Source organism: Ferriphaselus sp. R-1 (assembly GCF_000746095.1).
Lineage (GTDB): Bacteria > Pseudomonadota > Gammaproteobacteria > Burkholderiales > Gallionellaceae > Ferriphaselus.
Genome location: NZ_JQKP01000014.1, coordinates 1 through 56,131, shown reverse-complemented (window position 1 = coordinate 56,131; position 56,131 = coordinate 1). Strand labels below are relative to the sequence as shown.

General features: G+C 60.8%; 56 protein-coding genes, 2 tRNA genes and 1 other RNA gene (1 of these 59 cut by a window edge). 42 read left to right on the top strand and 17 right to left on the bottom strand.

What is annotated here, in order from left to right:
• The 3 genes in view from DM08_RS09245 to DM08_RS09235 are tightly spaced (at most 15 nt apart) and all read right to left on the bottom strand, a layout consistent with a single transcriptional unit that may run on beyond the window.
• Window positions 1-359, bottom strand: the 5' portion of a protein-coding gene (locus DM08_RS09245; protein ID WP_035384375.1) for a hypothetical protein. Its footprint begins 607 nt before the window's first position; the window shows 359 of its 966 coding nt (coding positions 1-359); the start codon lies at window positions 357-359; the stop codon falls past the left edge of the window.
• Window positions 356-1,597 (bottom strand): hypothetical protein, encoded by a 1,242-nt coding sequence (locus tag DM08_RS09240; RefSeq protein ID WP_035384374.1) that lies wholly within the window; start codon window positions 1,595-1,597, stop codon window positions 356-358. Before DM08_RS09240 ends, DM08_RS09245 begins: the two co-directional genes overlap by 4 nt.
• A 15-nt stretch (window positions 1,598-1,612) precedes the next feature.
• Complete coding sequence (locus tag DM08_RS09235; RefSeq protein WP_035384373.1) at window positions 1,613-2,212, bottom strand: LexA family protein; 600 nt, start codon at window positions 2,210-2,212, stop codon at window positions 1,613-1,615.
• Window positions 2,213-2,397: 185 nt separating this feature from the next.
• On the opposite strand from DM08_RS09235, the gene DM08_RS09230 reads away from it, so the two are divergent.
• From DM08_RS09230 to DM08_RS09215, 4 genes are read left to right on the top strand one after another with little or no spacing between them, the layout of a single operon-like run.
• Window positions 2,398-2,610 (top strand): hypothetical protein, encoded by a 213-nt coding sequence (locus DM08_RS09230; protein WP_035384372.1) that lies wholly within the window; start codon window positions 2,398-2,400, stop codon window positions 2,608-2,610.
• 2 nt (window positions 2,611-2,612) lie between these two features.
• Window positions 2,613-3,110, top strand: coding sequence for a DUF2924 domain-containing protein (locus DM08_RS09225; protein WP_035384371.1), 498 nt, complete (start codon window positions 2,613-2,615; stop codon window positions 3,108-3,110).
• On the top strand, window positions 3,107-4,456 hold the full coding sequence (locus tag DM08_RS09220) for a recombinase family protein (protein WP_035384370.1): 1,350 nt from the start codon (window positions 3,107-3,109) through the stop codon (window positions 4,454-4,456). Before DM08_RS09225 ends, DM08_RS09220 begins: the two co-directional genes overlap by 4 nt.
• Window positions 4,453-4,863, top strand: coding sequence for a hypothetical protein (locus DM08_RS09215; protein ID WP_035384369.1), 411 nt, complete (start codon window positions 4,453-4,455; stop codon window positions 4,861-4,863). Before DM08_RS09220 ends, DM08_RS09215 begins: the two co-directional genes overlap by 4 nt.
• 21 nt (window positions 4,864-4,884) lie before the next feature.
• Here the strand turns inward: DM08_RS09215 and DM08_RS09210 are convergent, their stop codons facing one another.
• Window positions 4,885-5,781, bottom strand: coding sequence for a LysR family transcriptional regulator (locus DM08_RS09210; RefSeq protein WP_035384397.1), 897 nt, complete (start codon window positions 5,779-5,781; stop codon window positions 4,885-4,887).
• A gap of 118 nt (window positions 5,782-5,899) precedes the next feature.
• On the opposite strand from DM08_RS09210, the gene metE reads away from it, so the two are divergent.
• Window positions 5,900-8,194: a 5-methyltetrahydropteroyltriglutamate--homocysteine S-methyltransferase gene (metE, locus tag DM08_RS09205; protein ID WP_035384368.1), complete on the top strand. Its 2,295-nt coding sequence runs from the start codon at window positions 5,900-5,902 to the stop codon at window positions 8,192-8,194.
• A gap of 65 nt (window positions 8,195-8,259) precedes the next feature.
• Window positions 8,260-9,510, top strand: coding sequence for a serine hydroxymethyltransferase (glyA, locus tag DM08_RS09200; RefSeq protein WP_035384367.1), 1,251 nt, complete (start codon window positions 8,260-8,262; stop codon window positions 9,508-9,510).
• A gap of 667 nt (window positions 9,511-10,177) precedes the next feature.
• Here glyA and ssrA read toward each other — a convergent pair.
• The 4 genes from ssrA to DM08_RS13045 all read right to left on the bottom strand — a co-directional run bounded on the left by ssrA (window position 10,178) and on the right by DM08_RS13045 (window position 12,670).
• Window positions 10,178-10,544: a transfer-messenger RNA gene (ssrA, locus tag DM08_RS12595) on the bottom strand.
• A gap of 37 nt (window positions 10,545-10,581) precedes the next feature.
• Window positions 10,582-11,232 carry a phosphoglycolate phosphatase gene (gph, locus tag DM08_RS09190; RefSeq protein WP_035384365.1) on the bottom strand — a complete coding sequence of 217 codons (651 nt, stop codon included), beginning with the start codon at window positions 11,230-11,232 and terminating at the stop codon, window positions 10,582-10,584.
• Complete coding sequence (ubiG, locus tag DM08_RS09185; protein WP_035384364.1) at window positions 11,225-11,920, bottom strand: bifunctional 2-polyprenyl-6-hydroxyphenol methylase/3-demethylubiquinol 3-O-methyltransferase UbiG; 696 nt, start codon at window positions 11,918-11,920, stop codon at window positions 11,225-11,227. Before ubiG ends, gph begins: the two co-directional genes overlap by 8 nt.
• Before the next feature lie 93 nt (window positions 11,921-12,013).
• The gene (locus DM08_RS13045) at window positions 12,014-12,670 is read right to left on the bottom strand and encodes an OmpA family protein (RefSeq protein WP_035384363.1); all 657 of its coding nucleotides are present in this window, start codon (window positions 12,668-12,670) and stop codon (window positions 12,014-12,016) included.
• Between the two features lie 201 nt (window positions 12,671-12,871).
• On the opposite strand from DM08_RS13045, the gene gyrA reads away from it, so the two are divergent.
• From gyrA to aroF, 6 genes are read left to right on the top strand one after another with little or no spacing between them, the layout of a single operon-like run.
• A complete protein-coding gene (gyrA, locus tag DM08_RS09175) occupies window positions 12,872-15,457 on the top strand; it encodes a DNA gyrase subunit A (RefSeq protein ID WP_035384362.1) in 2,586 nt (861 codons plus the stop codon).
• Window positions 15,458-15,478: 21 nt separating this feature from the next.
• Window positions 15,479-16,561: a 3-phosphoserine/phosphohydroxythreonine transaminase gene (serC, locus tag DM08_RS09170; RefSeq protein ID WP_035384361.1), complete on the top strand. Its 1,083-nt coding sequence runs from the start codon at window positions 15,479-15,481 to the stop codon at window positions 16,559-16,561.
• Window positions 16,554-17,741: a phosphoglycerate dehydrogenase gene (locus DM08_RS09165; RefSeq protein WP_035384360.1), complete on the top strand. Its 1,188-nt coding sequence runs from the start codon at window positions 16,554-16,556 to the stop codon at window positions 17,739-17,741. Before serC ends, DM08_RS09165 begins: the two co-directional genes overlap by 8 nt.
• A 12-nt stretch (window positions 17,742-17,753) precedes the next feature.
• The gene (gene pheA, locus DM08_RS09160) at window positions 17,754-18,818 is read left to right on the top strand and encodes a prephenate dehydratase (RefSeq protein ID WP_035384359.1); all 1,065 of its coding nucleotides are present in this window, start codon (window positions 17,754-17,756) and stop codon (window positions 18,816-18,818) included.
• A 38-nt stretch (window positions 18,819-18,856) separates the two neighbouring features.
• Window positions 18,857-19,966 carry a histidinol-phosphate transaminase gene (gene hisC / locus DM08_RS09155; RefSeq protein ID WP_035384358.1) on the top strand — a complete coding sequence of 370 codons (1,110 nt, stop codon included), beginning with the start codon at window positions 18,857-18,859 and terminating at the stop codon, window positions 19,964-19,966.
• Complete coding sequence (aroF, locus tag DM08_RS09150; protein ID WP_035384357.1) at window positions 19,963-20,979, top strand: 3-deoxy-7-phosphoheptulonate synthase; 1,017 nt, start codon at window positions 19,963-19,965, stop codon at window positions 20,977-20,979. Before hisC ends, aroF begins: the two co-directional genes overlap by 4 nt.
• A gap of 61 nt (window positions 20,980-21,040) precedes the next feature.
• On the opposite strand, the gene DM08_RS09145 is transcribed toward aroF, so the two are convergent.
• Window positions 21,041-21,125: transfer RNA gene (locus tag DM08_RS09145), tRNA-Leu, on the bottom strand.
• Window positions 21,126-21,210: 85 nt separating this feature from the next.
• Between DM08_RS09145 and DM08_RS09140 the strand changes: the two genes are divergently transcribed.
• The 9 genes from DM08_RS09140 to DM08_RS09100 all read left to right on the top strand — a co-directional run bounded on the left by DM08_RS09140 (window position 21,211) and on the right by DM08_RS09100 (window position 29,196).
• Entirely contained in the window at window positions 21,211-22,077 is an 867-nt protein-coding gene (locus DM08_RS09140; protein WP_035384396.1) for a prephenate dehydrogenase, read from the top strand.
• A gap of 16 nt (window positions 22,078-22,093) precedes the next feature.
• Complete coding sequence (gene aroA / locus DM08_RS09135; protein ID WP_035384395.1) at window positions 22,094-23,398, top strand: 3-phosphoshikimate 1-carboxyvinyltransferase; 1,305 nt, start codon at window positions 22,094-22,096, stop codon at window positions 23,396-23,398.
• Window positions 23,399-23,494: 96 nt separating this feature from the next.
• The gene (lepA, locus tag DM08_RS09130; RefSeq protein ID WP_035384356.1) at window positions 23,495-25,288 is read left to right on the top strand and encodes a translation elongation factor 4; all 1,794 of its coding nucleotides are present in this window, start codon (window positions 23,495-23,497) and stop codon (window positions 25,286-25,288) included.
• A complete protein-coding gene (lepB, locus tag DM08_RS09125; protein WP_035384355.1) occupies window positions 25,288-26,088 on the top strand; it encodes a signal peptidase I in 801 nt (266 codons plus the stop codon). Before lepA ends, lepB begins: the two co-directional genes overlap by 1 nt.
• 25 nt (window positions 26,089-26,113) lie before the next feature.
• The gene (locus DM08_RS09120) at window positions 26,114-26,476 is read left to right on the top strand and encodes a DUF4845 domain-containing protein (protein ID WP_035384354.1); all 363 of its coding nucleotides are present in this window, start codon (window positions 26,114-26,116) and stop codon (window positions 26,474-26,476) included.
• The gene (gene rnc / locus DM08_RS09115; RefSeq protein WP_035384353.1) at window positions 26,473-27,144 is read left to right on the top strand and encodes a ribonuclease III; all 672 of its coding nucleotides are present in this window, start codon (window positions 26,473-26,475) and stop codon (window positions 27,142-27,144) included. The genes DM08_RS09120 and rnc overlap by 4 nt, the downstream gene beginning before the upstream one ends.
• A gap of 87 nt (window positions 27,145-27,231) precedes the next feature.
• On the top strand, window positions 27,232-28,248 hold the full coding sequence (gene recA, locus DM08_RS09110) for a recombinase RecA (RefSeq protein WP_035384352.1): 1,017 nt from the start codon (window positions 27,232-27,234) through the stop codon (window positions 28,246-28,248).
• Complete coding sequence (recX, locus tag DM08_RS09105; RefSeq protein ID WP_035384351.1) at window positions 28,232-28,684, top strand: recombination regulator RecX; 453 nt, start codon at window positions 28,232-28,234, stop codon at window positions 28,682-28,684. Before recA ends, recX begins: the two co-directional genes overlap by 17 nt.
• Before the next feature lie 50 nt (window positions 28,685-28,734).
• A complete protein-coding gene (locus DM08_RS09100) occupies window positions 28,735-29,196 on the top strand; it encodes a CopD family protein (RefSeq protein ID WP_035384350.1) in 462 nt (153 codons plus the stop codon).
• Window positions 29,197-29,233: 37 nt separating this feature from the next.
• Here the strand turns inward: DM08_RS09100 and mutM are convergent, their stop codons facing one another.
• Genes mutM through DM08_RS09080 form a run of 4 tightly spaced genes read right to left on the bottom strand, consistent with a single transcriptional unit; the run spans window position 29,234 to window position 32,859 of the window.
• The gene (gene mutM / locus DM08_RS09095) at window positions 29,234-30,049 is read right to left on the bottom strand and encodes a bifunctional DNA-formamidopyrimidine glycosylase/DNA-(apurinic or apyrimidinic site) lyase (RefSeq protein ID WP_035384349.1); all 816 of its coding nucleotides are present in this window, start codon (window positions 30,047-30,049) and stop codon (window positions 29,234-29,236) included.
• A complete protein-coding gene (locus tag DM08_RS09090) occupies window positions 30,042-31,373 on the bottom strand; it encodes a GldG family protein (RefSeq protein ID WP_051938059.1) in 1,332 nt (443 codons plus the stop codon). The genes mutM and DM08_RS09090 overlap by 8 nt, the downstream gene beginning before the upstream one ends.
• A 2-nt stretch (window positions 31,374-31,375) precedes the next feature.
• Complete coding sequence (locus tag DM08_RS09085; protein ID WP_035384348.1) at window positions 31,376-32,116, bottom strand: ABC transporter permease; 741 nt, start codon at window positions 32,114-32,116, stop codon at window positions 31,376-31,378.
• Window positions 32,113-32,859 (bottom strand): ABC transporter ATP-binding protein, encoded by a 747-nt coding sequence (locus tag DM08_RS09080; protein ID WP_051938056.1) that lies wholly within the window; start codon window positions 32,857-32,859, stop codon window positions 32,113-32,115. Before DM08_RS09080 ends, DM08_RS09085 begins: the two co-directional genes overlap by 4 nt.
• Window positions 32,860-32,929: 70 nt before the next feature.
• Between DM08_RS09080 and DM08_RS09075 the strand changes: the two genes are divergently transcribed.
• The 6 genes from DM08_RS09075 (at window position 32,930) to DM08_RS09050 (ending at window position 37,847) form a co-directional block, all read left to right on the top strand.
• Window positions 32,930-34,651, top strand: a complete 1,722-nt coding sequence (locus tag DM08_RS09075; RefSeq protein ID WP_051938054.1) for a tetratricopeptide repeat protein — start codon at window positions 32,930-32,932, stop codon at window positions 34,649-34,651.
• A 12-nt stretch (window positions 34,652-34,663) separates the two neighbouring features.
• Entirely contained in the window at window positions 34,664-35,236 is a 573-nt protein-coding gene (gene lolB / locus DM08_RS09070; RefSeq protein ID WP_051938053.1) for a lipoprotein insertase outer membrane protein LolB, read from the top strand.
• Entirely contained in the window at window positions 35,229-36,077 is an 849-nt protein-coding gene (gene ispE / locus DM08_RS09065; RefSeq protein WP_035384346.1) for a 4-(cytidine 5'-diphospho)-2-C-methyl-D-erythritol kinase, read from the top strand. Before lolB ends, ispE begins: the two co-directional genes overlap by 8 nt.
• 7 nt (window positions 36,078-36,084) lie before the next feature.
• A tRNA-Gln gene (locus tag DM08_RS09060) sits at window positions 36,085-36,159 on the top strand.
• A gap of 62 nt (window positions 36,160-36,221) precedes the next feature.
• A complete protein-coding gene (locus DM08_RS09055; RefSeq protein ID WP_035384345.1) occupies window positions 36,222-37,169 on the top strand; it encodes a ribose-phosphate pyrophosphokinase in 948 nt (315 codons plus the stop codon).
• An 81-nt stretch (window positions 37,170-37,250) separates the two neighbouring features.
• Window positions 37,251-37,847: a 50S ribosomal protein L25/general stress protein Ctc gene (locus DM08_RS09050; RefSeq protein ID WP_035384344.1), complete on the top strand. Its 597-nt coding sequence runs from the start codon at window positions 37,251-37,253 to the stop codon at window positions 37,845-37,847.
• 74 nt (window positions 37,848-37,921) lie between these two features.
• Here the strand turns inward: DM08_RS09050 and DM08_RS09045 are convergent, their stop codons facing one another.
• From DM08_RS09045 to DM08_RS09035, 3 genes are all read right to left on the bottom strand, one after another.
• On the bottom strand, window positions 37,922-38,914 hold the full coding sequence (locus tag DM08_RS09045) for a malate dehydrogenase (protein ID WP_035384343.1): 993 nt from the start codon (window positions 38,912-38,914) through the stop codon (window positions 37,922-37,924).
• Window positions 38,915-38,984: 70 nt separating this feature from the next.
• Complete coding sequence (locus tag DM08_RS09040; RefSeq protein ID WP_035384342.1) at window positions 38,985-41,819, bottom strand: bifunctional diguanylate cyclase/phosphodiesterase; 2,835 nt, start codon at window positions 41,817-41,819, stop codon at window positions 38,985-38,987.
• A gap of 12 nt (window positions 41,820-41,831) precedes the next feature.
• Window positions 41,832-43,337 (bottom strand): helicase HerA-like domain-containing protein, encoded by a 1,506-nt coding sequence (locus tag DM08_RS09035; protein WP_035384341.1) that lies wholly within the window; start codon window positions 43,335-43,337, stop codon window positions 41,832-41,834.
• A gap of 72 nt (window positions 43,338-43,409) precedes the next feature.
• Between DM08_RS09035 and DM08_RS09030 the strand changes: the two genes are divergently transcribed.
• From DM08_RS09030 to DM08_RS08960, 15 genes are read left to right on the top strand one after another with little or no spacing between them, the layout of a single operon-like run.
• The gene (locus DM08_RS09030; protein ID WP_035384340.1) at window positions 43,410-44,135 is read left to right on the top strand and encodes a YebC/PmpR family DNA-binding transcriptional regulator; all 726 of its coding nucleotides are present in this window, start codon (window positions 43,410-43,412) and stop codon (window positions 44,133-44,135) included.
• 52 nt (window positions 44,136-44,187) lie between these two features.
• Window positions 44,188-44,727 (top strand): crossover junction endodeoxyribonuclease RuvC, encoded by a 540-nt coding sequence (gene ruvC / locus DM08_RS09025; RefSeq protein WP_202593395.1) that lies wholly within the window; start codon window positions 44,188-44,190, stop codon window positions 44,725-44,727.
• Window positions 44,728-44,739: 12 nt separating this feature from the next.
• On the top strand, window positions 44,740-45,672 hold the full coding sequence (locus DM08_RS09020) for a prenyltransferase (RefSeq protein WP_088177612.1): 933 nt from the start codon (window positions 44,740-44,742) through the stop codon (window positions 45,670-45,672).
• A 9-nt stretch (window positions 45,673-45,681) separates the two neighbouring features.
• On the top strand, window positions 45,682-46,266 hold the full coding sequence (ruvA, locus tag DM08_RS09015; protein ID WP_035384338.1) for a Holliday junction branch migration protein RuvA: 585 nt from the start codon (window positions 45,682-45,684) through the stop codon (window positions 46,264-46,266).
• Complete coding sequence (gene ruvB / locus DM08_RS09010) at window positions 46,263-47,321, top strand: Holliday junction branch migration DNA helicase RuvB (protein ID WP_035384337.1); 1,059 nt, start codon at window positions 46,263-46,265, stop codon at window positions 47,319-47,321. Before ruvA ends, ruvB begins: the two co-directional genes overlap by 4 nt.
• A complete protein-coding gene (gene ybgC, locus DM08_RS09005; protein WP_035384336.1) occupies window positions 47,314-47,724 on the top strand; it encodes a tol-pal system-associated acyl-CoA thioesterase in 411 nt (136 codons plus the stop codon). The genes ruvB and ybgC overlap by 8 nt, the downstream gene beginning before the upstream one ends.
• Window positions 47,725-47,733: 9 nt before the next feature.
• A complete protein-coding gene (gene tolQ, locus DM08_RS09000; protein WP_035384335.1) occupies window positions 47,734-48,408 on the top strand; it encodes a protein TolQ in 675 nt (224 codons plus the stop codon).
• 12 nt (window positions 48,409-48,420) lie between these two features.
• Window positions 48,421-48,834, top strand: a complete 414-nt coding sequence (tolR, locus tag DM08_RS08995; protein WP_035384334.1) for a protein TolR — start codon at window positions 48,421-48,423, stop codon at window positions 48,832-48,834.
• A gap of 2 nt (window positions 48,835-48,836) precedes the next feature.
• Complete coding sequence (locus DM08_RS08990; RefSeq protein WP_051938049.1) at window positions 48,837-49,577, top strand: energy transducer TonB; 741 nt, start codon at window positions 48,837-48,839, stop codon at window positions 49,575-49,577.
• Between the two features lie 5 nt (window positions 49,578-49,582).
• Complete coding sequence (tolB, locus tag DM08_RS08985; protein WP_035384389.1) at window positions 49,583-50,845, top strand: Tol-Pal system beta propeller repeat protein TolB; 1,263 nt, start codon at window positions 49,583-49,585, stop codon at window positions 50,843-50,845.
• A 22-nt stretch (window positions 50,846-50,867) separates the two neighbouring features.
• Window positions 50,868-51,374, top strand: coding sequence for an OmpA family protein (locus DM08_RS08980; RefSeq protein WP_035384333.1), 507 nt, complete (start codon window positions 50,868-50,870; stop codon window positions 51,372-51,374).
• 6 nt (window positions 51,375-51,380) lie between these two features.
• Window positions 51,381-52,112, top strand: coding sequence for a tol-pal system protein YbgF (ybgF, locus tag DM08_RS08975; RefSeq protein ID WP_035384332.1), 732 nt, complete (start codon window positions 51,381-51,383; stop codon window positions 52,110-52,112).
• 11 nt (window positions 52,113-52,123) lie between these two features.
• Window positions 52,124-52,783, top strand: coding sequence for a 7-carboxy-7-deazaguanine synthase QueE (gene queE, locus DM08_RS08970; RefSeq protein ID WP_035384331.1), 660 nt, complete (start codon window positions 52,124-52,126; stop codon window positions 52,781-52,783).
• Entirely contained in the window at window positions 52,780-53,451 is a 672-nt protein-coding gene (gene queC / locus DM08_RS08965; protein ID WP_035384330.1) for a 7-cyano-7-deazaguanine synthase QueC, read from the top strand. The genes queE and queC overlap by 4 nt, the downstream gene beginning before the upstream one ends.
• Before the next feature lie 3 nt (window positions 53,452-53,454).
• A complete protein-coding gene (locus DM08_RS08960; protein ID WP_051938045.1) occupies window positions 53,455-54,801 on the top strand; it encodes a TAXI family TRAP transporter solute-binding subunit in 1,347 nt (448 codons plus the stop codon).
• Window positions 54,802-55,004: 203 nt separating this feature from the next.
• Here DM08_RS08960 and DM08_RS08955 read toward each other — a convergent pair whose 3' ends face one another.
• Window positions 55,005-55,256, bottom strand: a complete 252-nt coding sequence (locus tag DM08_RS08955) for a hypothetical protein (RefSeq protein ID WP_035384329.1) — start codon at window positions 55,254-55,256, stop codon at window positions 55,005-55,007.
• Window positions 55,257-56,131 lie beyond the last annotated feature (875 nt).

Here is a 56,131-nt window from a genome sequence, read left to right as displayed (position 1 = left end):
GGTTTTGCACCGGTGGGTGACAGGCCGAGCCCGAGCTGCAGGGCGGCTATCAGTTTGGGCAGGCTGGGTTTGAATGTCTCGCGCAGGCGACGCGGCGCACTGACCTCACCGCATGTCGGACATAACAGCAGGATGTGGTCATGCGCCAGTTCGCGCACGACGCGCGCAATTTCGATGCCGCACTCGGAGCAAGTCACCCAGTCAAGCGGGGTGCCGATCACCAGCACGCGTTCGCGCAGCAATTGCTGTCCAGCATTGGCATGCTCGCCGCTGCACAGCGTCAGCCCATTGATTTCAGGCTTGGCGCTATCCAGCAAGCGGCAGAGGAGTGCGGCGGCATCACACTGCGACTGACTCATGCAGGCACCTCGTCGGCCTCGATGACATTCAGCGCCTGCAAGACGATGTTGGCGATCTGCTGATTGTGCGCGGATAAATTTTTGATGGTGGACGATCCGGTCGAACTCACGTCGAAGCTGAAATGCGTGGTTTTCTGATCTGCCGAGGTCAGCGGGTAAACCATGAGGCAGGCACGGATCAGGTTGTATTCGGCTTCGAAGGTGTGCTGGATTTTGAGATTCTCGAGCGCGAGCTTGATGGCATCGTCCTGATCCTTGGCTGGTGGAGCTTCGACCTCGAAGGAAATGCCGGTGCTACCATTGGGGCTGAAACGTGCGCGGCGTAGCCGAACCTTTTCGACTCCGTGAACCGACCAATCGTCGAATGGTTCCAGCATGCCGTCACGTAGGGCATTGAGTTTGAATCGTGCCTTCTCGATCGCCTCGGGCGCGATTTCCTTCTCGACCACATGCTTGCCGAACAACTGGAGGACGGCAGTATGGTTGGCAGCCCCACCTTTGACGATCGTTTCCACAAACCCGGAGTCGGGGTGGTAGACCAGCGCAGTTTCCAGTGCGATGCGGGTGGTGATGCGCTTGAAATGGTTCTCGCTAAAATGGGCAATGGCTGTCACCGGACCTTCGACATAGATGGCCAACTGGATGCTGCCATCGGCGGCGCGTTCACTGATCTCGATGTGGGTACCATCACCCGCACCGACCTTTTTGTAGAGCTTGGCGACTTCATGACAGAAGGCTTCCAGTTTAGCGCGATCGCGGGTTGGATCGAGGCCCGGCTGGATGCGGTGTTTCTTCCAATACTTGCCGTTGGTTTTGGCCTGAAACGCGATGTGCAGTTCGGCATCGCGAAATGCCTTGTCACGAAATGCCATCATCCAGAGGGCTTTTTCACGTTCGTCACGTGAGTCGAAGGCGGCTTCCATCTCGACATCACCATTGCACGCCACCTGAAATTCTTTGATCGCCAGACCGTTCGACATCATGTGCGCACGGCGCAGATCGTCGTACCAGATATGGATGTCGTGGCCGATTGCCTCACGTTCGGCGGCAGGTAGGTCTGAATTGGGCAGCGACGCATCCAGTGCCTCGACCGCATCAGCCAGTTGTGTGGGCAGGGTTTCGGGTGGCTGTTCCCAGTCGATATTCAATCGGGCATATAGAACATGCGCTGTGGTGAACTCGCGTAGCGTCGGCATCGAGATGTGCCGGAGGAAATGGCGTGGGTTGAAGATTTTCATGTATGGGGTTTTCCTTTACGAATATTTGCGCACCAGGCCGACAACGACCCCAAAAATTTCCAGTTTTCCCTGTGGCCGGATGATTGAGAAATCCGGATTGGCTGGAATCAGATGAAAACCTTCCTTGTCTCGCCCGAGCGTTTTGAGTGTGAACTCGTCATCGACGATGCCGACCACCAATTCACCGGGCTGGGCGTGAGTTCGGCGCTCCACGATGGCCAGATCGCCACTGTGGATGCCTGCGTCGATCATCGACTCACCCTTGACACGAATGATGACGGTTTGCGCCGGTTTTTCGATCAGGAAGCGATCCAGCATGACCTGCTCGCAGGTCTCGTCTGATACGGCGACCGGCGAACCTGCCGGAACCGGCTGGCTGGCAATCGTGCGCTCGAAGAAACTGTCACTCGGTGCCCAGTCACCATCCGGCGTGCGCTCCAGCATTCCTGCCGCTTCGAGCCGTTCCAGTACCTTCTTGATGGCGGATTTGGAGGCAAACCCCAATATCTCCATCAGCCGGGCATAGGACGGGAAGGTCCGATACTCGGCGTAGTACGCCTGTAGTCGAGCCAAATGCTCCCGGTCGTTGGTCGAATTTTGCTTGGCAGTTTTCATGGGTGATATTGTAGAGAACGGGCGTTCTCTCGTCAAAAATAATCATCTCAGTAAAAAATTTTCATATCTTTTTCGCAATAGCCCGCATCCGTTCGTAGCTGTTTGAAACTCCCTAGCCGGATTTCAGCCTCTGTCGTTGCACAATTTCTGCATCAAAACAGTTGGACAGAACAGGAGTGATACCAATGATGGATGTGAACCAAACCCCACCCGACCGGATGACCTCGGAACAGCGCAGGCAGGAGGTCGCCACGTTGCTGGCACGCGGCATTGCACGCATGCGTGAGCCAAGATCGCGTCAACCAGAAACCATGGAATTAGAGAGCGAGTTTGAACTTGCTATTCCGCCCGGACGAAGCGTTCATGGGGTCTCCAACAACCAGAGAAATAAGGAATAAAAATGATCGCAAGAACTACCCTATTCACCACGCCGCCATCGGTCGTTGCGCAAATCTCCCAGTTGCCGCAGATGAATATGGCCGAGATCAAGGCTCTGTGGAAGCGCCTGTTCGGCGGCGACACGCCAACTCATAACCGACAGTTCCTGGAACGGCGCATCGCCTACAAATTACAGATCGTCGAGTTCCGCAAGGTGGATCGCAACCTGCTGGAGAGCAACAAGCGCCGTATAGAAACATTAATGGAACGGGGCAAGGTGATAGCGCGCAGTAAGGATTATCTGCCATCAGTCGGAACCGTGCTGACCCGGCTATATCAGGATGTCGAACATCGCGTGGTCGTCGAAGCCGATGGGCAGTATGAGTATGAGGGCAGGCGATACGGCAGCCTGTCCATTATTGCTCGTGAGATCACCGGCACACGTTGGTCGGGTCCGTTGTTTTTCGGCCTCCGTCAAAATCAACCCGCGAAGAAGTCGAAGAAGGGAGCGCGTAAATGAGCGAGACAATCAAACGCCGCCTGCGCTGCGCGGTCTATACCCGCAAGTCCAGCGAGGAAGGGCTGGATCAGGAATACAACTCCATCGATGCACAACGTGATGCCGGTCATGCCTATATTGCCAGTCAGCGCGCCGAGGGGTGGATTGCGGTCGCTGACGATTATGACGATCCGGCATTTTCCGGTGGGAACATGGAACGTCCGGGATTGAAGCGTCTGATTGCCGACATCGAGGCGGGCAAGATCGATGTGGTCGTGATCTACAAAATTGACCGCCTGACCCGCAGCCTTTCCGATTTCTCCAGAATGGTCGAGGTGTTCGAGCGCCAAGGTGTGTCATTTGTTTCCGTCACCCAGCAGTTCAATACCACAACCAGCATGGGGCGGCTGATGCTCAATGTGCTGCTGTCCTTCGCCCAGTTCGAGCGTGAGGTCACCGGCGAGCGCATCCGTGACAAGATTACCGCCAGCAAGAAGAAGGGCATGTGGATGGGTGGTATCCCACCGCTGGGCTACGATGTCGAAAACCGTCGCCTCATTCAAAATGCCAAGGAAGCGAAGTTGATCCGGCATATCTTCCAGCGCTTCGTGGAAATCGGTTCGACCACGCTGCTGGTCAAGGAGCTGCGACTGGATGGTGTGACCTCGAAGGCGTGGGTGACGCAGGACGGCAAGGTGCGCGAGGGCAAACCGATCGACAAAAGCCTGATCTACAAGCTACTCAACAATAGGACCTACCTTGGCGAGCTGCGCCACAAGGAGCAGTGGTATCAGGCCGAGCACATTGCCATCGTCGATGCCAAACTGTGGGAAGATGTGCAGGCAATACTGGCCAGCAATGGTCGCGTGCGCGGCAACGCCACCCGTGCCAAGGTGCCATATTTGCTCAAAGGAATTGTGTTTGGCAATGACGGGCGTGCGCTGTCGCCATGGCACACCACCAAGAAAAATGGGCGGCGCTACCGATATTACATACCGCAACGTGATGCCAAGGAGTTCGCCGGTGCATCGGGCTTGCCGCGTTTGCCTGCCGATCAACTGGAAACAGCGGTGCTCGACCAGGTGCGCGCCATCATGCGCCAGCCCACAATGATCGGTGAGATCGTGCCGCAGGCCATCGCACTCAACGACAAACTCGACGAGGCGCAGATTACGGTAGCGATGACACGGCTGGACATCATCTGGGATCAACTGTTTCCGGCAGAGCAGACGCGCATCGTCAAATTGCTGGTAGAAAAGGTCATCGTGTCTCCGACCAACATCGAACTGCGGCTGCGAGCCAACGGCATCGAGCAGGTGGTGATGGAGTTGCAACCTGCCAAGGTGGATGAAGAGGTGATGGCATGACCGCGATCAACGTCAACGGCGCTGCCGATGTCATCCCGTCCAGCGATGGCAAGCTGACGCTGAACATTCCGATTCAGATTCGGCGACGCGGTGGGTGTAAGCGGATCACGCTGCCCAACGGTGAAATGGGGAAGCCCCATAAACCACTTGCCCCTACGGCCATGCAACTGGCGCTGGCGCGCGGCCATCGCTGGCTCGCCATGTTTGAGTCGGGTGAGGTACAAACCTTGCGCGAACTGGCCGCCCGTGAAGGCGTGGGCGACAGCTATGTCAGCCGGATGATTAATCTGACCATGCTGTCGCCATATGTCATTCAGGCAATCCTAGATGACACGCTGCCGGACAATATTACGCTACTGGAGCTGGCGGTTAACCCGCCGCTAGTGTGGAAAGTGGCGGGCATTTGAAACTGAATGGAGTCGTTTCGTTCACTCTCGCTTGTCGCGGTGGGTGTGTGCCAGTGCGACGAAAGCGCGCAGGTAGTCGATCTCCGCATCCGCTTCGCGGAATCCCAGAAATATTTGCTTGGCCACGCCCTTCGGGCCAAGCTTCACTGGCGCGACATCGAATTTTGCGGATTGCTCTTCCACAAGCCAGCGCGGCAGCGCGGCGACACCGCGTCCGCTGGCGACCATCTGTAGCATGATGTCGGTGGTCTCGATGATCTTGTGACGCTTGGGCGCGATACCGGCAGGGGTCAAAAAAAGGTTGTAGATATCGAGTCGCTCGATGGCGACTGGGTAGGTGATCAGTGTTTCGTCGGAGATTTGTCTGGGCTGCACGTAGGCGGCATTGCGCAGAGGGTGCTGCAGGCCGACGACTAGCACCTGCTCGTAATCGAATACAGGCTCGAAAATAAGGCCCGGTTTGTAGAGCGGGTCGGGCGTCACCAGCATGTCGATTTCATATCCGAACAGTGCGCCGATGCCGCCGAATTGAAATTTCTGTTTTACATCCACATCCACATCAGGCCAAGCGGCCAGGTAGGGCGAGACAATCTTCAGCAACCACTGGTAGCAGGGGTGGCATTCCATGCCGATACGCAAGCTGCCGCGCTCGCCCTGTGCGAATTGCTTGAGGCGTTCCTCGGCGTGGACAAGTTGTGGCAAGAGGCGGTTGGCGACAGCCAACAGGTATTCGCCTGCCTGAGTCGGGCGCAGTCGGCGTCCCTCGCGATACCAGATGGCAAGACCGAGTTGATCCTCCAGTTTGCGCACGGTGTGGCTGAGCGCGGACTGGGTGAGGTGCAGTTTTTCTGCGGCGGCAGTCAGCGAGCCATACTGTTCGACGGCACGGACGATTTCGAGATGCGTGCGTTCCAAGATACTCATGGGTAAATATATATATGAATAATAGTAATTGGTACGTGAAATAATACCATTTTTATTCATTGGTTGATCTGTATACCATGGCACACCTGTTCATTTTATTGAGGCATCTACCATGGCAATCACCCATAACCTCGGCTTTCCGCGCATCGGAGCCAAGCGCGAACTGAAGTTCGCCCTCGAATCTTACTGGAAAGGACTCTCTTCCCGCGACGAACTTAAGGCTAAAGGCGCGGAATTGCGTCAGCGCCACTGGCAAGATCAATCCGGCCTCGACCTCGTGCCGGTCGGCGATTTCAGCTTCTACGACCAAGTGCTGGACATGAGCTTCGCACTAGGCAATCTGCCCGAGCGCGTGCAGAGTTTCCAAGGCGATGCGCTGGATAACTACTTCCGCGTGGCGCGTGGCCGTTCCGCCCAATCATCGGAGGATCATGCGCAATGTTGCGGCGGGGTCGCTGCTGGCGAGATGACCAAATGGTTCGACACCAACTACCACTACATCGTCCCCGAATTTACCAGCGCCACTCAGTTCCGGCTCGATGCTTCACGCTTGCTGGAGCAACTGGCCGAAGCTCGCGCCCAAGGCATTCAGGCCAAACCGGTCATCGTCGGCCCGGTGACCTACCTCGCCATCGGCAAATCCAAGGACGATAGCGATCGTCTGACGTTGCTGCCACGCCTGCTGACAGTCTATGCGGAACTGTTGGAGACGCTGGCTACACAAGGCGTGGAATGGGTGCAAATCGACGAGCCCATCCTTGTCACCGAACTCGATTCAGATTGGCAGCATGCCTTCAACATCGCCTACCACCAGTTGAAAAGCTGTCGTGTCAAGCTGCTGCTGGCTACCTACTTCGGCCAGTTGCTGGAAAACACTTACCTGACCGTAAATCTACCGGTGGCTGGGCTGCATGTGGACGCCATCAATGGTCGCGACGACATTCAGCCAGTGCTGAACCTGCTGCCTGTGCACAAGGTTCTGTCGCTGGGTGTCATCAACGGTCGCAATATCTGGAAAACCGACCTGAACGCGACGCTTGATTGGCTGGAGCCGATCGCTGAACGATTGGGTGATCGCCTGTGGATTGCGCCATCATGCTCTCTTCTGCATGTACCTGTCGATCTGGACAGTGAGCAAAAACTCGACGGCGAGATTAAGTCCTGGCTGGCTTTCGCCAAGCAGAAACTGGGCGAACTTTCCATACTCGCCACCGCGCTGAACCAAGGCCGCGACGCGGTGAAGGCCGAACTTGCCGCTAACCGCGCCGCCATTGAGTCACGCCGCAACTCACCGCGTGTCAACAACCCGGCGATCAAGGCGGCCCTGGACAAGATCGACGCAAAACTCGGCCAACGCCAAAGTCCCTATGCTCAACGCGCAACCAAGCAGGCTGCCCTGCTGAAGCTGCCCAAGTTTCCTACCACTACCATCGGTTCTTTTCCGCAGACCGCCGAAATCCGCTTGGCGCGCCGCCAGTACAAGGAGGGCGAGATCAATGAGGCTGACTACAAACTCGCGATGCAGGCCGAGATCGCACGCAGCGTGCGCGAGCAGGAGGCGTTGGGCTTGGATGTATTCGTGCATGGCGAAGCCGAGCGCAACGACATGGTCGAATACTTCGGCGAACAGCTCGACGGATACGCCTTCAGCGAATTTGGCTGGGTGCAGTCCTATGGCTCACGCTGCGTGAAGCCCCCCATCCTGTTCGGCGACATCAGCCGCCCCAAGGCAATGACCGTCGAATGGACTAAATATGCACAGTCACATACCACGAAACCCATGAAGGGGATGCTGACCGGCCCAGTGACTATCCTCAACTGGTCTTTCGTGCGCGATGACCAGCCTCGCTCGGTGTCGTGCAAGCAACTGGCACTCGCCATCCGGGACGAGGTGCTGGATCTGGAACAGGCCGGTGTGCGCGTGATCCAGATCGACGAAGCCGCGTTGCGCGAAGGCCTGCCGCTGCGCAAGTCGCAATGGCGCAACTATCTGAACTGGGCGGTGGAATCTTTCCGTATCACCGCGAACGGCGTGGAAGATGAAACGCAGATTCACACCCACATGTGCTACTCGGAGTTCAACGACATCATCGCGGCCATCGCCGACATGGATGCCGATGTCATCACCATCGAAACCTCGCGCTCTGACATGGAGTTGCTGGATGCATTCGACCACTTCAAGTACCCGAATGAAATCGGCCCCGGTGTGTACGACATCCACTCGCCGAATATCCCGACAGAGCAGCATATGGTCGAATTGATGAAGAAGGCTGCCGAACGCGTGCCAGCCGAACGACTGTGGGTTAACCCGGACTGCGGGCTGAAGACGCGCCAGTGGAACGAGGTGATCCCCGCGCTGACCAACATGGTTGCAGCGGCCAAGACCCTGCGCGCTGAAGTGGCCTGATCCGCTGCATTTTTTGCAACAAAAGTCCCGGTACGCTGCCGGGACTTTTACTTGAGAGACTCCCCATGTTTGAACGTGCCCGTTACGATGTCGATCAGATTGACCCCGAAATCTTTGCCGCCATACAGCAGGAAAACCGGCGGCAGGAAGACCACATCGAGCTGATCGCTTCCGAAAACTACACCTCGCCAGCCGTGATGGCCGTGCAGGGCTCGCAGCTCACCAACAAGTATGCCGAAGGCTACCCCGGCAAGCGTTACTACGGCGGCTGCGAATACGTCGATATCGTCGAGCAGCTCGCCATCAATCGCGTGAAGCAGCTCTATGGGGCTGCGTTCGCCAATGTGCAGGCCAACTCCGGTTCACAGGCCAATCAGTCGGTATTCTTCGCCCTGCTGCAACCGGGCGACACCATCATGGGCATGAACCTAGCCGAAGGCGGCCACCTGACTCATGGCATGCATCTCAACATGTCGGGCAAGTGGTTTAAGGCTGTCAGCTATGGCCTTGATGTCAAGGAAGACATCGACTACGAGAAGATGGAATCCTTGGCTCGCGAACACAAACCCAAACTGATCATTGCGGGCGCTTCAGCCTTTGCACTGCGCATCGACTTCGGGCGCTTTGCCCGCATTGCCAAAGAGGTCGGGGCTTGGTTCATGGTCGATATGGCTCACTACGCCGGTCTGATTGCGGCTGGCATCTATCCCAACCCGGTACCGTATGCCGATGTGGTCACTTCGACCACCCACAAGAGCCTGCGTGGCCCACGTGGCGGCATTGTGTTGAGCAACAACGAAGAGATCGCCAAGCGGATCAATTCGGCCATCTTCCCCGGACTGCAAGGCGGCCCGCTGATGCATGTGATCGCGGGCAAGGCTGTGGCCTTCAAGGAAGCCATGTCGCCGGAATTCAAAATTTACCAGCAACAAGTGGTCAAGAACGCCACCGTGCTGGCAGAAACGCTGATCGAGCGCGGCCTGCGTATTGTCTCGGGGCGCACCGAGAGCCATGTCATGCTCGTCGATCTGCGCGCCAAGCAGATCACCGGGAAGGAGGCCGAGCGCGTGCTGGGCGAGGCGAACATCACAGTCAACAAGAACGCCATTCCCAACGATCCAGAAAAGCCCTTCGTTACCTCCGGCATCCGCCTCGGTACGCCAGCGATGACCACCCGAGGCTTCAGAGAAAACGAAGCTCGTCTCGTTGGAAACCTGGTCGCCGATGTACTGGACGCTCCGCAGGATGCCAGCCGCATCGCACAGGTGCGCGAGCAGGTGGCAAGACTGACTGGGATGTTTCCGGTTTATCGTTAACTTGAGGAGAGGGTTCAAAATGATTGCTGCGGCGCATCAACCGAACGCCTGAAAATGCACACCGAAAGCTACACGGGTATCGAATTGCACGCCCTAATCGGGGTATTTGAGTGGGAGCGGGAGGCGCTGCGGCCTCTCGTTTTCGACATACATCTGACTGCACCCGTTTCGTTCCAACTTTCCCGTAGCGAGATTGCGGTACAGTTGACAGCGTGGCTCAAACCTTGCCGCTACCGTTTATTGGAAGCGCTGGCGGAACATCTTGCCCAGTGTATGCTGCGGGAATGGCCTTGCAGCCGTGTTGTGATCGGCATTGAGAAGCCGGGTGCGTTGGGCGATCTAGCGCGGGTGGGGGTGCGGATTGCGCGTAGTGTCTAGTTTGAAAATGTGGGGCCTGCCTATCTGGGGTAATTCTTTCGTCAAACCATTCATCCGAGTCCGCGAGTAACAATATGAAAATAAAAGAAGTATTTTTAACCCTTCGTTGACTTCGGCTTTGGCGAGGTTAGGTAGTCGCCGGAGAATAATGCCTCGGAGAGAGAAAATGCGGGCAAAATCGTGGTCGTGGCGCGGCTCTGGAAGTCCGCAAGAGTTAGCAGGAACCCCCACGGATACGCGGCGATACGCAATAAAAAAGGCCAACGGATAACCGTTGACCTTTATATATTGGTGGAGGCGGGGGGAATTGAACCCCCGTCCGCGAGCCCTCTACAGACAGTTCTACATACTTAGCCTGGTTGTTTGATTTGATCCCGGACACGCCAACCGGCAGGCTGGTACGGGACGAGTCACCTTGCGTTTAGTGTTGCGTAAAGTAACCCTACGCCGCACGATTCCATGTAATGACCTCACTCATCTCTACCTTACGGTGTCGAGCCCCTCCATGGACAGCAGGGTGTGAGGGCAGGCCTTAAGCGGCCAGTGCGTAAGTTTCGTCGTTTGCGACTATTTGTTTTCCAGCTGATTTACGAGGTGGCGGGTCCTCGGTATGCCCTGCGCTGCTTTGCAACCCACGTCGAAGCCAGGTCGCCCCCGGTTCGTTGTTACAAAACGGTGCGGATTGTACCAGTCTCAGCGCGTGAGATGGGGGATTAGTTCCGGCGGGGTGGCGATGATGCCGTCGGCGTTCCAAGCGCGCGGGTCGTGGTCGCCGAGGTAGCCGTAAGCGGCAACGAGGCAGCGCATCCCGGCGGCGTGAGCGGCTTGCACGTCGCGCAGGTCGTCACCGAGATACAGGCAGTCGGCAGCACCCACCCCGGCTAGCGCAGCGGCATGCAGCATGGGTTCAGGATGGGGTTTGGCGTGGGCACAGGTGTCGCCGCTGACCAGACAGGCGGCCCGTTCCGCGTAACCCAGCGCCTGCATCAAGGGCAGGGTGAAACGGTGCGGTTTGTTGGTGACGATGCCCCAGGGCAGGCCGCGCTGCTCCAGCACATCGACCAGCTCGGCCATGCCGGGAAAAAGTTCGGTATGGACTTGGATGTGGCTGGCATAGTGATCCAGAAAGATTTCACGCATTGCCGAGAAATCATCATGTTGCGGCGTAACATTCATTGCAACTTTGAGCAGGCCGACGGAGCCGTGCGAGGCTTGCGGACGCAGCAGTTCCAGCGGTAACGGCGGCATTCCGTGTTGCGCGCGGACGTGATTGGCGGCAGCGGCGAGGTCGGCGGCGGTGTCGGCGAAGGTGCCGTCCAGATCGAACAGGACGGCCTTAGTCACGACGGCAGGCGACGATGTAGTTGACATCGGTGTCCGCGCCCAGCGCGTAGACCTTGGTCAGCGGGTTGTAACTCATGCCGGTGACATCAGCGACATTCAGCCCGGTGTTGCGGCAGAACTGTGCCAGCTCGGAAGGCTTGATGAACTTGGCGTAGTCGTGCGTTCCGCGCGGCAGCATGTTGAGCACGTATTCCGCGCCGATGATGGCGAACAGATAGGACTTGGGATTGCGGTTCAGGGTGGAGAAGAACACCCAGCCGCCGGGTTTGACCAGTTGTGAGCAGGCGCGGATGACGCTTTGCGGATCGGGCACGTGCTCCAGCATCTCCATACAGGTGACGACATCGAACGACTCCGGACGTTCGGCAGCGAGCTCTTCGACTGGGATCTTGCGGTAATCCACTTGTTTGCCGCTTTCCAGCAGATGCAGCTTGGCGACCTGCAGCGATTTCTCCGCCAGGTCGATGCCGGTCACGGTTGCACCGGCGGTCGCCATACTTTCGGAAAGGATGCCGCCGCCACAGCCGACATCGAGCACGGTCTTCCCGCTCAGATGGGCGGTACGGTTGATGTAGTCCAGGCGCAGCGGGTTGATCTCATGCAGCGGTTTGAATTCGCTGTTGGGGTCCCACCAGCGGCTGGCAAGTTGGCTGAATTTCTCCAGCTCGACGGGGTCGACATTGGTCATGGCTAGCTTTCGATTGGGTGGCGGCGGAATGTAGCAAAATGGCGAGCAATAAAAAAGCCCCGCATGGCGGGGCTTTTCCTCATCAAGCCTGAATTACTTCAGCTTGGTGCCGGAGACGCGGATGGAAACGCGACGGTCCGGAGACAGGCAAGTAGCCAGCTTCTCGCCCTTCATCTTCTTGCAGTCGCTAGCCTGAGTCACTGGCTCGCTGCTGCCCTTGCCGGAAGCGGACATCTTGTTGGCATCGACGCCCTTGCTGGCCAAGTAGCTCTTCACGGACTCGGCACGTGCTGCGGACAGCTTGTCGTTACCGGCTTTGGAGCCTCTGCGGTCAGCATGGCCAACGATGGTGAGGGTGTCGAAAGTCACGCCATTCAGATCGGCGACCAGCTTGTCCAGAACGGCCTGGCCTTCGGGCTTCAGGGCCGACTTGCCAGTGTCGAACGAGTTATCGGCGCTCAGGTCGATCTTCATTGGAACAGGAGCAGGAGCTGGAGCCGGAGCTGGCACCACTACCACGGGAGCCGGAGCCGGTGCGGCAACTGGCTCTGGGAACAGGGCTGGGTCGCATTCCTTGACGGCGTTTTCCTTGTTCCATTCAGCGGTGCGCACACAGTTGCCATAGTTGTCGCGGGCGATCACGCCACGGGAGTCATAGGTGTAGCCTACGCTGTTTGGATGTGCCAAGGCTGCCATGCTTGCAGAGGAGAGGGCTGCCAGCAGCAGGGTTTGTCCGATGTTCAGTTTCATGGTGAGGTCCTTTTGTTTGGTTGACGTTCTGTCGGTGCCTTATGCACACTGGCCGAGATAGTAAGCGCAGCCGCTGGCCTTGTAAATAGTAATGCGCGACTGCGCTTGGACTGTGGCATTTTTGCTTTGGTTCGCCTTGGGTCGGCATGATAAACTCGCGCGCTGTTTTCGCCCGTCAATAAATCAGGTATCGCTGCCATTATGGAACAATTCGCCAAGGAAACCCTGTCGGTCAGTCTTGAAGAGGAGATGCGCAAGTCCTACCTTGATTACGCCATGAGCGTGATCGTCGGACGTGCCTTGCCCGATGTGCGCGACGGCTTGAAGCCGGTCCATCGCCGGGTGCTCTATGCGATGCACGAGCTGAACAACGACTGGAACCGGGCTTACAAGAAATCGGCGCGTATCGTCGGTGATGTAATCGGTAAATACCACCCGCACGGTGACACGGCGGTGTACGACACCATCGTGCGTATGGCGCAGGATTTCTCGCTGCGCTACATGCTGGTGGACGGTCAGGGCAACTTCGGTTCTGTCGACGGCGACAACGCCGCCGCGATGCGTTACACCGAGATCCGCATGGCCAAGATTGCCCACCAGTTGCTGGAAGACCTGGACAAAGAGACGGTAGATTTTGGCCCGAACTACGATGGCTCGGAGCAGGAGCCGTTGGTGTTCCCGACGCGCTTCCCGAATCTGCTGGTGAACGGCTCTTCCGGTATCGCCGTGGGGATGGCGACCAACATCCCGCCCCATAACATGAACGAGGTGATCGACGGTTGTCTCGCGCTGCTGGCCAATCCCGACATGGATATCGAAGAGCTGATCGATTTGATCCCGGCACCGGACTTTCCGACGGCAGCGCTGATCTATGGTACGGCGGGTATCAAAGAAGGTTATCGCACCGGGCGAGGCCGTGTGGTGATGCGCGCGCGTTGCCACTTCGAGCCCATCGGCAAGAACGGCGACCGGCAGGCCATCATCATCGACGAGCTGCCCTATCAGGTGAACAAGGCCAACCTGCTAGTCAAGGTCGGTGAACTGGTACGCGAGAAAAAGATCGAGGGTATCTCCGAGATACGCGACGAATCCGACAAGTCCGGCATGCGCGCGGTGATCGAGCTGAAGCGCGGCGAGGTGCCGGAAGTCATCCTGAACCAGCTGTACAAGCAGACCCAGTTGCAGGACAGCTTCGGCATGAACATGGTCGCCTTGCTCGATGGCCAGCCCAAGTTGCTCAACCTCAAACAGTTCCTCGATGCCTTCCTGCGCCATCGGCGCGAGGTGGTGACACGCCGTACCGTATTCGAGTTGCGCAAGGCGCGTGAACGCGGTCATGTGCTGGAAGGTCTGGCCGTGGCGCTGTCCAATGTGGACGAGATCATCGCCCTCATCAAGGCGGCGGCTACGCCGGCGGATGCCAAGCGCAGCCTGATGTCCTGTATCTGGCGCTCGACGTTGGTCGAAGACATGCTGTCCCGGGTCAGCGACGCATCGCGTCCGGACAATCTGTCGCCGGAGTTCGGTCTGGTGGGTGAGGGCGCGGAGCGTGGCTATCGTTTGTCTGATGTCCAGGCGCAGGCCATTCTGGATCTGCGTCTGCAGCGCCTGACCGGCCTGGAGCAAGACAAGATCGTTGGCGAATATCGCGAGGTGATGGCCAAGATCGCCGACCTGCTGGACATCCTGGCCAGGCCGGAGCGCGTCTCGTTCATCATCGGCGAGGAGTTGAGCCTGGTCAAGACGCAGTTCGGCGACAAGCGCCGTAGCGAGATCATCACTTATGCGCAAGACCTGACCATGGAAGATATGATCGCCTCGGAAGACGTGGTGGTCACTTTGTCCCATGCCGGGTACATGAAGGCGCAGATGCTGGACGAGTACCGTGCGCAGAAGCGCGGCGGACGCGGCAAACAGGCGGCTTCGACCAAGGAAGACGATTTCGTCGACAACCTGTTCATTGCCAACACCCACGATTACATCCTGTGCTTCTCCAACCGTGGCCGCGCCTATTGGCTCAAAGTCTATGAGGTGCCGCTGGGCAGCCGTGCTTCACGCGGCAAGCCCATCGTCAACATGCTGGCGTTGGAGCCGGGCGAGAAGATCAACGCCATCCTGCCGGTGCGCGAGTTTGCCGAGGACAAATATGTGTTCTTCGCCACCTCGAACGGCACGGTTAAGAAGACGGCGTTGTCCCAGTTCGGCAACCCGCGCAAGGCCGGTATCATCGCCATCGCACTGGATGAGGGCGATTTCCTGGTCGGCGTGGCAGTGACCGACGGCAAGCATGACGTGATGCTGTTCTCGGACGAAGGCAAGGCGGTGCGTTTTGACGAGGAAGATGTCCGCCCCATGGGCCGTGATACGCGCGGCGTGCGCGGCATGAATTTGGCCAAGGGCGGCAACGTGATCGCTCTGCTGGTGGCCGAGGACGAAGAACAGAGCGTGCTGACCGCCACCGAGAACGGCTACGGCAAGCGCACTCCGATCGCCGAATACACCCGCCATGGACGTGGCACGCAAGGCATGATCGCGATCCAGACCTCCGAGCGTAACGGCAAGGTGGTGGCTGCGACCTTGGTCAACACCGAAGATGAGATCATGCTGATCGGCACCAACGGCGTATTGATCCGTACGCGCGTCAGAGAGATCCGCGAAATGAGCCGCGCGACCCAAGGCGTGACGCTGATCAATCTGGAGGCAGGCGACAAGCTGGCCGGCCTGAGCCGTATCGCCGAGACCGAAGAGCCCGATGAATCCGCAGCATCTGAAGAAGTATCCGAATAATCCTAACGGAGCGTGAACAAGATGACCATTTACAATTTCAGCGCAGGACCCGCAGTGTTGCCCAAGGACGTGTTGTTGCAGGCCCAGGCCGAGCTGGCCGATTGGCAGGGCAGCGGTATGTCGGTGATGGAGATGTCGCACCGTGGCAAGGAATACATGGGCATCCACGCCCAGGCCGAGGCCGACCTGCGTGAGCTGATGGGCATCCCCGCCAACTACAAGGTGTTGTTCCTGCAAGGCGGGGCGCACCTGCAGTTCTCGATGATTCCGCTCAATCTGCTGCGCGGCAAGGCGTCCGCCGATTACGTCAACACCGGCGAATGGTCGAAGAAGGCCATCGGCGAAGCCAAGAAGTTCGGTGGCGTGAACGTGGTGGTCGATAACAAGGACAAAAACTGTTCCTATGTCCCGGCTTTCGATACCTGGCAGCGCGATCCGAACGCGGCCTATCTGCACTACACGCCGAACGAAACCATAGGAGGCGTGGAGTTCAACTGGATTCCCGAGACCGGCGACGTGCCGCTGGTGGCGGACATGTCGTCCAACATCCTGTCGCGTATGCTGGACGTGTCCAAGTTCGGCCTGATCTACGCCGGTGCGCAGAAGAACATCGGCCCGGCTGGCGTGACCCTGGTCATCGTGCGTGACGACCTGATCGGCCAAGTGCCCACCGGCACGCCGACCATGCTGGACTACAAGACCCACGCCGACAATGAGTCCATGTACAACACTCCGCCCACCTACGGCATCTACATGGCCGGGCTGGTGTTCCAGTGGCTGAAGAAGAACGGCGGCATCGCCGCGATGGAACAGGCCAACATCGCCAAGGCCGACCTGCTGTACGGCGCGATCGATGCCAGCAACGGCTTCTATAACTGTCCGGTGAACTTGGCCGACCGCTCGCGCATGAACGTGCCGTTTACCCTGAAGGATGCGGCACTGGACAGCGAGTTCCTCAAGCAGGCGGACCAGCATGGTCTGTTGCAACTGAAGGGCCATCGCTCGGTGGGCGGGATGCGTGCCTCGATCTACAACGCCATGCCGCTGGCAGGCGTACAGGCATTGGTGGACTTCATGAGCCAGTTCGCCAAGCGCCATGGCTAAGACCTATTCCATCCTCACGCTAAACAAGATCTCGGCCAGCGGTCTGAAGCGGCTGCCGTCCGAGCGTTACCGTGTCGCCAACGACATCGCCCAGCCGGATGCCATTCTGGTGCGTTCGCAGAACATGCACGAGATGGAGATCCCGGACAGCGTGCTGGCGATCGCCCGTGCCGGGGCCGGGACCAACAATGTGCCGGTCGCCAAGATGAGTGCGCGCGGCGTGCCGGTGTTCAACGCGGCAGGCGCGAACGCCAACGCGGTGAAGGAGCTGGTGCTGGCGGGCATGTTGATCGCGTCGCGCAACGTCGTCCCCGCGCTTAACTTTGTGGCAGGGTTGAGTGGCGACGACGAGGCGCTGCACAAGCAGGTCGAGGACGGCAAGAAGCATTACGCCGGGATCGAACTGCGCGGGCGCACTCTGGGCATCATCGGCTTGGGCGCGATCGGTCGTCTGGTGGCGGATGCCGCTCTGGGGCTGGGCATGAAGGTCGTCGGCTACGATCCCGAGATCACCGTGGAGGCGGCCTGGAGCCTGTCTTCTCAGGTGAAGAAAGCGAACTCGGTCGAGGCTTTGCTGAAGGCGAGCGATTTCGTGTCCATCCACGTGCCCTTGCTGCCCGCGACACGCGGTCTGCTCAATGCAGAGCGGCTGGCCGTGATGAAGCCGGGCGCCGTGCTGCTGAATTTTGCCCGTGATGCCATCGTCGAGGAGGATGCGGTTCTGGCCGCGTTGAGCGGCAAACAGCTGCGCGCCTACGTGTGCGACTTCCCGACCCGGAAGGCACAGGGCAGTGCGGGCGTGATCGCCTTGCCGCATCTGGGCGCTTCCACCGAAGAGGCGGAGGAGAACTGCGCCGTGATGGTGGCCGAGCAGGTGCGCGATTATCTGGAGCATGGCAATCTGGTCAATACGGTGAACTTCCCGACGCTGGTGATGGCGCGCGAATCTGACTATCGTCTGGCCATCGCCAATGCCAACGTGCCCAACATGCTGGGGCAGATCTCCAGTACGCTGGCCGGTGCGGGTGTCAACATCCATAACATGATGAACAAATCGCGCGGCGAAATGGCGTACACGCTGGTGGATGTGGACAGTCTCGTTCCCGTCGAGGTGATCGCACAGCTGGCCGCCATCCCCGGCGTGCTCAAAGTGCGCGATCTGCCGCTGGAAACCAGGTGAAAGAGTTGCCGCATGAGTGACGAAGCCCTCAAGCAGTTCCGCACACAGATAGATCGCATCGACGACGAGTTGCTGCGCCTGTTCAATCAGCGCGCGACGCTGGCGCAACAGATCGGCCACGCCAAGCAGGGCGGGGCGGTGTTGCGTCCCGAGCGCGAGGCGCAGGTGTTGCAGCGCATGGTGGATAGCAACAACGGACCGCTGCCAGCGCAAAGCGTCACCACCCTGTTCACCGAAGTCATGTCCCATTGCCGCGCGCTGGAAGAGCCGCTGGCCGTGGCTTACCTCGGCCCGACCGGTTCCTTCTCCGAGGCGGCGACTTACAAGCGTTTCGGCCACGGCGGGCGCAACGTGCCGTGCGGGACCATCGATGAAGTATTTCGCAAGGTCGAGAGCGGCGAAGCGCGCTACGGCGTGGTGCCGGTGGAGAATTCCACCGAAGGCGCGGTGGGTCGCACGCTGGACCTGCTGCTGCAAAGTACGCTGAAGCTGTGTGGCGAGATCCCGCTACAGGTGCACCAGTGCCTGATGTCGACTTCGCCGCGCAATGCCATTCGGCGCGTCTACTCGCATCCACAGTCGCTGGGGCAATGTCAGGGCTGGCTGAACGCCAACCTGCCGAACGTCGAGCGTATCGCAGTGGCCAGCAACTCGGAGGCCGCGCGCATGGCCGGGCAGGAGGTGGGCAGCGCCGCCATCGCCGGTCGTCAGGCAGCCGAACTGTTCGGTTTGACCCTGCTGGACGAGAACATCGAGGACGATCCGCGCAACACCACGCGTTTCCTCGTCATCGGCGATCAGGAAGTCGCGCCGTCCGGTCGAGACAAGACCTCGTTGGTGTTGTCTGCGCCGAATCGCCCCGGCGCCGTGCACCAACTACTCACGCCGCTGGCTACCCACGGCGTGTCGATGACCAAGCTGGAGTCGCGCCCGGCGCGTTCCGGTCTGTGGGAATACGTGTTCTTTGTGGACATCGACGGCCATCAGCAGGATGCCAAAGTGGCTGCTGCGCTGGCTGAGCTCAGGCAGGTTGCCTCGTTCGTCAAGATCCTGGGTTCGTACCCGGTCGCCGTTTAACGCAGTTTCGCCGCGCACAGGACTTTATCCCAAGCACTATGAATTACACCGAACTTGCTCCTTCATACATCCGTGCCATCGCGCCTTACCAGCCCGGCAAGCCCATCCCCGAGCTGGCGCGCGAATTCGGCCTCGATCCGGCGACCATCGTGAAACTGGCTTCCAACGAGAACCCGCTCGGTGCCAGCCCGCGCGCCATCGCCGCGATGCACGAGGCCATCGCTTCCATCGCGCTGTACCCGGACGGCAACGGTTTCGACCTGAAATCGGCGCTCAGCCAGCGTTACGCGGTCGAATTGACCAACGTGGTGTTGGGCAATGGCTCGAACGACATCCTTGAGCTGATCGCCCATGCCTTCCTGGCACCGGGCGACAAGGCGGTGTTCTCCGACCACGCCTTCGCGGTCTATCCGCTGGCGACGCAAGCGGTCGGGGCGACGGGGATATCGACCAAGGCCAAGAACTACGGACACGATCTGCAAGCCATGCTGGCTGCGGCCATCGAGCATCGCTCCAAGGTGGTGTTCATCGCCAACCCGAACAATCCGACCGGGACCTACATCGGCGAGGTCGAGATGCTGGCCTTCCTGCGCGCGTTGCCCAAGGACATCCTGGTGGTGCTGGATGAGGCGTACAACGAATATCTGCCGGAAGAGTACCGTTATGATTCAGTTGGATACCTGAAGGACTTTCCGAACTTGATCATCTCGCGCACCTTCTCCAAGGCTTACGGCCTGGCAGGTTTGCGCGTCGGTTACGCCATTGCGCACGAGCAGGTGGCGGATATGCTCAACCGGGTGCGCCAGCCGTTCAATGTCAACAGCGTGGCGCAAGCCGCTGCGGTGGCCGCGTTGCAGGACAAGGAGTTCGTGCGCCAGACGTTCTTGCTGAACCAGAGCGGTATGGCGCAGGTCACCAACGGTCTGCGCAAGCTGGGCTTGTTGCATATCCCGTCGCTGGGAAATTTCGTCAGTTTCAAGGTGGCCGGTGCGGGTGACATCTTCCGCCGTCTGCTGCAACTGGGCGTGATCGTACGCCCCGTCGCCAATTACGCCATGCCTGATTTTCTGCGTGTCAGCATAGGTACAGAACAGGAAAACGCTAGATTTTTGTCTGCCTTGGAGCAGGCGATCGGAGAGAGTAAATGATCATCATCATGGGTAGTGAAGTCACTGATGCCGAAATCGGCACAGTGGTCAAAAAACTGGAAAACGCCGGCCTGCAGGCCAACATCTCGCGCGGGGTCGAGCGCACCGTGATCGGCGCCATCGGCGACGAGCGCAAGCTCACGCCAGAGATGTTTACGCCGCTGCCCGGTGTGGAATCGGCGATGCACGTCACCAAGCAATACAAGATCGTGTCGCGCGAATCGCACAAACAGGACACGGTGATCGACATCGGCGGCATTCCGCTGGGCGGCAAGCAGATCCAGATCATCGCAGGGCCGTGCTCGGTGGAGACACAGGAGCAGATGGATCTGTCTGCTCAGTTCGTGCATGCAGCCGGTTGCCGTCTGATGCGCGGCGGTGCGTTCAAGCCACGCACCAGTCCGTATGCCTTCCAGGGCCACGGCGCGGAAGGTCTGGACATGTTCCGCAAGGCCGCCGCCAAGCACAATCTGCCCATCGTCACCGAGTTGATGGACGCGCGCCAGCTCGACACTTTCTTGGAATACGATGTGGACGTGATTCAGATCGGCACCCGCAACATGCAGAACTTCGACCTGCTCAAGGAAGTCGGGCGCTGCAACAAGCCGGTGATCCTCAAGCGCGGTATGTCGGCGACGATTGCCGAATGGCTGATGGCCGCCGAATACATCGCGGCGGGCGGCAACCACAACATCATCTTCTGCGAACGTGGCATCCGCACCTTCGAGACCTACTACCGCAACGTGTTGGACGTGACCGCCATTCCGGTGCTGAAGAAAGAGACCCACCTGCCGGTGATCGTTGACCCGTCCCACGCGGGTGGCAAGGCCTGGATGGTGGCTTCGTTGTCGCAAGCGGCGATCGCGGCAGGTGCCGACGGCTTGCTGGTCGAGATGCACCCGAGTCCGTGTGATGCCTGGTGCGATGCCGATCAGGCGCTGACTCCGGCTGAGCTGAAGAAGCTGATGGGCACGCTGGGTGCCATCGCCGGAGCGGTGGGACGTTCGATCTAGGGCTTGGGTGGCCGGGCGGGGAATCCCTGTTCGGCCGGTTGAAGAGTATCGGGTAAGTCGTTGGTGCGAAAGACAGGAATCGAACCTGCACGCCTTGCGGCGCTGGAACCTAAATCCAGTGCGTCTACCAATTCCGCCACTTTCGCAAAACGGCGCGGATTGTATCACGGCAGGTCGAAATAGCCAGCGGGAAGCGGGCGCGTGCCGCTGAACGCGCTGAACCCACGGAGCATGGTTGAATTGAACAAGATCGTCATATACGGAGTCGGGCTGATCGGCGGATCGTTCGCGCTGGCTTTGCGCCGGGCGGGCGCGGTTCGCGAGATCGTCGGCTTCGGACGCAGCCGGGCGACGTTGGAGGATGCCATGAGTCTCGGCATCCTCGACCGCATCGGTGCGGACGAAGCGGCCGAAGTGGCCGATGCCGACTTGATCTTGTTGGCGACACCCGTGGCGCAGATGTCTGCCATTTTGTCCCGTATCGCGCCGCATCTGGGGGCGAACACCTTGCTCACCGATGGCGGCAGCACCAAGGGCGACGTGGTCGCTGCGGCTTATGCCAATCTGGGCGACAAGGTGGGGCAGTTCGTTCCAGCGCATCCCATCGCCGGGGCGGAGAAGAGCGGAGCTTCGGCGGCGCTGGCCGAGCTGTATCAAGGCAAGCGTGTGGTACTGACACCTTTGCCGGAGAACAGCGATGCCGCCGTGGCCAGCGTGCGGCTGTTCTGGGAGCTGTGCGGTGCGGCGGTATGCGAGCTGACACCTGCCCAGCACGACGAAGTGTTCGCCGCCGTCAGCCATTTGCCGCATCTGCTCTCGTTCGCGCTGGTGCACGACATCGCGCAGCGCGACGACCGCGACCTGCTGCTGTCCTTCGCCGCTAGCGGCTTCCGCGACTTCACCCGCATTGCCGCCAGCTCACCCGAGATGTGGCGCGACATCTGTCTGGCCAACCGCGAGGCCTTGCTGGGCGAGTTGGGGCGCTATCAGCGCGAGCTGGAAACACTGCATACGGCTCTGGTGGCGGCTGACGCGGCCAAACTTGAAGAGATCTTCAGCCTTGCGTGCTCGGTGCGCAGCGGCTGGGCACCGAAATGAATCGTGAATGAGCACTATGACTGAATCCCTGGACCTTAAACCGTTGAAATCCGCACGTGGCACTGTGCGCCTGCCCGGTTCCAAGAGCATCTCGAACCGCGTGTTGCTGCTGGCGGCGCTGGCCGAGGGCGTGACCGAAGTGCGCGACCTGCTGAAGTCGGACGACACCGACCGCATGCTGGACGCGCTGCAAATGCTGGGTGTGCAGGTCGAGTCGCTGGGCGACAACGCCTACAAAGTCCACGGCTGCGGCGGCAATTTCCCGGTGAAGGAAGCCAAGCTGTTCCTCGGCAACGCCGGAACCGCCTTCCGCCCGCTCACGGCGGCGCTGGCCTTGGCGGGCGGCAGCTACGAACTTTCCGGCGTGCCGCGTATGCACGAGCGTCCCATCGGTGATCTGGTGGATGCGCTGCGGCAATTGGGCGCGGACATCGGCTATCTGGGCAATGAAGGTTTTCCGCCGTTGCAGATCAAGCCCCCCTCACCCCCATCCCCTCTCCCGGGGGGCGAGGGGAGAGTGCAAGTGCGCGGTGACGTGTCCAGCCAGTTCCTCACCGGGCTGCTGATGGCGCTGCCGCTGACCGGGCGCGCCGTGGTGGTGGAAGTGGTGGGCGAGTTGATTTCCAAGCCCTACATCGAGATCACCTTGGCAATGATGGCGCGCTTCGGTGTTCGGGTCGAAAGGCAGGGCTGGCAGCGCTTCGTGGTTTCCGGCGGTCAGCGTTACCACTCGCCGGGCGTGATCTACGTCGAAGGCGACGCCTCGTCGGCGTCGTATTTCCTGGCCGCAGGCGCCATCGGTGGTGGCCCGGTGCGCGTGGAAGGCGTGGGCAGCGAGAGCGTGCAGGGTGACGTGCGCTTTGCCGAAGAGCTTGCCAAGATGGGCGCGCGCATCGAGATGGGCCCGAACTGGATGGAAGCCTCCGGCCCCGTCAGCGGCCAGCTCACCGCCATCACCCTCGATTGCAACCACATCCCGGATGCGGCGATGACGCTGGCGGTGGCGGCGCTGTTCGCTGACGGCACGACCACGTTGCGCAACATCGCCAGTTGGCGAGTGAAGGAAACCGACCGCATCGCGGCGATGGCGACCGAGTTGCGCAAGGTCGGCGCGACGGTGGAGGAGGGCGCGGATTACATCCGCATCACGCCGCCAGCGCAACTGCACTATGCGGCGATAGACACCTATGACGATCACCGCATGGCGATGTGTTTCTCGCTGGCGGCGTTCGGCACGGCGCTGCGCATCAACGATCCCGGCTGCGTGGCCAAGACCTTCCCGGATTATTTCGCGGTTTTTGCAGCCGTCACCCAAGGCTGAATATCCTTTGTCGGCGCGGCGATAGCGCCGACTTTTCAGCGCCTTCAAGGTATAATCCGCGCCCATTCGAATCCAAAAAAGGCGCGCTTCTCCGCCATGCAGAACATCCGTAACTTCTCCATCATCGCCCACATCGACCACGGCAAATCCACGCTGGCGGACCGCATCATCCACCTCTGCGGCGGCCTGTCCGACCGCGAGATGGAGGCGCAAGTGCTCGACTCCATGGATCTGGAGCGCGAGCGCGGTATCACCATCAAGGCGCAGACCGCCGCGCTGGAGTACAAGGCGCGCGACGGCCAGATCTACAATCTCAATCTGATCGACACACCGGGACACGTGGACTTCTCCTACGAAGTCTCGCGTTCGCTGTCCGCCTGCGAAGGCGCGCTGCTGGTGGTGGACGCTTCGCAGGGCGTGGAAGCGCAGACCGTGGCGAACTGCTACACCGCGCTGGACTTGGGCGTGGAAGTGGTGCCGGTGCTGAACAAGATCGACCTGCCGTCCGCCAATCCCGAGAACGCTATCGAAGAGATCGAGGACGTGATCGGCATCGAGGCGACCGATGCGGTGCACTGTTCGGCCAAGACCGGCTTGGGCGTGCAGGACGTGCTGGAATCGCTGATCGCCAAGGTGCCGCCGCCCAAAGGCGACCCGACCGCGCCCTTGCAGGCGCTGATCATCGACTCATGGTTCGACAACTATGTCGGCGTGGTGATGCTGGTGCGTATCGTCAACGGTACGCTTAAGCCCAAGGAAAAGATCCTGTTCATGGCGACCGGCGCACAGCACCTGACCGAGCACATCGGCGTGTTCACGCCCAAGTCGGTGAACCGCGAATCGTTGAGCGCGGGGCAGGTGGGCTTCGTCATCGCCGGTATCAAGGAGCTGAAGGCGGCGCGCGTGGGCGACACCATCACCCATCAGGCCAAGCCTGCCGCTGCCGCATTGCCCGGCTTCAAGGAAGTCCAGTCGCAGGTGTTCGCCGGGCTGTTCCCGGTGGAATCCAACCAATACGAGGCGCTGCGCGACTCGCTGGAGAAACTGAAGCTGAACGATGCTGCCTTACAATACGAGCCGGAAGTGTCGCAGGCACTGGGCTTCGGCTTCCGCTGCGGCTTCCTCGGCCTGTTGCACATGGAGATCGTGCAGGAGCGCCTGGAGCGTGAGTTCGATCAGGATCTGATCACTACCGCGCCGACCGTGGTGTACGAAGTGGCCATGCGCGACGGCACCATCCTGCAAGTGGACAATCCTTCCAAGATGCCCGACTTGTCGAAAGTCGAAGATATCCGCGAGCCTATCGTCAACGTCAACCTCTACATGCCGCAGGAATACGTCGGCTCCGTGATCACGCTGTGTACGCAGAAGCGCGGCGTGCAGATCGACATGACTTATCACGGCAAACAGGTGTTGCTGAAGTACGAAATGCCGATGGCTGAGATTGTGCTGGATTTCTTCGATCGACTGAAGTCGGTCTCGCGCGGCTATGCCTCGATGGACTACGAGTTCAAGGAATATCGCTCGTCCGACGTGGTGAAGGTGGACATGCTGATCAATAGCGAAAAGGTGGATGCGCTGTCCATCATCGTCCACCGCGCCAACAGCATCTATCGTGGCCGCGAAGTGGCGGCCAAGATGCGCGAGCTGATTCCGCGCCAGATGTACGACGTGGCGATCCAGGCCGCCATCGGCGCGAACATCATCGCGCGCGAGAACGTGAAGGCCTTGCGCAAGAACGTGCTGGCCAAGTGCTACGGCGGCGACATCTCGCGCAAGAAGAAGCTGCTGGAGAAACAGAAGGCCGGCAAGAAGCGCATGAAGCAGGTGGGCAGTGTAGAGATTCCGCAGGAGGCGTTCCTGGCCATCCTGCAAGTCGAGGATAAATAATGGACTTCGCTTTGATCATGTTCTCGCTGCTGGTATTGACCGGCGCGGTGTGGCTGCTGGACAAATACGTGCTGAAGTCTGGCCGCGAGGGTGGCAAGGAGCCGTGGTGGGTGGAGTATTCCAAGAGCTTCTTCCCGGTGATCCTGGCGGTGTTCTTCCTGCGTTCCTTCCTGGTCGAGCCGTTCAAGATTCCCTCCGGCTCGATGATCCCGACCTTGCAGGTGGGCGATTTCATCCTGGTGAACAAGTTTACCTACGGTATCCGCCTGCCCATCGTCAGCCAGAAGATCGTGCAGATCAACGATCCGCAACGCGGCGACGTGATGGTGTTCCATTATCCGGAAAACCCCGCCGTGGATTACATCAAGCGCGTGGTCGGGGTGCCGGGGGATACCGTCGAATATCGCAACAAGACCTTGTTCATCAATGGCAAGGAGCAGGTGCGCAAGCTGGATGGCGATTACAACTACGTCGAGAGTGGCCTGAACTTCGTCCACACCGAACGCTATACCGAGGACCTGGATAAGCACCCGCACGCCTTGCTGGTCAACCCCGAGATGCCGCCGCTGCACTTCGATGCCATCGCCGATTTTCCGGGGCGGGACCAGTGCATCTACAACGACGAAGGTTTTCGTTGTACAGTTCCGTCCGGGCAGTACTTCATGCTGGGCGACAACCGTGACAACAGTCGCGACAGTCGCTATTGGGGCTTCGTCCCGGACCGGCAGATCGTCGGCAAGGCCTTCTTGGTCTGGATGAATTTCGGGGAGTTGAAGCGTATCGGACTGTCCATCCGTTGAGGATGTCCTTCTACCAGGGGGAGCCATGAGGAAAAACGAGCGTGGGATCGCATGTCTGGGGTGCCTGGTCGCGACGGTGATCGTGGTCGGCTTGGCGCTGGGTGGCGTGCGTATCGTCAAGGCCTATATCCAGAACGCCGAGCTTACTCATCTGCTCCAGTCCATGGCGCAAGATGCCGAATTGCAGGGAGCCAGCGAGAACGATATCAGGATCGCCTTTTCCAGACGCGCTTCGGTCGCCGAGGTGGACGCGATACAGCCTGACGATGTGCAGGTCAGCCGTACGAGTGGTGTGATCAGGCTGAGTGCCGAGTACGCAGTCATCATCCCTGTCGCGGGCAACGTCAGCCTTACTTTGAACTTCACTCCACATTCTGGGCCGCAATGAGTCGAACCGCGCTCTGTCAACGTTTGGGGTACAGCTTTACGCAGCCAGCCCTGCTGGGGCGTGCGCTGACGCATCGCAGCTATGGGGTGGAACACAACGAGCGGTTGGAGTTTCTGGGCGATAGCGTGCTGAATTGCGTCATTGCATCCTACCTCTACGAATCCTTCCAGCATCTGCCCGAGGGCGACCTTTCGCGGTTACGTTCTAACCTGGTCAATCAGCAGACCTTGTTCGTGCTGGCCCAGCAACAAGGTCTGGGCGAGTTGTTGCGGCTGGGGGAGGGAGAGCGCAAGAGTGCGGGTTTCCGTCGTCCATCCATTCTGGCCGATGCATTGGAGGCTTTGTTCGGCGCGATCTTTCTGGACGGTGGGTTCGATGCTGCCAGGAAGGTAGTGTTGGGCTTGTACGAGCCCTTCATCGCCAGTGTCGACATCCAGACTCTGGGCAAGGACTCGAAGACCTTGTTGCAGGAGCATCTACAGTCGCGCAGGCTGTCGTTGCCGCGCTATACGGTCAGCGCCATCGAAGGCGAGGCACATGCCCAGCTGTTCCGCGTGGAGTGTCGCATCGATGCCTTGGGGGTGGCGACCAAGGGCGAAGGCAGCAGCCGCCGCAACGCCGAGCAACAAGCCGCCGAAGCCGCTCTCCTGCAGCTTACCCGCAAGTAACAATAAACCGGCAGACAGGCGGCGCAGTGCATTGGTCGCACTCTGCCGTTATGCCATAATCGCGCATCTTTTTAGGGACGGATCATCATGGATGAGAACAAGAGCAAGGCGCTGGCCGCAGCGCTGGCACAGATCGAAAAACAGTTCGGCAAGGGCTCCATCATGCGCCTGGGCGAGAACGATGTCGCCCGCGACATCCAGGTGGTTTCCACCGGCTCGCTGGGGCTGGACATCGCACTGGGCGTGGGCGGTCTGCCGCGCGGTCGCGTGGTCGAGATCTACGGGCCGGAATCGTCCGGTAAGACCACGCTGACCCTGCAAGTCATCGCCGAGATGCAGAAGCTGGGCGGCACCGCTGCCTTTATCGACGCGGAACACGCACTCGACCCGCAATACGCGCAGAAGCTGGGTGTGAAGGTCGAAGACCTGCTGATCTCTCAGCCGGACAACGGCGAACAGGCGCTGGAGATCGCCGACATGCTGGTGCGCTCTTCCTCGGTGGACGTGGTGGTGATCGACTCGGTCGCCGCATTGACTCCCAAGGCCGAGATCGAGGGCGAGATGGGCGACGCGCAGATGGGCTTGCATGCCCGTTTGATGTCGCAGGCGCTGCGCAAGCTGACTGCCAACATCAAGCGTAGCAACACGCTGGTCATCTTCATCAACCAGATCCGCATGAAGATCGGCGTGATGTTCGGCAACCCAGAGACCACCACTGGCGGCAACGCGCTCAAGTTCTATGCTTCCGTCCGCCTCGACATCCGCCGTACCGGCGCGATCAAGAAGGGCGACGAGGTGATCGGCAACGAGACCCGCGTCAAGGTGGTCAAGAACAAGGTCTCGCCTCCGTTCCGCGAAGCCAACTTCGACATCCTCTACGGCGAGGGCATCTCGCGCGAGGGCGAGATCATCGAGCTGGGCGTGATGCACAAGCTGGTGGATAAGTCTGGGGCCTGGTACGCCTATCAGGGCGAGAAGATCGGCCAAGGCAAGGACAACGCCCGCGAATTCCTGCGCAGTCATCCCGAGATCGCGCACGAGATCGAAAATCGCGTCCGTGCTGCGGTCGGCGTGGCTGCCTTGAACGGTGCTGAAGAAGACTAAATCCAGCTTGCAGGTGCGCGCCATGCAGTTTCTGGCGCGGCGCGAACACAGCCGTGCCGAGTTGCGCACCAAGCTGCTGCGCGGTGCCGGGCCCGATGAGGAAGATGGGCTGGATGCGTTGCTCGACCAGTTGGCTGAGCGTGGCTGGTTGTCCGACCAGCGCGCCGCCGAACAGACCGTGCAGATCAAGCGCAGCCGTTTCGGCACCCAGCGCATCGTCCACGAGTTACGTCAGAAGGGCATCCCGGAAAGCCTAATCGCCGATGCCTTGCCCGAACTGAAAGAGGGCGAACTGGCCGTGGCGCGTGAGGTCTGGCGCAAGAAGTTCGGCGAGATCCCGCACGATGCCAAGGAGCAGGCCCGCCAGGTCCGTTTCCTGCAGTCGCGCGGATTCAGTCTGAACATCATCTTCAGCTTGTTGCGGCTGACCGAGTGAGCCGGTTGCAGCCCATCTCGCGACCTATCCCCGATCCTGAAGGAAAAATCATGGCCATCATCAAACTATCGCATCTGCTCGCTGCCGTCCTGTGGGTCGGCGGCATGTTCTTCGCCTACACCGCTTTGCGTCCGGCAGCCATGGAGACATTGCAGCCGCCCGAACGTCTGCGCCTGTGGGAAGCCGTGTTCAGGCGCTTCCTGCATGCGGTCTGGGTTGCCATCGCCGTGCTGGTGGCGAGCGGTAGCGCGATGATCGTCAGCTATGGCGGCATGGGCAGCGTTCCGACCTTTGTCCATGTCATGCTGTTGCTAGGCATCCTGATGATAGCCGTGTTCATGCTGGCCTATTTCATCGGCTATCTGAAGCTCAAGGCGCTGGTTGCGGCACAGCAGTGGCCCGAGGCGGGCAAGGTGCTCGGCAAGATCCGGCAGTGGGTGGCACTCAACCTGACACTGGGTGTGCTGACTCTGTGCGTCGTGGGTCTGGGACGTGCCGGCTATCTGAGCTAACTCGGTGCGGCAGCACGCAGGCAGCCATTCGGACGTGCTACCGCTGGCACACTGCGCAATAGAAACTCGATCGTTGTCCTTGCTTGATCTGCAGGATACCGCCCCCGCAGCGGCGGCAGGGTTCCCCGGCTCGACCATAGACCCAGTAACTTTGCTGAAAATAGCCGGGTTGACCGCTGGCATCGACGAAGTCGCGCAGGGTGCTGCCACCCTGGGTGATGGATTCGGTGAGCGTTTCACGAATGGTCTGTGCCAGGGTGGCACAGCGAGCCTTGCTCAGTTTCCCGGCGGGCAGGGTGGGGCGGATGCCGGCGCGGAATAGGGCTTCGTTGGCGTAGATGTTGCCCACGCCGACCACGACATGATTATCCATGATGACAAGTTTGATAGCGGCGCTGCGGTTGCGAGTGGCGCGGTAGAGCGTGTCGCCATCGAACCCGTCTTCCAGCGGTTCCGGCCCCAGTTTGGCCAGCAGTGGATGCGTAGCCGGATCGCCGATGTGCCACAGCACAGCCCCGAAACGGCGCGGGTCGCGCAGGCGCATCAGTTGTCCGCTGGCGAGCAGCAGGTCGAAGTGGTCATGTTTTTCCGGTGGCGTGGCGGCATCCAGAATGCGCAGACTGCCGGACATGCCGAGGTGCAGGATGAGCGTGCCGTGGTCGAAGCTGGCCAGCAGGTATTTGGCGCGGCGGGTCAGGCGGCGCAGCGTGTGGCCGGTGAGCAGGGCGGGCAAGTCGGCGGGGATAGTCCAGCGTAGTTGCGGCTGACGGACGATCACGCCGGTGATCGTCTGGCCGACCAGGTGCGGTGCCAAGCCGCGCCGCGTGGTCTCGACTTCCGGTAACTCAGGCACGACGCCGCCACCACATCCAGATGCCCACTCCCGCCAGCAGCAAGGGCAACACCAGCAACAGGACGCTGCCGATCACACTGAGTTGGGTACGGCTCAGTTGCAGGTCGTTGTCGAGTGTGGCGCGCGGACGGGTGACGATCAGCGCGTCTTCCGCTGCCAGCCAGTTGATGAGGTTGGTGCCGAGGTCGAGGTTGCCGCCGTTGCCGGAATAGCTGTTGGCGAGGAAGGAGCCGCTGCCGACCACGACGATGCGCTGGTCGCGCTCGTTGACGTTGCGGTCGAAGGCCAGCGCGATCACGGCGGGGCCGGGCGTGTCACGCGACTTGTCGAACTCGATCTTGCCCTGCGGCAAGCTGGAAGTGACCCAGCCGCGCGGTGCGGCTTCGACCAGCACACTGTGTTCCCAGCTTTCGTTCTCGTCCCACACCAGCGCGCGAGCGAACGGGAATACGGTGATGAGATTGAAGTCGCGGGTGGTGGGATGCGCCGGGTAGGCCGAGGCCAGTGCCCAGGTGGCGGGGGCGCGCTGTTCGACGGCGGCGGGGTCGATCACGTAGCCGGGGGTGAGCACCAAGCCCAGCTTCTCCGCCAGCGGCTCCAGTCCACGCATGGGCTCATTATCCAATAGCCACAATACGTTACCGCCGTGTTCCAGAAATCGCATCAGCTTCTCGACCTCGCCCGGCATCCAGTCAGTACGTGGCTGGGTGATGACCAGCAGCTTGGCGTTCTCGGGTACGTCCTGCGCCAGCGTGAGGTTGAGCGGGCTGAGGCGGAAGCCGTTCTGCGTGAGCCGTTTGCCGAACTCGCCGAGGTCATGGTTGGCGATGCCGTCCAGCTTGCGTTCGCCGTGGCCGTCCGCGTACAGGATGAGCTGGTCTTTGCGGTGCGCGAGGCGCAGCAGCAGGCCGGTCAGCGTCTGCTCGTTGAGCGTGGTCAGACGCTCACGCCGCCCGTCGTATTCCACCAGCATCTCGCCGTTCAGTTGGGCACCGGCCTGTCTGGCCTGTTCCGGCTGCTTGGCCGGGTCGATGAAGGTCAGCGCGATGTCGGCCTTGTAGCGTTGGTAGAGCGAGATGAACTCGCGGATGGGCGGGCGCAGATCGCCGCGCTCCGCGTCCTGTTCGGTAGCGAACACGGTCAGGCTGACCTTGCCCTTGAGTTGTTTGAGCACCTCCACGCTGGCGGGCGACAGGCTGTTGGCGGTGTTCTGCGTCCAGTCCCATACGCGGTGGTGCTGGCTCGCTAACCAGCCGAGGGTGACGAGCAGCACCAGCGAAGCAGCGAGGATCAGCTTGGGGGAGAAGATGGAGCGGCTGCGCATGGTCAGCCCCGACGCAGTGCGCGGATGCGGCACACCGAGAGTTGCAGGAAGGCGACGGTGAACAGCAGGAAGAAGGCGATGTCGGCAGTGTCGAACAGGCCGATGTTCAGTTTCTGGAAGTGTGCCACTGGCGATAGTTCGTGCCAGATCGCGCCTTCGTCGGTGGCGCTCACGTCGATCACCCACAGGCCGAGCAAGACCGCCAATCCGCCGATGGCGGCGACGATGGGCTGGGCGGTGAGCGTGGAGATGTACAGACCGACCGCGACGAAGCTCATGGTGAGCAGCAGCAGGCCGAGCAGGTTGGCGGCGAGCAAGCCTTTATCCAGCGAGGTGCCGATGCCCAGCGTGGCGACCATCGCCAATTCGGCGACGACCAGCAGCATGAGGAACGTCAGCAGGCCGAGGAATTTGCCCAGCACCAGTTGGCGACCGGACACGGGCGAGGACAGCAGCAGCGCGAGCGTCTGGTTGCGGCGTTCCTCGGCGAATGCGCGCATGGTGAACAGTGGTGTCAGCAGCATCAGCAACAGGCCCAGCATATTGAGCAGAGGCGCGGCGACGGTGATGGTCACGCCGGGCGGGTTGGCGAGTTGCGCAAGTTGCGGCTGGACTTGCAGCCAGGCATCGAGACGGGACAGATAGTTCCATGCCAGCAGGAATTGCAGCACACCCAGCATCAGCCAGGTGGAGGGCAGGGCGAACAGGCTGCGCAGTTCGCGGGCGGCGAGGATGCGGATCACGACGCGATCTCCGTGGTCAGTTCCACCAGACGATCTTCCAACCCGTCGTGGTCGAAGGCGCTGCGGTCGGCACTATAGACTTGCTTGCCTTGGCGTATCACCTCGACGCGATCACACAGCGCAGCGACCTCCGGCAGCAAATGCGTGGAGAGGATGACGCTGTGTGCATCGCCCAGTTCGCGGATCAGCGTGCGTATCTCGCGCAGCTGTGCCGGGTCCAGGCCGACGGTGGGTTCGTCCAGAATGATGACATCCGGCGCGTGGATGATGGCCTGTGCGATGCCGACGCGCTGCTGATAGCCCTTGGACAGCGTGGCGATGATCTTCTTGCCCATCGCGTCCAGCCCGCAGCGGTGCTTGGCGTGGGCAAGGGCGGCGTGAACCTTGGCGGCGGGTATCAAACGCAGGCGGGCGGCGAAATTCAGATAGGCATCGACCGTGAGCTCTTTATACAGCGGCGGTGTTTCGGGCAGGAAGCCCAGTCTGGCCTTGGCCGTTTGCGGCTGGTTCAGCAGGTCGATACCGGAAATGCTGATCTCGCCGCTGTCCGGTGTGAGCACGCCCGCCAGCATCTGCAATACGGTGCTTTTCCCTGCGCCGTTGTGGCCGAGCAGGCCGAGCACTTCGCCGCGCCGCAGCGTGAGCGAGATGTCGCTCACGATCTCGCGCTTGCCGATACGGCGCGACAGATGCTGTGCGTTCAAGGTGAGGTCGCTGCGGCTGGAGGGGGCTGGGTGGCTCAAGATGTGGCAATAGTTGTGGGTTGGGCGGAATATAACCTAATATGTCGCCTCGCATCAAAACCTAGACATCATGGATCTCAAATACACCGCTGTCCTGTCCGCCCTGTTGTTGTCCGCCTGTGCCCAGGCCCCCAAACGAGAGATGCCGTCTGCGCCGCCGGTCGAAAAGATCGTGCAGGAGGAGCCGCAGCCTGTCCTGCCCAAGCAGGAACTGACGGCTCCGATGCTGTACGAGTTCATGCTGTCGGAGCTGGCCAGTCAGCGTGGCCATAATGACTTGGCGGCGGCGGGTTCCTACGATCTGGCCAGAAAGACGCGCGATCCGCGCCTGGCCAAGCGTGCCGCGCAACTGGCCTTCGGCTCCGGCCAGATGGACAAGGCGCTGGAAGCGTTCCGCCTGTGGCAGGAACTGGAGCCGAATTCCCCCCTGGCGCAGCGCATGTTCGTCACCTTGCTGGTGAGCGGCGGACGCTTGGGCGAGGCCCGTCCGCATATCGCCGACATGCTGGCGGCGGACAAGCCGAATGCCGGGCGCACCCTGATGCAGCTCTATCCCATGCTGGCGACGTATCCGGACAAGGGGGCGGTACTGGCCCTGTTGCGCGAACTGACGGAACCTTATCCTGAAGTACCAGAGGCGCATTATCTGGTTGCGCAGGCGGCCAGTGCCAAGAACGATCGCGCGCTGGCGCTGGACGAGGTGCGCAGCGCGCGGCGTTTGCGTGCCGACTGGGAGGCGGCGGTGATCCTGGAGTCCCAGCTGCTGCGCGAGCAGCCCGCTGAGGCGACCGCCAAACTCAAGGAGTTCCTGACGGCTCATCCCGATGCGCGCGATGTGCGCCTGAACTATGCCCGGGCGCTGTACGAGCAAAAGCAATGGGCGGAGTCGCGCGCGCAGTTCCAGAAGGTGCAGGATGTCGAGCCCGGCAACTCCGAGCTGGCGTTCGTCATCGCCGACATCTCGATGCGCCTGGGCGAGCTGGACAAGGCGGAGGCTCAGCTCAAGCAGGCGCTGGAAAAGGGCAACAAGGGGCAGGACACTCTGCATTTCTATCTCGGTCAGTTGAACGAGGCGCAGCAGCACGATGCTGAAGCGTTGAACGACTATCTGGCCGTCAAGGCGGGCGAGAGCTTGTATCCGGCACAACTGCGCATCGCCTTCCTGCTCAGCAAGTCCGGCAAGCTGGACGAGGCGCGCGCTCAGCTGCACCAGGTGCAGCCGATCAACAATCAGCAGCGGGTCGCGGTGGTGCTGTTCGAGGCGCAACTGTTGCGCGACGCGCAGCAGTACGAAACGGCCTATCAAGTGTTGGGCAAGGGCTTGGAAAAGCTGCCCAAGCACGTCGAACTGCTGTACGAGACCGCGATGATGGCGGACAAGCTGGGCAAGTTCGACGAGTTCGAGCAGTTGCTGCGCAAGCTGATCCAGATCAAGCCGGACCATGCCCATGCCTACAACGCGCTGGGCTACGGGCTGCTGGTGCGCCACGAGCGCATCGCCGAGGCCGTGTCGCTGGTGGAAAAGGCATTGCAATTCGCGCCGAACGACCCTGCCATCCTCGACAGTGCTGGTTGGGGATATTACCTGCAAGGAGATATGGACAAGAGTCTGGGCTTCTTGCGGCGCGCTTATGCCGCCACGCCCGATCCGGAAGTGGCCGGCCATCTGGGTGAGGTGCTGTGGATGAAGGGGGACAAGGTCGAGGCGGAAAAGGTCTGGGGCGAGTCGCTCAAGGCGAATCCGGGCAATGCTCCGCTGGAGGCCACGATCAAGCGCGTCAAACACCTGTAAGACGGGGCGGTCTTGCGCGCGATCCTGGTATTCGCCTTCGTCCTGTTGCTGCAAGCTTGCGCGCATGTGCCACAGCAAGCGGCAGCGCCCATCAACCGGCAGGATGTCGAGCGGTCCTTCGTGCTCAATGGCCGTATCGCAGTGAACCATCATGGCCAGCGTTCGACGGTCAACCTGCGCTGGGTACACACGCCGGGCAGTAACGATATCCTCTTGCTTGCGCCGTTGGGCATCACGGTGGCGCATATCGAACACACGGAGAAAGGTGTCCTGCTGGAGGCGAACGGCAAGCAGTACCGTTCACACGATGTGGAGACTTTAATGGATGAGGTGATCGGCTGGCACCTGCCGCTGGACGAGATGTACACCTGGGTGATGGCGCGGCCTTACCCCGGATCGCCTTTCAAGGTGGAGAGCAACGCCGACCAGCAGATCGTGTGGTTGCAGCAGGATGGCTGGGAGATTCGTTACCCGCGCTATCAAAGTACGGCGGCGGACAGCCTGCCGTCGAAGTTGCTGTTCAGGCATAACGATCTCGACCTGCAACTGGTGGTGGATGAATGGGAGTTGGGCAGTCATGACTAAAACCGACACGCTGACGGCGCTCGCGCCCGCCAAGCTGAATCTGTTCCTGCATGTGGTCGGTCGCCGTGCCGATGGTTATCATTTGTTGCAAACCCTGTTTCGCTTCATCTCCCTCGCGGACACGCTCCACTTCACTGTGCGCGCCGATGGCGCAGTGCACCGCGTCAACGAGGTGGCGGGCGTGCCGGAGGAGTCCGATCTGGTAGTGCGCGCCGCGCGCCTGTTGCAGTCTGAGACCGGCTGCCGTCTGGGGGCGGACATCGAAGTCGAGAAGCGTATCCCGATGGGCGGCGGTCTGGGCGGCGGTAGCTCGGATGCAGCAACCACTTTATTGGCACTGAACCGTTTGTGGGGTCTGGGCTTGTCGCGCCAGCGTCTGATGGAGTTAGGCTTGGCGTTGGGTGCGGATGTGCCGGTGTTTGTATTCGGCCAGAATGCCTTTGCCGAAGGGGTGGGGGAGCGGTTGCAACCGTGGCCGCTACCGCCTTCCTGGTATGTCGTGCTGTTCCCGCCGGTGCATGTACCGACGGCTGCAATTTTTACGCATCCGGAATTGACACGCGATTCGATTTCGCTGACAATGCGCGCCCTTGCAACAGCAGCTTGGAAAAACGACTTGCAGCCGGTGGCTTGCAGCTTGTATCCAGAGGTTGCGCAGCACCTAGAATGGCTGGGAAGATTCGCTCCGGCGATGATGACAGGCTCTGGTGCATGCGTGTTTGCAGGGTTCGCCAGTGAGGCGGAAGCGCAGGCGGTATTGCAACAATTGCCGTCGGCGATGCGTGGGGTCGTCGCGCAAGGTTTGATGCGTCATCCGTTGCAGGATTGGGTGAACGACTAAATTTTCTTGGGGAGTCGCCAAGTGGTAAGGCACCGGATTTTGATTCCGGCATTCGTAGGTTCGATCCCTACCTCCCCAGCCAGTTTCGATGGGCATGGCAGGATTACTGTTCACGCCCATTTTTATTTCTGTTGAGAGGTACACATGTCCCGCGACATGATGGTATTCACAGGCAACGCCAATCCCCGTCTTGCACAAGAAGTGGTCCGTCATCTCGGCATGGAGCTGGGACAGGCCACTGTCGGCCGCTTCTCCGATGGTGAAGTGATGGTCGAGATTCTGGAGAACGTGCGCGGCAAAGACGTGTTCGTGCTGCAATCTACGTGTGCTCCTACCAATGACAGCCTGATGGAAGTGATGGTCATGGTCGATGCGCTCAAGCGCGCGTCTGCTGGCCGCATCACCGCTGCGTTGCCGTATTTCGGCTACGCGCGCCAGGATCGCCGTCCGCGCTCTGCCCGCGTCGCCATCACCGCCAAGGTGGTAGCCGACATGCTGTCCAACGTCGGAGTGGATCGCGTGTTGACCATGGACCTGCACGCCGACCAGATCCAGGGTTTCTTCGATATTCCCGTGGACAATATCTACGCCGCCCCCATCCTGCTGGGCGATGTGGTCAAGTGCGAATACCCCAATCTGGTCGTGGTGTCGCCGGACGTGGGCGGCGTGGTGCGCGCCCGTGCGCTGGCTAAACGCATCGAAGCGGATCTGGCCATCATCGACAAGCGTCGTCCCAAGCCCAATGTGGCCAAAGTGATGAACATCATCGGTGACGTGGCTGGTCGTACGTGTCTGATCATGGATGACTTGGTCGATACCGCCAATACCCTGTGCGAAGCTGCTGCGGCCTTGAAGGCCAAGGGCGCGGCCAAGGTGGTGGCTTATTGTACCCATCCGGTCCTGTCCGGCCCGGCCATCGAACGTATCGAACGCTCCGATCTGGACGAGCTGGTGGTGACCGACACCATTCCGTTGCGCGCTGAAGCCCTGGCTTGCCCGCGCATCCGGCAGTTGGACATCGCCGAGCTGCTGGCTGAGTCCATGCGCCGTATCCATGCCGAGGAATCCGTCAGTTCCTTGTTCCTGGAATAAGATTTGCGGCGGTCGCTCTGACCGTCGCGCAACCCGAAACGCTCTGGTCGCGGAGCGTTTCGTTTTAACTGGAGAAGTAAAATGACTATCGAAGTAATTGCAACAACCCGCCAAGCGCAAGGTACGGGTGCGAGCCGCCGTCTGCGTAACTCGGGTCGTACCCCTGGTATCGTTTATGGCAGCGGCGACGCTGTCCAGATCGAGCTCGATCACAACGATCTGTACTACGCACTGCGCAACGAGGCGTTCCACGCTTCCGTGCTGTCGCTGAGCGTGGACGGCAAGAAGGAGTCCGTCGTACTGCGTGATTTCCAGATGCACCCGTTCCGTCAGCAAGTGCTGCACATCGACTTCCAGCGCGTGGACGCAGGCAAGAAGATGCACGTCAAGGTGCCGCTGCACTTCGTTAACGCTGACGTGGCTCCTGGTGTCAAGCTGGGCGGCGGCATCATCACCCACGTGCTGAACGAGCTCGACGTGATCTGTCTGCCAGCCAACCTGCCCGAGTTCATCGAAGTCGATCTGGGCAAGCTGGAAATCGGCAAGTCCGTGCACGTGTCCGACCTGAAGGTGCCCAAGGGCGTGGAAGTTGCTGGTCATCACCACGCAGCGGATGCTGTGGCCACCATCCAGGTGCCGCGCGGTGCCGTGGAAGCAGCTGCGACTGCTGCCGAGTAAGCGGTCAGTCGTTGCAAACGAACAGCCCGCCGTGGAGACACGGCGGGCTGTTTGGTTTTTGCACGTCAGCCGGGTCAATCCAGCAGGTGTCTGACATGGTCGCGTTCTTCCAGTAACTCGCGGTGGCTATCGAGCTGATGCCGGTGGCCGAGATCGCTTATCGGCAAGCCTTGCACGATGTGGTAATGGCCGTTGCGGCAGGTGACCGGGAAGCCGTAGATCACCCCTTCGGGGATGCCATAGCTGCCATCGGAGGGGACGCTCATGGTGACCCAGTCGTTGTGATGTGAGTGCAACAGCCAGTCGTGTACGTGGGCGATGGCGGCATTGGCGGCACTGGCCGCACTGCTCAGGCCGCGCGCCTCGATCACTGCCGCTCCGCGTTTCTGCACTGTAGGGATGAAACTGCCCTCGATCCAGTCCTCCCAACCGTTCTGCTGCAACACATCCAGTACCTTGCGGCCACGGATCTCGGCGTGCGACAGATCCGGGTACTGGGTGCCGGAATGATTACCCCACACCACCATCTTCTTCACGTCCCAGATGGGCTGGAACAGTTTTTGTGCGACCTGGGCGATGGCGCGGTTGTGATCCAGTCGCATCATCGCGCTGAAATTTCGCGGATCGAGATCGGGCGCGTTCTTCATGGCGATGAGTGCATTGGTGTTGGCTGGGTTGCCGACCACCAGCACCTTCACATGGCGCGCTGCGACCTCGTTGAGGATGCGCCCCTGCGCGGAGAAGATCGCGCCATTGGCCTCCAGCAGATCCTTGCGCTCCATGCCTTTGCTGCGCGGACGCGCGCCCACCATCAGTACCACCTCGGCATCGCGGAAAGCGATGCGCGCATCGTCGCTGATGATGATCTGCTGCAGCAGGGGAAAGGCGCAGTCTTCCAGTTCCATAGCCACGCCGCGCAACATCGTTTGTGCGGCGGGCAGATCGAGTAACTGCAGGATGACGGGTTGCTCGCGGCCCAGCATGTCGCCATTGGCGATGCGGAACAACAAGCTATAGCCGATCTGGCCGGCTGCGCCGGTGATGGCGACGCGGATGGGGGCTTTCATGAGGCGCTCCTGTAACGGGACGAGTCATTTTGACAGCCTTTGCGGTGCCGTGCAAAGCCCTGACGCAGTATCACCTAGCCAGCGGGAGCGGCGTTTCGCGCAGATGCATGGAGGCTTGTTCGCTCGGGGCTGGACGGGCGAGCAGGTAGCCCTGAATCTCATCGCAGCCCATGGCTCGCAGCGATTCGAGTTGGGCTACGGTTTCCACGCCTTCGGCCAGCACGCGCATGTTGAGGTTGTGCCCCATGGCGATCACGGCGCGGACGATAGCCGCATCATCCGGATCGCTGTTGATGTCGCGGACGAAGGATTGGTCGATCTTGAGCCTGTCCAGCGGGAGGGTCTTGAGACGGCTGAGCGAGGAATAGCCGGTGCCGAAGTCATCCAGTGCCAGACGGATGCCCATGTCCTTGAGCCGTGTCAGCGTGTGCTGGGTGAGATCCCCCAGCTCCATCAGCATGGATTCGGTGATCTCCAGTTCCAGCATCTCGGGCGGATAGGCGGTGTCGCGCAGGATGATGCCTATCCGCTCGGCCAGATCGCTCTGGGCGAGTTGGCGCATCGACAGGTTCACCGCCAGCGGTTTGAGCGGTAGGCCTTGCGCCAGCCAGATACGGCCTTGCAGACAGACCTGGCGCAGCACCCATTCGCCGATCTCCTCGATCAGACCCGCTTCCTCTGCCACGGGGATGAAGCGGGCAGGGGAGACTTGGCCAAACTGGGGGTGCTGCCAGCGCAGTAGCGCTTCCATGCCATCGAGTCGCCCAGTGGCGAGATCGACCTGCGGCTGGTAATGGACGGCGAGCTCCCGGTTGGCGATGGCCTGGCGCAGCCCGGTCTCCAGTTCCAGCCGTTCAACTGCACGCTGGTTCATCACTGCGGTGAAGTATTGCAGGTTGTTGCGGCCCATTTCCTTGGCGCGATACATGGCGAGATCGGCGTTGCGCATCAGTACCGATACTTCTTGACCGTCATCCGGGTACAGGCTGATTCCTATGCTGGGGGTGATGCTTAGAGTGTGTCCGGAAGCCTCCAGCTGGGTTTGCAAAGCATGCAACAGTTTTTCGGCAACGTGGGTGGCCTCGCTTTCGCTGCCCAGATCGGCCAGGATGGCGACGAACTCATCCCCGCCTTGGCGAGCCAATGTGTCGGTGCGACGCAGGCAGGCTTTGAAGCGTTGTGCCACTTGCTTGAGCAGGGCATCGCCCACATCGTGGCCGAGCGAATCGTTGATGGTCTTGAAACGGTCGAGATCGATGAACACTACGGCGACCTTGCTGCTGTTGCGTAGAGCCAAGCCCAGCGCCTGCTCGGCGCGGTCCAGCAGCAGGGTGCGGTTGGGCAGCCCGGTGAGCTGGTCATAATTGGCGAGGAACTGGATGTACTCCTCTTCCTTTTTGCGTTCAGAGATGTCGGAATAGATGGCGATATGATGGGTCACCGCCTGAGTTTTTTCGTCGCGTACCACGAGGGCGATCATCCATTCCGGGAAAACCTCTCCATTCTTCCGACTGTTCCACAACTCCCCTTGCCAACTACCTGATTCATATAGTTGTCGCCAGAAGTCCCGGTAGAACTCTGTGTCTTGTTTGCCTGAAGAGAAAATGCGCGGGTTGCGGCCTAGCACCTCCTCAGGCAGGTAGCCGCTGATCTCGCTGAACGCCGGGTTGACCATCACGATGTTGTTGTCGGCATCGGTGATGACGATGGCTTCGGTGTTGTTTTCGAACACCTTGCCAGCCAGGCGCAGGCCTTCCTCGGCACGTTTGCGTTCGGCGATCTCCTGAGTCAGCGTCACGGCCATGTTGCGGATGGCATCGGAAAGATGGGCGACTTCGCCATTCCCGCGCAGCGTGGGCGGCACGTAGCTCAGGTCGCCATGCGAAACCTTGGCGGCGGCGGCTTCCACTGCCCTGATCGGACGGACGATGCGCCCGGCCAGCATCCAGCCCAGCCAGGCGAACAGCAGCCCCAGTCCTGCACCGATCAGCAGGATGCGTTGCTGTAGCTCGCGTGCCGGGGCGAATGCCAGTACGGTGTCCTGGCGGAACACCGTGCCCCAGCCCAGGCCGGGGTAATCGCGGTAACCTTCGCCGCGCGCGTAGCCGACCAGATAGGTGTGACCATCCCGCCAGGTCTCCACCAGATGTCCGCTCTTTGCGCCAGTTGTGAGTGCGGCCATGGTCTGCGGTGCGGTCTCGCCCAGCGGGCTGCGTGACTTGACCGGACCCGCCAGCACCAGTCCGTCGCGGTTCACCAGCACTAGGTCGGTGTTGGGCGTGCGATTGGATTCCAGCATCTCCTCGGCCCAGCGCCAGAAGATATGGCCGCACAGCACGCCCAGCAATCTGCCGTCATGGTCATGCACCGGTGCGGCTACGTCCAGCAGGTAGAACATCTCGCCGGAAGGGTTGGGCAGCAGCTTGGAAAGCAGCAAGGCATCGTGTACGTCGCCGATGTAGGCCTGCGTGCGCCCCTTGTTGCACCAGGGACGCTTGGAGAGATCCTTGCCTTCCAGATATTTGCCCGTTCCGACCAGACCGACACCCTGATTGTCACAGATGCCGATCCAGGCGTAGGCGTTGAAGGTGTCTTGCAACTTGCCCAGGATGGCGCGCTTCTGTTCCACCGCGACCTGTGGGTTGCGGATGTCGTCCAGCGTCGCGGCGATCTGGATCTCGCGATAGCGCTCGAACATGCCGCGATCCATCACATCCAGCGTTCCGGCGGCACGACGGGCGAAATCCTCGCCCAGACTGATCTCGATGTGCTGGCGGCTGATATCCGCCGCGATGAAGCTCAATGCGGTGGAAAGCAGCAGCACCATGATGCCTGAAGCCAGGCTGATCTGGGCGCGCAGGCTGTGGCGGGGGTGCAGCGATTGGAGCAGGTCTTGCGCTTTCATCAACTGTCCGCTCTAGCGTCTGCCACCGAGTAACGAACCCAGCACTCCGCGTATCAACTGCCTGCCGACTTCGGAACCTATGGTGCGGGCGGCGCTTTTGAGGATGGCTTCGCCTACGCTTTGCGGCTGGCGGGCAGAGCGGCGCGGAGCATCATCGTTGCCGAAGATGCTGCCCAGCAGACCGCCGCCGTTGCTCTGTGCTGGCGAACTCGCTGCCGCTTGCTCGGCTTCGGCGGCTTGTGCCGCGCGGCCCTTGAGCCGTTCGTAGGCGGATTCGCGGTCCACGGCGGCTTCGTAGTGCCCGGCCAGCAACGAGGACTGGATCACGTGCTGGCGTTCGGCGGCGGTGAGCGGGCCGATCTGGGCGCGCGGCGGCACGATGAAAGCGCGTTCGACGATGGTGGGACGGCCTTTCTCGTCCAGCAGCGAGACCAGCGCTTCGCCTACGCCGAGCTCGGTGATGGCAGCCTGTTCGTCCAGTTCGGGGTTGTCGCGCATGGTCTCGGCGGCGGCGCGCACGGCTTTCTGGTCGCGCACCGAGAAGGCGCGCAGGGCGTGTTGCACGCGGTTGCCGAGCTGGGACAGCACTTTGTCCGGCACATCGGTCGGGTTCTGTGTGACGAAATACACGCCCACGCCTTTGGAGCGGATCAGGCGCACCACCTGTTCGACTTTGTCCAAAAGGATGGCGGGCGCATCGTTGAACAGCAGATGCGCCTCGTCGAAGAAGAACACCAGTCGGGGTTTTTCCAGGTCGCCTGCCTCGGGCAGGTTCTCGTACAGTTCGGACAGCAGCCACAGCAGCAGGGTGGAATAGACCTTGGGCGAGTTCAGCAGCTTATCGGCGGCGAGGATGTTGATCATGCCTGCGCCCTGAGCATCGGTCTGCATCAGGTCGTCGATGTTCAACATGGGCTCACCGAAGAAGGCGTCCGCCCCTTGGTGTTCCAGCTCCAGCAGGCCGCGCTGGATGGCACCGACGCTGGCGGTCGAGATGTTGCCGTATTCACTGGTGAACGACTTGGCATTCTCACCCACATGCTGAACCATGGCGCGCAAGTCCTTGAAATCAAGCAGGAGCAGGCCGCTGTCGTCGGCGATCTTGAATACCAACGTCAGCACGCCTTGCTGGACCTCGTTGAGGTTCAACATGCGACCCAGTAGCAGCGGCCCCATGTCCGAGATGGTGGCGCGTACCGGATGGCCTTGCTCGCCGGACACGTCCCAAAACGTCACCGGGTAGGCGCGATTTTCGTAATCCTCCAGCTGAAGCTGCTCGACGCGGGCCTCGACCTTGGCATTGCCGCCACCGGTCTTGGCCAGGCCGGACAGGTCGCCCTTGATGTCGGACAGGAACACCGGCACACCGATACGGCTGAACGACTCTGCCAGCGACTGCAAAGTGACCGTCTTGCCGGTGCCGGTCGCGCCGGTGATCAGACCGTGGCGGTTGGCCATCTGCGGCAACAGGACGAGTTCGTGGTCGGTGTTCTTGGCGATCAGCAGCGGCGCGGTCATGGCAGCAGGGGGGTTTGGGTTGGAATGGAGGAAATGATACCATTGCGCGCAATCATTGGAACGGAGAGCATCATGGCGGGACACAGTAAATGGGCCAATATCCAGCATCGCAAGGGGCGGCAGGATGCCAAGCGCGGGCAGATATTCACGCGCCTCATCAAGGAGATCACCGTGGCCGCCAAGCTGGGGGGCAGCGATCCCGATACCAACCCGCGCCTGCGACTGGCGATGGAAAAGGCCTATGACAACAACATGCCCAAGGACAACGTCGAGCGCGCCATCAAGCGCGGCGCAGGGGAGCTGGAAGGTGTGGACTACATGGAGCTGCGCTACGAAGGCTATGGCATCAACGGCGCGGCGGTGATGGTCGATTGCATGACCGACAACAAGACCCGCACCGTGGCCGATGTGCGCCACGCCTTCACCAAACATGGCGGTAACCTCGGCACCGACGGCTCGGTCTCGTTCCTGTTCAAGCACTGCGGCACCATGCTGTTCGCCCCCGGCACCGACGAGGATGCGCTGATGGAAGTGGCGCTGGACGCAGGTGCGGAAGACATCGTCAGCAACGACGACGGCAGTATCGAAGTCATCACTGCCCCCAACGATTTCGTGGCGGTGAAACAGCGCCTGGAAGCTGCAGGCTTCAAGCCGGAGATGGGCGAAGTGACCATGAAGCCCGAGAACGAAGTCATCTTTACCGGCAACGACGCAGTGCGTATGCAAAAACTCCTGGATGCGCTGGAAGACGTGGGCGACGTGCAGGAAGTCTATACCTCGGCGGTGATCGAAGAGTGATGCCGGGGCAGGGTAAAGGGGGAAGGCAAAAGGGTAGAACCCTGGTGTTCCGATGAGCCACTCTTCGGCAATACGAATTTTGGGTGTTGACCCGGGTCTCAGAGTGACGGGTTTCGGCATCATCGAGAAACACGGCCAGCAGCTGCACTACGTTGCCAGCGGCTGCATCAAGACACCGGACGGCGAGTTGCCGGAGCGCTTGAAGGTCATCCTTCAGTCGCTCGGCGAGGTCGTCGCACAGCACCAGCCGCAGCTGGCGGCGGTGGAGAAGGTGTTCGTCAACGTCAATCCGCAATCTACCTTGTTGCTCGGCCAGGCGCGCGGCGCGGCGGTTTGTGCGCTGGTGCAGGCCGGGTTGCCGGTGGCGGAATACACCGCCTTGCAGGTGAAGCAATCCGTGGTCGGCAACGGCCACGCCGCCAAGGAGCAGGTGCAGGCGATGGTGCAGCGTCTGCTGAACCTGTCCGGTACGCCCAGCCCGGATGCCGCCGATGCGCTGGCCTGCGCCATCACCCACGCCCACAACGGTCTGGGCGGCATGGGCGCGCTGGCCAGCCAGGGTTTTCGAGTGAGAGGCGGGCGTTTGATATGAGTGAGTTTGGCTATGCCGCCTGTTGAACCGACGCTGATCGCTTTCCCCAACCCGTTCGCGCGCTACTTTGCTGCGACGCGTCCGGCCTTTCTTTCCGCCGCGTTGGTCGCTGCCTTGCTGGGGCTGGCGACGGCTCGTCATGACGGCGTGGCGCTGAATCCTACGCTGGCCGTGATCACCGTGCTGTTCGCCTTGCTGGCCCACGCTGGGGCGAATGTGCTGAACGATTACTACGACGCGCTGAACGGCACCGATGCGGCCAACACCGAGCGCATCTTCCCGTTCACCGGCGGCAGCCGCTTCATCCAGAACGGTGTGCTGACGCTGGCGCAGACTCGCAACTTCGGTTTTGGTCTGATGGCCGCCGTTGCTGTCGCTGGGGTATGGTTGATGGCACAAGCCACGCCGCAGCTGCTCTACGTCGGCCTGGCCGGACTGCTCATCGGCTGGGCCTATTCCGCGCCGCCGCTGAGCCTGAACGGTCGCGGTCTGGGCGAGTTGTGCATCGTGCTGGGTTTCGGCCTGATACCGGTGGGAGCGGACCTCGTCCAGCGCGGGGTGTTTTCCCTTGCACCTATGGTGGCGGGGCTGAGCAACGCGCTGCTGACCGCCAACCTGCTTTACATCAATCAATTCCCGGACCGCTCCGCTGATATCGCCGCAGGCAAGCTGCACTGGGTCGCCCGCCTGCCGGTGGCGCAAGCGCGCTGGGGCTACGGCCTGATCGCCCTGGGCGCATACGGCTGGTTGAGCCTGACGGTGGCACTGGGCTGGCTGCCCGCCGCTGCGCTGTTGGGCTTGCTGTCCGCGCCGCTCAGCATCAAAGCGACGCACCATTTGTGGCATCATGCGCACCAGCCGCAACAACTCGCTCCGGCCATCCAGCTCACCATACAAGCGATGCTGCTGCACGGCGGGTTGGTCGCACTGGCGTTGATACTTTAAGGAAACCAAATGATAGGCCGCATCACCGGCATCTTGCTGGAAAAGAACCCGCCGCAACTGTTGCTGGACGTGCAGGGCGTGGGCTATGAGGTGGACGTGCCGATGAGCACGTTCTATAACCTGCCTGCCTTGAACGAGCGCGTGGTGCTGCACACCCAGCTCATCGTGCGCGAAGACGCACACCTGCTGTTCGGCTTCGGCTCGCTGGACGAGCGCACCGCCTTCCGTCAGTTGCTCAAGATCAGTGGTGTCGGCCCCAAGCTGGCGCTGTCGGTACTTTCCGGCCTGAGTCTGGTCGATCTGGCGGATGCCGTGGCGCGCAAGGAAACCGGGCGGTTGACCAAGATTCCCGGTGTAGGCAAAAAGACCGCCGAGCGTCTGTTGCTGGAGCTGGAAGGCAAGTTCGCCGCCTTGCCGGTGAGTGGCAACACAGCCGGGGCCGATGCCGCACAGCTTGACAGTGACATCACCAATGCGCTGCAAGCGCTTGGTTACTCAGCGAAAGAGGCTGACTGGGCGGCTAAGCAACTGCCCGCCGACATCAGCGTGTCAGACGGTATCCGGCAGGCTCTCAAATATCTGTCCAAAGCATGATCCATTCCGACGATCTCACGACCAGTTCCCGCATCATTTCCCCGGCACCCGTCTCGCCGCAGGAGGAGGCGCTGGAACGCGCTTTGCGTCCGAAGCAGCTCGATGAATACGTCGGGCAGGAGAAGATACGTGACCAGCTATCTTTGTTCATCGAGGCGGCGAAGATGCGGCGCGAGCCGCTGGATCATGTGTTGCTGTTCGGCCCACCGGGTTTGGGCAAGACCACTTTGGCGCACATCATCGCGCGTGAGATGGGCGTCAATCTGCGCCAGACCTCCGGCCCGGTGCTTGAGCGGGCAGGGGACTTGGCGGCGCTGCTGACCAATCTGGAGCCGCACGACGTGCTGTTCATCGACGAGATCCATCGCCTGTCGCCGGTGGTGGAGGAGATCCTCTATCCGGCGCTGGAGGATTATCAGATCGACATCATGATAGGCGAGGGCCCGGCGGCGCGTTCGGTGAAGATCGACCTGCCGCCGTTCACCTTGGTGGGGGCGACGACGCGCGCTGGGATGCTGACCAACCCGCTGCGCGACCGTTTCGGCATCATCGGACGGCTGGAGTTCTACACGCCGCAGGAGTTGCAGCGCATCGTGATGCGCTCGTCCGGGCTGCTGGAGATGAACCTGTCCGACGATGGCGCACTGGAAGTGGCGCGTCGTTCGCGCGGCACACCGCGCATCGCCAATCGCTTGCTGCGCCGGGTGCGTGACTACGCCGACGTGCGTGCGGCGGGGAATGCCAGCCGCACTGTGGCCGATGCCGCGCTGACCATGCTGGACGTGGACGCGCAGGGTCTGGACCTGATGGACCGCAAGTTGCTGCAAACGGTGATCGAGAAGTTCGGCGGCGGGCCGGTGGGGGTGGACAATCTGGCCGCCGCTATTGGCGAGGAGCGCGACACCATCGAGGACGTGCTGGAGCCGTACCTGATCCAGCAAGGCTATCTGCAACGCACGCCGCGCGGGCGCATGGCGACGGCCAATGCCTGGCTGCATTTCGGCCTGCCGCAACCGCGTCCCGCCGGGGCGGGCAAGGAGTTGTGGGATGAGTGACACAAAACCGTATTCTTTTCCGGTTAGAGTGTATTTCCACGACACCGATGCGGGCGGCGTGGTCTATCACGCGACCTACGCGCACTTCATGGAACGTGCGCGCACCGAGTGGCTGAGGGATGTGTACGGGTATAATCACGCCGCGATGATGAAGGAGCTGGGTGTGGCCTTCGTGGTGCGCTCGATGAAGCTGGACTTCCTCAAGCCGGCGCTGCTGGATGACCAGTTGCAGGTGACGGCGGAGGCAAAGGAAGTCGGGCGCAGCCGGGTGATGGTGCATCAGGCGGTGTTGCGCGGTGCGGAGACACTGGTCACGGCGGAGATATATCTGGTCTGCGTCGACATCGCGGCATTCAAACCCGTGGCTTTGCCGGATGTGCTGCGGAATCAATGGAAGGGTTGAGAGGAAAACATGGAAGTCACACAGGATCTGTCGTTCATCACCCTCATCGGGAATGCCAGCGTGCTGGTACAACTGGTGATGGGCTTGCTGTTGCTGGTCTCACTGCTGTCGTGGTGGTACATCTTCCAGAAGATGTTCGCGGTGCGCCTGACGCTCAAACAGAGCGTGATCTTCGAGCAGGCGTTCTGGTCGCATGACGATCTGGACGTGCTGTACCGCAACGCGCTGTCGTCGCGCGAGAACGCGGGCAGTCTGGAGCGCATCTTCGCAGCGGGCTTCGAGGAGTTCACCAAGCTGAAGCGCAAGTCCGGCATGGACGTGAGCGCGGTGATGGACGGCACGCGCCGCGCCATGCGCGCCACCTACCAGCGCGAGATGGATCATCTGGAATCGCATCTGTCCTTTCTGGCGACGGTCGGATCGGTCAGCCCGTATGTTGGCCTGTTCGGCACGGTGTGGGGCATCATGAACGCCTTCCGTGGTTTGGCCAACGTCGGTCAGGCGACACTGGCACATGTCGCCCCCGGCATCGCCGAAGCGCTGGTCGCCACCGCGATGGGTCTGTTCGCCGCGATCCCGGCGGTGGTGGCCTACAACCGTTACTCGCACGAGATCGACCGTTTGTCCACCCGCTTCGAGAGCTTCATGGAAGAGTTCTCCAACGTGCTTCAGCGCCAGCCTTGAGGTGAGGCAGTCATGAGAAGCCGTTCTTCGCATCGCCCGATGAGCCAGATCAACGTCGTGCCTTACATCGACGTGATGCTGGTGTTGCTGGTGATCTTCATGGTCACCGCGCCAATGATGAATCCGGGGCAGATTGACTTGCCCAGCATAGGCAAGGCGCTGACACCTCCCGTCGCGCCGCTGGAAGTCATCATCAAGAAAGACAGTTCGCTGGCTTTGCGTGACCATGCGAACGGCGATGCCGAGCATGAGGTGTCGAGCGAAGAAATGATCCTGTCCATCAAGCAAAAGCAAGCGGCCAACGCCGAGCAGGCAGTGGTCATCTCGGCGGACAAGAGCGTGCGCTATGAGGAAGTCATCAAGGTGATGGACGCGCTGCAAAGACAGCAAGTGAAGAAGGTCGGGTTGCTGACGCAGAGCAAGTAAGCATGGAAATGACCTACCGCCAGCCTTACCGTACGCCAGCCGCAGCGCTGGCGCTGCTGGTGCACACCCTGTTCTTCGCCTTGCTGTATTTCGGCGTGGGCTGGCGTTCCGAGCAGCCGCAAGGCATGGTGGTGGACATCTGGGACGCTTTGCCGGAGGCAGCGCCCGCCTCCGTGGCTGAACCGGCTCCGCCCGAACCCGCGCCAGTTGAGCCGCCCAAACCTGTCGTCAAGGAGGTCGCTGCGCCCAAGCCGGAGCCGGTCAAAGCCGAGATCCAGCTGAAAGATAAGAAGAAGCCGATCGAAAAGGTGGTCGAGGTCAAAAAGCCTGTGGAGGTAGCCAAACCCGTTCCGCCCAAGGTCACCGAGACGATGAAGGCCGAGCAGGCAGCCAAGGCCGAGATGGAGCGCGTCCGGGCCGAGCGCGCCGCAGCCGAAGCGGCACAAGCGGCGGCGAATGGCCGGGTGGTCGATGAGTTCGTGGCCAAGATCGTGGCCAAGATCCGGCGCAACATCGTATTGCCGCCGGACGTGCCGGACAATGCCAAAGCCGAGTTCGATGTGACCTTGCTGCCCGGCGGTTCCGTACTCAGTACCAAGCTGGCGCGATCCAGCGGCCATGTGGCTTACGACAGCGCGGTGGAGCGCGCCATATTGAAATCCCAGCCGTTGCCGCTGCCGACGGATGTGTCCCTGTTCAAACGTTTCCGTGATTTGCATTTGGGCTTCAAGCCCGTGGAGTGATGAAGATGATCTTGCGTACCCTGATGTCTTTTACCTTGCTGTTACTGGTTTCATCGGCGCAGGCGGCCCTGAACATCCAGATCATCGGGGCAGGTGAGCGGCAAATACCTGTTGCGATCATCCCCTTCGCCGGGGAAGACAAGCTGCCGGTATCGCTCAGCAGCGTGATCTCGGCAGATCTGGCGCGCACCGGCTTGTTCCGCCTGGTCGATCCGGCGGGCAAGGCGCCGCATCAGCCCGCCGAAGTGAATTACGCCGAGTGGGGCGGGGTCGAAGCCATCGCGATCGGCAGCGTGGCGGCGCAGGAGAACAATCGCACGGAGATCCGCTTCCGTCTGCTGGACGGGGTCAAGCAAGTCGAATTGCTCGGGCAGGCGGTGTCAGGGCGCGATTCGCAACTGCGCTATATCGCGCACCGCATCGCCGACACCATCTACGAAAAGCTGACCGGGGTGCCGGGCGTGTTCAGTACCCGCATCGTGTACGTGAATCGCAACAAGTCCAAATTCAAGCTGATCGTGTCCGACAGCGATGGTTACGGCGAGCAGGTGATCCTGGACAGCGACGAACCCATCATGTCGCCGGCCTGGTCGCCGGACGGCAGCCATCTGGCCTATGTCAGCTTTGAACTCGGCCATGCGGCGGTCTTCGTCCAGTCGCTGGTCACCGGGCAGCGCAAGGCAGTGGCCAGCTTCAATGGCAGCAACAGTGCCCCGGCCTGGTCGCCGGACGGGAGGCAGCTGGCTTTGGTGTTGACGCGCGACGGTGGCTCGCAGATCTATCTGTGCAAGCCGGATGGCAGCGACCTGAAGCGCCTCACTCACGGTGACGCGATCAATACCGAGCCGAACTTCTCGCCTGACGGGCAATATCTGTTGTTCACTTCGGACCGAGGCGGCAGTGCCCAGATCTACCGTATGCCGGTGGACGGCGGCAGCGCGCAGCGCGTCACTTTCGAGGGTGGCCAGGCGTTCTCGCCGCGCCACAGCCCTGACGGCAAAGGCTTTGTGTTCACCTATCGCAACGGTGGCCGCTTCTACATCGCCACCGAGGACTTCGAGACCAAGCAGATGCAACTGCTTACCGATGGCGGTTGGGAAAAACGCCCGAGTTTCGCCCCCAACGGCAAGCTGGTGCTGTTTGCATCAGATGCCGCAGGTCGTGGTATATTGTCCACCGTTTCCAGCGATGGAAAGGTCAAGCAGCGCATGTCGGCACAAACGGGTGATGTTCGTGAGCCCATGTGGGGACCGTTTTTGAACCAGTAACTTTTTGATAGGGGAAGTGAAGATGAAAAAGATTGCATTAAGCGGGTTGTTGCTCAGTTTGTTGACGGCATGTGCCAGCCAGACCACCAAGCCGGTGGCTCCCGTAACTCCTGCTGCCGATGCCTCCGCTACGACAGGCAAGCCAGGCACGGCAGCTTCGGCTGAAGTCGATCCTCTGGACGATCCCAAGACCGGTCTGACCTATCGCAGCCTCTACTATGCGCTCGATGTCGATGTGATCCAGGATGCTGACAAGCCTTTGGTGGCGGCCCATGCCAAGTACCTGAGCACGCATCCCGCACGTAACGTCCGTCTTGAAGGCAACGCCGACGAGCGCGGCAGCAACGAATACAACCTGGCTTTGGCGCAACGTCGCGCCGACGGCGTGAAGAAACTGCTGTTGCTGGGTGGTGCAAAGGAAGGCCAACTGACTTCGGTGAGCTACGGTGAAGAGAAACCACGCAACACCAATCACGACGAAGACGGCTGGGCCGAGAACCGCCGTACCGATCTGAACTACGCCAAGTAATACACCATGAAGTTGCGTGCCTTGTTCCTCGCCGGTTGTTGTCTGCTCGCCGCACAAGCGAACGCGGGCATCCTGTCTGACGACGAGGCACGCAAAGGTGTACAGGCGCTGAACGAGCGGGTCCAGAAACTCGAAGATGCGCAGAAAGAGCAGACCAAGTCGTTGCTCGACCTGCAAAGCCAGATCGAAGCGCTGAACATCGAGTTGAGGAAGCTGCGCGGCCAGAACGAAGAGTTGGTGCATAACCTGCAGGATGCCGAGAAACGCCAGAAGGACTTCTATGTCGATCTGGACGGTCGTCTGCGGCATTTTGAGGTCGATGCCGAGCAGGCTGCCGCTTCATCGGATGCCGCCGACAGCCCGGTGCAGGAGAATCGTGCTTTCGAGACCGCGTTCAGCTTGCATCGCGCCAAGAGCTATCAATCCGCCATCACCGCGTTTCAGGAGTTCCAGCGCAAATACCCGAATTCCGTGCAACTGCCCAATGTCTATTTCCTGATGGGCGATTCGTTCATGAACCTCAAGGACTATCCGAGTGCAGTGATGACGTTCCAGACCTTCCTGGATGCCGCACCGAAACACCCCAAGGCACCGGATGCCCTGTTGCAGACGGCTACGGCTCAGCAGGAGTTGAAGCAACCCTTGCTGGTCAAGAAGACACTCAAGAAGCTGGTCGCTCAATATCCGGATAGCGAAGCCGCAGCCAAGGCCAAGGAACGCCTGGCCGTACTCAAATAAGGAGAGGACCCGTGTCCGAACCTGATACCCGCGCATCACTGCGCATCACCGAGATTTTCTATTCACTGCAAGGCGAGACCCGCCGCGTCGGCTTGCCGACCGTGTTCGTGCGGCTGACCGGCTGCCCCTTGCGCTGCACCTATTGCGACACCGCCTATGCGTTCACCGGCGGGCAGGCCATGAGTCTGGCCGACATCCTTGCCGAGGTGGCGCGGCATGGCGCGCGTTATGTCACCGTCACCGGCGGTGAGCCGCTGGCGCAGAAGAATTGCCTGCCCTTGCTGCAGTCCCTGTGCGATGCAGGCTATCAGGTCTCGCTGGAGACGGGCGGGGCGCTGGATGTGAGCGGTGTGGACGCGCGCGTGGTCAAGGTGCTGGACATCAAGACCCCGGCTTCGGGCGAGTCCGAAAAGAATCTGTGGGGGAATCTGGCCTCGCTGAACCCGCACGACGAGATCAAGTTCGTGCTGTGCGACGAGACCGACTATCTGTGGGCCAAACAAGTGCTGGACGAGCATGCGCTGGCCTCGCGTTGCGACGTGTTGTTCTCGCCCGCTCAGGGCCAACTTGACCCGACCGTGCTGGCCGACTGGATCTTGCGCGATCACTTGCCGGTACGCCTGCAAGTCCAGTTGCACAAACTGCTATGGGGCAACCAGCAAGGCAAATGAAGAAAGCACTCGTACTCCTTTCCGGCGGACTGGATTCGGCCACGGTGCTTGCCATCGCGTGCTCCCAGGGTTTCAGTTGCCACGCCCTCAGCGTCGATTACGGCCAGCGCCACCACGCCGAACTGGCGGCGGCGCAGCGCGTGGCGCAGACCGTCGGCGCGGCGGAACACCGCATCATCCATATCGATCTGACCGGCTTCGGCGGCTCCGCCCTGACTGATGACTCGATCGCCGTGCCCGAGCATCCCAGCGCAGGCATCCCGCTCACCTACGTGCCTGCGCGCAACACCATCATGCTGTCGCTGGCGCTGGCCTGGGCCGAAGTGCTGGACTCGCAGGACATCTTCGTCGGCGTGAACGCGGTGGACTATTCCGGCTATCCGGATTGCCGTCCGGAATACATCGAGGCCTTCGAGCGCATGGCCAACCTCGCCACCAAGGCGGCGGTCGAAGGCAAGCCGCTGCAGGTTCACGCGCCGCTGATTAACCTGAGCAAGGCCGAGATCATCCGTTTAGGCACAGGCTTGGGCGTGGACTACGGCCAGACCGTCTCCTGCTATCAGGCCGACGAACAGGGCAGGGCCTGCGGCGTGTGCGACTCCTGCCGCCTGCGCGCCCACGGCTTCGCCCATGCCGGGCTGGCCGATGTCACCCGCTATCGGGACTGAGCCATGAGCGAGCGCCCCGCCGACGCAGCAGAGGAAGCGGAAGAGCGTAGCGCCATCTTGCCCTGGGAGCTGCTCAAGGCGGTCGCTCCCGTATTGCTGTTGACCCTGCTGGTACTGGTCGTCGGCTACAAGTTCATCGATCCCGCGCCACCCAAAAAGATCGTCATCGCCACCAGCGCAGGCGAGGGCAACTACCTGGCATTCTCCTACCTCTATGCCGAATTGCTGAAGCGCGAGGGCATCACGTTGGAAGTGCGCCAGACCGCCGGTGCGCAGGAGAACCTCAAGTTACTGCGCGATCCGAAGTCGGGCGTGGACCTGGCGTTCATCCAGGGCGGTGTGGCCAGTTCCGAGCCGACACTGGGCATGGTGTCGCTGGGCAGCCTGTATTACGAGCCGGTGTGGATATTCTGCAAATGTGCCAAACCGCCCGAGCACCTCTCCGCGTTCAAGGGCAAGCGCATCGGCATCGGTCGCCCCGGCGGCGGGGCACAGGTGGTGGCGCGCGCCATGCTCGAAGCCAGCGGCGTGACGGCGGACAACAGCCACTTCGAGCCCATCGGTGACGATGACGCAGCCGAGGCGCTGCACGCCGGTCGTCTGGATGCCGCTTTCTTCCTCGACGTGCCACACTCGCCGCTGGTGCAGGAACTGGCGCTGGACCACAAGCTGCGTCTGGTGGATGTCACCGAAGCCGAGGCCTACACCCGCAACATCCCCTCGTTGACCCATTTGCACTTGCCCGCCGGTGGCCTGAGTCTGGCGCGTAACCTGCCCGACAATGAAACCAACCTGGTCGCGCCGACCGTGATGCTGGTCGCCCGCGACTCGCTCCATCCCGCATTGATGTACCTGCTGCTCAAGACCATCGCCAGCGTGCACGGCGGGGGCGGGCTGTTCAGCCAACCGCATGATTTCCCTTCGGCCAAAGGCACCGATTTCGTCCTTGCCGACCAGGCGGCCAACTTCTACAAGTCCGGCTTGCCCTTCCTCGATAAATACCTGCCGTTCTGGGCTGCCACCTTCGTCAACCGCATGCTGATCCTGCTCTTGCCGCTACTGGCCGTGGTGTATCCCCTGAGCAAAGTCGTGCCCTCGGTCTACGTCTGGCTGGTGAAATCCAAGATCTACAAGCTCTACGGTGAACTGCGCTACCTGGAGACCCAGATCCGCCAGGGCAAAGCCGCCAACGACCACCTGCGCAACCTGGCCACCCTCGACGAGATCGAAGCCAAGGTCAACCAGCTCCGTCTGCCGAACGCCTTCTCCCAACACATGTACGAACTTCGAGCCCACATCGCCATGGTGCGCGGGCAGATACGATCACAAGAGCAGTTCCCTAACCATTAGTCCTCAGCCTGTCCAAGGGTAGTTGCGTGGTGGCGTACAGTTGGAGTCGCACGGTACGAGATCATGTTGCATGGAATGAAAGGTGCGGGCACTGGACAGGCTAGTCGCCAGCATCTAGCCGAGGGAGTGTCGTGCGGTTCTGCGCCCTGCGCGAGTTTGGCGCAGGTGCAGCAGTGACGAACCATTTGGTTTTTGATGCTTGACTATGATTTGCCCACGAATGACTCGGGTGGCACATAGCCAGCCAATTCATGGCACGGGCGTATGCCCTTCATTTCGGAAATCAACTCGGGCAGCTTTTCGTGGGCCGCCGACTCAACGATTTCCTTCAACTTGGCAATGGCCCGCTCAACCGTCACCATCTGGATTTTGTCGCAATTGGTGCGGCCACACTCGATGCACTTGTATTCACCAATGAGGTGCAGAACATCGATCGGCTTTAGGTTTGAGTCCATTCTATCCTCCATGCTTGCAAGTGTAGGGATCAGGTTCAGCGTACCGGGAGCGAATAGTACTAAATTCTGTGAGGTTATTCCATGCATTCTGTTTGGATGCCTCAGATCTTTGTGTAGCCGAACAAGCCGCCTACCAGCAACGCTGGCCTGAGGCTGCCAGCGAGCTGTAAATGGAGCAAAGTTGCTCTATGAGACCGTGCAGGGGCTACGCAACTGGGTACAAAACACATGTGGCGCACTTGCGAGTGCACCCTATACGGGCTGCGGTGCGGGTATTGCTGCGCTCCACCCATCTACTTAGTGGGATTCGTGCCTCACCCAAGCCTACCCGACTGGTGGCGGTGAGACGCAAATAAGAAACGCTGATTGAGTAGTGTAGGGTGGCGAAAATATAGGATGGGGGCGCTGTGGTCTGGACGCTATTTTTTGGCATCGCCATGGTGCGGGGGCAGACTCAATTACGAGAGAGCAAGCCGTTGTAGCTTAATGGACGAGTTGGCGTAGACGGTAGGGTGCCAATAAGCGAAGCGCATTGCGCTGGAGGAGGGTAAGACATTCGGCGCATTATGAATGCGTATATGGACACCTCCCGTTTTGCAAGCAACGCGTGTTGATGGTTTTGGGTGCAACTGCTTCCGTATATCCGGCTTCCTGTTGGGCGGCGAGCCGTCCGAGCCATGATGGAATTCGCGCGCAAGTTTCAAATCGCCCTAGCGGCTTTGCCGTGTGTTGCTGCGGCAGGGAGCCATCGCAATTAACTGAATTGCCTGCGCCGGTCTGACCTGTTTGCCATCAATTCGTTTGCCATGCAATCGCTGTCGGTTGTCTCCTGCTAAAACTCTGTTGTCTGCTGCCCGTTTGCTTCCGCTTGCGAG

Coding starts and splice junctions, on each gene's coding strand:
- DM08_RS09240 (WP_035384374.1), bottom strand. CDS start 1,597: ATGAAAATCTTCAACCCACGCCATTTCCTCCGGCACATCTCGATGCCG.
- DM08_RS09235 (WP_035384373.1), bottom strand. CDS start 2,212: ATGAAAACTGCCAAGCAAAATTCGACCAACGACCGGGAGCATTTGGCT.
- DM08_RS09230 (WP_035384372.1), top strand. CDS start 2,398: ATGATGGATGTGAACCAAACCCCACCCGACCGGATGACCTCGGAACAG.
- DM08_RS09225 (WP_035384371.1), top strand. CDS start 2,613: ATGATCGCAAGAACTACCCTATTCACCACGCCGCCATCGGTCGTTGCG.
- DM08_RS09220 (WP_035384370.1), top strand. CDS start 3,107: ATGAGCGAGACAATCAAACGCCGCCTGCGCTGCGCGGTCTATACCCGC.
- DM08_RS09215 (WP_035384369.1), top strand. CDS start 4,453: ATGACCGCGATCAACGTCAACGGCGCTGCCGATGTCATCCCGTCCAGC.
- metE (WP_035384368.1), top strand. CDS start 5,900: ATGGCAATCACCCATAACCTCGGCTTTCCGCGCATCGGAGCCAAGCGC.
- glyA (WP_035384367.1), top strand. CDS start 8,260: ATGTTTGAACGTGCCCGTTACGATGTCGATCAGATTGACCCCGAAATC.
- ubiG (WP_035384364.1), bottom strand. CDS start 11,920: ATGACCAATGTCGACCCCGTCGAGCTGGAGAAATTCAGCCAACTTGCC.
- DM08_RS13045 (WP_035384363.1), bottom strand. CDS start 12,670: ATGAAACTGAACATCGGACAAACCCTGCTGCTGGCAGCCCTCTCCTCT.
- gyrA (WP_035384362.1), top strand. CDS start 12,872: ATGGAACAATTCGCCAAGGAAACCCTGTCGGTCAGTCTTGAAGAGGAG.
- serC (WP_035384361.1), top strand. CDS start 15,479: ATGACCATTTACAATTTCAGCGCAGGACCCGCAGTGTTGCCCAAGGAC.
- DM08_RS09165 (WP_035384360.1), top strand. CDS start 16,554: ATGGCTAAGACCTATTCCATCCTCACGCTAAACAAGATCTCGGCCAGC.
- pheA (WP_035384359.1), top strand. CDS start 17,754: ATGAGTGACGAAGCCCTCAAGCAGTTCCGCACACAGATAGATCGCATC.
- hisC (WP_035384358.1), top strand. CDS start 18,857: ATGAATTACACCGAACTTGCTCCTTCATACATCCGTGCCATCGCGCCT.
- aroF (WP_035384357.1), top strand. CDS start 19,963: ATGATCATCATCATGGGTAGTGAAGTCACTGATGCCGAAATCGGCACA.
- DM08_RS09140 (WP_035384396.1), top strand. CDS start 21,211: ATGGTTGAATTGAACAAGATCGTCATATACGGAGTCGGGCTGATCGGC.
- aroA (WP_035384395.1), top strand. CDS start 22,094: ATGACTGAATCCCTGGACCTTAAACCGTTGAAATCCGCACGTGGCACT.
- lepA (WP_035384356.1), top strand. CDS start 23,495: ATGCAGAACATCCGTAACTTCTCCATCATCGCCCACATCGACCACGGC.
- lepB (WP_035384355.1), top strand. CDS start 25,288: ATGGACTTCGCTTTGATCATGTTCTCGCTGCTGGTATTGACCGGCGCG.
- DM08_RS09120 (WP_035384354.1), top strand. CDS start 26,114: ATGAGGAAAAACGAGCGTGGGATCGCATGTCTGGGGTGCCTGGTCGCG.
- rnc (WP_035384353.1), top strand. CDS start 26,473: ATGAGTCGAACCGCGCTCTGTCAACGTTTGGGGTACAGCTTTACGCAG.
- recA (WP_035384352.1), top strand. CDS start 27,232: ATGGATGAGAACAAGAGCAAGGCGCTGGCCGCAGCGCTGGCACAGATC.
- DM08_RS09100 (WP_035384350.1), top strand. CDS start 28,735: ATGGCCATCATCAAACTATCGCATCTGCTCGCTGCCGTCCTGTGGGTC.
- DM08_RS09090 (WP_051938059.1), bottom strand. CDS start 31,373: ATGCGCAGCCGCTCCATCTTCTCCCCCAAGCTGATCCTCGCTGCTTCG.
- DM08_RS09075 (WP_051938054.1), top strand. CDS start 32,930: ATGGATCTCAAATACACCGCTGTCCTGTCCGCCCTGTTGTTGTCCGCC.
- ispE (WP_035384346.1), top strand. CDS start 35,229: ATGACTAAAACCGACACGCTGACGGCGCTCGCGCCCGCCAAGCTGAAT.
- DM08_RS09055 (WP_035384345.1), top strand. CDS start 36,222: ATGTCCCGCGACATGATGGTATTCACAGGCAACGCCAATCCCCGTCTT.
- DM08_RS09050 (WP_035384344.1), top strand. CDS start 37,251: ATGACTATCGAAGTAATTGCAACAACCCGCCAAGCGCAAGGTACGGGT.
- DM08_RS09045 (WP_035384343.1), bottom strand. CDS start 38,914: ATGAAAGCCCCCATCCGCGTCGCCATCACCGGCGCAGCCGGCCAGATC.
- DM08_RS09040 (WP_035384342.1), bottom strand. CDS start 41,819: ATGAAAGCGCAAGACCTGCTCCAATCGCTGCACCCCCGCCACAGCCTG.
- DM08_RS09035 (WP_035384341.1), bottom strand. CDS start 43,337: ATGACCGCGCCGCTGCTGATCGCCAAGAACACCGACCACGAACTCGTC.
- DM08_RS09030 (WP_035384340.1), top strand. CDS start 43,410: ATGGCGGGACACAGTAAATGGGCCAATATCCAGCATCGCAAGGGGCGG.
- ruvC (WP_202593395.1), top strand. CDS start 44,188: ATGAGCCACTCTTCGGCAATACGAATTTTGGGTGTTGACCCGGGTCTC.
- DM08_RS09020 (WP_088177612.1), top strand. CDS start 44,740: ATGCCGCCTGTTGAACCGACGCTGATCGCTTTCCCCAACCCGTTCGCG.
- ruvA (WP_035384338.1), top strand. CDS start 45,682: ATGATAGGCCGCATCACCGGCATCTTGCTGGAAAAGAACCCGCCGCAA.
- ruvB (WP_035384337.1), top strand. CDS start 46,263: ATGATCCATTCCGACGATCTCACGACCAGTTCCCGCATCATTTCCCCG.
- ybgC (WP_035384336.1), top strand. CDS start 47,314: ATGAGTGACACAAAACCGTATTCTTTTCCGGTTAGAGTGTATTTCCAC.
- tolQ (WP_035384335.1), top strand. CDS start 47,734: ATGGAAGTCACACAGGATCTGTCGTTCATCACCCTCATCGGGAATGCC.
- tolR (WP_035384334.1), top strand. CDS start 48,421: ATGAGAAGCCGTTCTTCGCATCGCCCGATGAGCCAGATCAACGTCGTG.
- DM08_RS08990 (WP_051938049.1), top strand. CDS start 48,837: ATGGAAATGACCTACCGCCAGCCTTACCGTACGCCAGCCGCAGCGCTG.
- tolB (WP_035384389.1), top strand. CDS start 49,583: ATGATCTTGCGTACCCTGATGTCTTTTACCTTGCTGTTACTGGTTTCA.
- DM08_RS08980 (WP_035384333.1), top strand. CDS start 50,868: ATGAAAAAGATTGCATTAAGCGGGTTGTTGCTCAGTTTGTTGACGGCA.
- ybgF (WP_035384332.1), top strand. CDS start 51,381: ATGAAGTTGCGTGCCTTGTTCCTCGCCGGTTGTTGTCTGCTCGCCGCA.
- queC (WP_035384330.1), top strand. CDS start 52,780: ATGAAGAAAGCACTCGTACTCCTTTCCGGCGGACTGGATTCGGCCACG.
- DM08_RS08960 (WP_051938045.1), top strand. CDS start 53,455: ATGAGCGAGCGCCCCGCCGACGCAGCAGAGGAAGCGGAAGAGCGTAGC.
- DM08_RS08955 (WP_035384329.1), bottom strand. CDS start 55,256: ATGGACTCAAACCTAAAGCCGATCGATGTTCTGCACCTCATTGGTGAA.